At 56.8% G+C, this 41,138-nt stretch carries 37 protein-coding genes (1 of these 37 only partly in view); 21 read left to right on the top strand and 16 right to left on the bottom strand.

From position 1 onward, the window contains the following. Nucleotides 1–47: 47 nt before the first annotated feature. Entirely contained in the window at nucleotides 48–821 is a 774-nt protein-coding gene (gene zupT, locus M8370_RS09625) for a zinc transporter ZupT (RefSeq protein WP_013098748.1), read from the bottom strand. 196 nt (nucleotides 822–1,017) lie between these two features. Here zupT and ygiD point away from each other — a divergent pair, with 196 nt between their 5' ends. Continuing rightward, nucleotides 1,018–1,806: a 4,5-DOPA-extradiol-dioxygenase gene (gene ygiD / locus M8370_RS09620; protein WP_095454896.1), complete on the top strand. Its 789-nt coding sequence runs from the start codon at nucleotides 1,018–1,020 to the stop codon at nucleotides 1,804–1,806. 79 nt (nucleotides 1,807–1,885) lie between these two features. On the opposite strand, the gene M8370_RS09615 is transcribed toward ygiD, so the two are convergent. From M8370_RS09615 to tolC, 3 genes are all read right to left on the bottom strand, one after another. Beyond that, nucleotides 1,886–3,046: a glutathionylspermidine synthase family protein gene (locus tag M8370_RS09615; protein WP_029883040.1), complete on the bottom strand. Its 1,161-nt coding sequence runs from the start codon at nucleotides 3,044–3,046 to the stop codon at nucleotides 1,886–1,888. 2 nt (nucleotides 3,047–3,048) lie between these two features. Next, nucleotides 3,049–3,714, bottom strand: coding sequence for a DUF1190 family protein (locus M8370_RS09610; protein WP_013098745.1), 666 nt, complete (start codon nucleotides 3,712–3,714; stop codon nucleotides 3,049–3,051). 190 nt (nucleotides 3,715–3,904) lie between these two features. Then, nucleotides 3,905–5,371 (bottom strand): outer membrane channel protein TolC, encoded by a 1,467-nt coding sequence (gene tolC / locus M8370_RS09605; RefSeq protein ID WP_047023594.1) that lies wholly within the window; start codon nucleotides 5,369–5,371, stop codon nucleotides 3,905–3,907. A 203-nt stretch (nucleotides 5,372–5,574) separates the two neighbouring features. Here tolC and nudF point away from each other — a divergent pair, with 203 nt between their 5' ends. The 5 genes from nudF to parE are packed head-to-tail and all read left to right on the top strand — an operon-like array spanning nucleotide 5,575 to nucleotide 9,983. After that, entirely contained in the window at nucleotides 5,575–6,207 is a 633-nt protein-coding gene (nudF, locus tag M8370_RS09600; protein ID WP_013098743.1) for an ADP-ribose diphosphatase, read from the top strand. Continuing rightward, entirely contained in the window at nucleotides 6,204–6,626 is a 423-nt protein-coding gene (locus tag M8370_RS09595; protein WP_003862516.1) for a DUF1249 family protein, read from the top strand. Before nudF ends, M8370_RS09595 begins: the two co-directional genes overlap by 4 nt. A 27-nt stretch (nucleotides 6,627–6,653) precedes the next feature. Further along, on the top strand, nucleotides 6,654–7,481 hold the full coding sequence (gene cpdA, locus M8370_RS09590; RefSeq protein WP_020689480.1) for a 3',5'-cyclic-AMP phosphodiesterase: 828 nt from the start codon (nucleotides 6,654–6,656) through the stop codon (nucleotides 7,479–7,481). Beyond that, nucleotides 7,481–8,062: an esterase YqiA gene (gene yqiA / locus M8370_RS09585; RefSeq protein WP_014833291.1), complete on the top strand. Its 582-nt coding sequence runs from the start codon at nucleotides 7,481–7,483 to the stop codon at nucleotides 8,060–8,062. The genes cpdA and yqiA overlap by 1 nt, the downstream gene beginning before the upstream one ends. A 28-nt stretch (nucleotides 8,063–8,090) precedes the next feature. Further along, nucleotides 8,091–9,983 carry a DNA topoisomerase IV subunit B gene (parE, locus tag M8370_RS09580; RefSeq protein ID WP_013098740.1) on the top strand — a complete coding sequence of 631 codons (1,893 nt, stop codon included), beginning with the start codon at nucleotides 8,091–8,093 and terminating at the stop codon, nucleotides 9,981–9,983. Between the two features lie 59 nt (nucleotides 9,984–10,042). Here the strand turns inward: parE and M8370_RS09575 are convergent, their stop codons facing one another. Next, nucleotides 10,043–12,184, bottom strand: a complete 2,142-nt coding sequence (locus tag M8370_RS09575) for a TonB-dependent siderophore receptor (protein WP_250020833.1) — start codon at nucleotides 12,182–12,184, stop codon at nucleotides 10,043–10,045. Between the two features lie 382 nt (nucleotides 12,185–12,566). On the opposite strand from M8370_RS09575, the gene M8370_RS09570 reads away from it, so the two are divergent. Genes M8370_RS09570 through M8370_RS09550 form a run of 5 tightly spaced genes read left to right on the top strand, consistent with a single transcriptional unit; the run spans nucleotide 12,567 to nucleotide 17,240 of the window. Further along, the gene (locus M8370_RS09570; RefSeq protein WP_045902680.1) at nucleotides 12,567–13,379 is read left to right on the top strand and encodes an ABC transporter ATP-binding protein; all 813 of its coding nucleotides are present in this window, start codon (nucleotides 12,567–12,569) and stop codon (nucleotides 13,377–13,379) included. Continuing rightward, the gene (locus M8370_RS09565; protein ID WP_045902681.1) at nucleotides 13,376–14,359 is read left to right on the top strand and encodes a FecCD family ABC transporter permease; all 984 of its coding nucleotides are present in this window, start codon (nucleotides 13,376–13,378) and stop codon (nucleotides 14,357–14,359) included. Before M8370_RS09570 ends, M8370_RS09565 begins: the two co-directional genes overlap by 4 nt. After that, complete coding sequence (locus M8370_RS09560) at nucleotides 14,356–15,396, top strand: FecCD family ABC transporter permease (RefSeq protein ID WP_213382570.1); 1,041 nt, start codon at nucleotides 14,356–14,358, stop codon at nucleotides 15,394–15,396. The genes M8370_RS09565 and M8370_RS09560 overlap by 4 nt, the downstream gene beginning before the upstream one ends. A gap of 9 nt (nucleotides 15,397–15,405) precedes the next feature. After that, a complete protein-coding gene (locus M8370_RS09555) occupies nucleotides 15,406–16,356 on the top strand; it encodes an iron-siderophore ABC transporter substrate-binding protein (RefSeq protein ID WP_250020832.1) in 951 nt (316 codons plus the stop codon). Beyond that, complete coding sequence (locus M8370_RS09550) at nucleotides 16,353–17,240, top strand: MurR/RpiR family transcriptional regulator (protein WP_250020827.1); 888 nt, start codon at nucleotides 16,353–16,355, stop codon at nucleotides 17,238–17,240. The genes M8370_RS09555 and M8370_RS09550 overlap by 4 nt, the downstream gene beginning before the upstream one ends. Nucleotides 17,241–17,263: 23 nt before the next feature. On the opposite strand, the gene M8370_RS09545 is transcribed toward M8370_RS09550, so the two are convergent. Further along, entirely contained in the window at nucleotides 17,264–18,103 is an 840-nt protein-coding gene (locus M8370_RS09545) for a helix-turn-helix transcriptional regulator (RefSeq protein ID WP_250020826.1), read from the bottom strand. Between the two features lie 166 nt (nucleotides 18,104–18,269). On the opposite strand from M8370_RS09545, the gene M8370_RS09540 reads away from it, so the two are divergent. Genes M8370_RS09540 through M8370_RS09530 form a run of 3 tightly spaced genes read left to right on the top strand, consistent with a single transcriptional unit; the run spans nucleotide 18,270 to nucleotide 22,575 of the window. Beyond that, nucleotides 18,270–20,072, top strand: a complete 1,803-nt coding sequence (locus M8370_RS09540; protein WP_250020824.1) for a DUF2264 domain-containing protein — start codon at nucleotides 18,270–18,272, stop codon at nucleotides 20,070–20,072. A 32-nt stretch (nucleotides 20,073–20,104) separates the two neighbouring features. Continuing rightward, the gene (locus tag M8370_RS09535; RefSeq protein WP_013098731.1) at nucleotides 20,105–21,370 is read left to right on the top strand and encodes an oligosaccharide MFS transporter; all 1,266 of its coding nucleotides are present in this window, start codon (nucleotides 20,105–20,107) and stop codon (nucleotides 21,368–21,370) included. A 17-nt stretch (nucleotides 21,371–21,387) separates the two neighbouring features. Next, a complete protein-coding gene (locus tag M8370_RS09530; RefSeq protein ID WP_250020822.1) occupies nucleotides 21,388–22,575 on the top strand; it encodes a glycoside hydrolase family 88 protein in 1,188 nt (395 codons plus the stop codon). Between the two features lie 30 nt (nucleotides 22,576–22,605). On the opposite strand, the gene lysM is transcribed toward M8370_RS09530, so the two are convergent. From lysM to qseB, 5 genes are all read right to left on the bottom strand, one after another. Beyond that, nucleotides 22,606–23,046: a peptidoglycan-binding protein LysM gene (lysM, locus tag M8370_RS09525; protein ID WP_013098729.1), complete on the bottom strand. Its 441-nt coding sequence runs from the start codon at nucleotides 23,044–23,046 to the stop codon at nucleotides 22,606–22,608. Between the two features lie 85 nt (nucleotides 23,047–23,131). After that, on the bottom strand, nucleotides 23,132–23,446 hold the full coding sequence (locus M8370_RS09520; protein ID WP_013098728.1) for a putative quinol monooxygenase: 315 nt from the start codon (nucleotides 23,444–23,446) through the stop codon (nucleotides 23,132–23,134). Between the two features lie 30 nt (nucleotides 23,447–23,476). Next, on the bottom strand, nucleotides 23,477–24,058 hold the full coding sequence (locus tag M8370_RS09515; RefSeq protein ID WP_013098727.1) for an NAD(P)H-dependent oxidoreductase: 582 nt from the start codon (nucleotides 24,056–24,058) through the stop codon (nucleotides 23,477–23,479). Between the two features lie 105 nt (nucleotides 24,059–24,163). After that, nucleotides 24,164–25,501, bottom strand: coding sequence for a quorum sensing histidine kinase QseC (gene qseC, locus M8370_RS09510; RefSeq protein WP_062934222.1), 1,338 nt, complete (start codon nucleotides 25,499–25,501; stop codon nucleotides 24,164–24,166). Continuing rightward, a complete protein-coding gene (gene qseB, locus M8370_RS09505; protein WP_038983484.1) occupies nucleotides 25,498–26,157 on the bottom strand; it encodes a quorum sensing response regulator transcription factor QseB in 660 nt (219 codons plus the stop codon). Before qseB ends, qseC begins: the two co-directional genes overlap by 4 nt. A 139-nt stretch (nucleotides 26,158–26,296) precedes the next feature. Here qseB and M8370_RS09500 point away from each other — a divergent pair, with 139 nt between their 5' ends. The 4 genes from M8370_RS09500 to ftsP all read left to right on the top strand — a co-directional run bounded on the left by M8370_RS09500 (nucleotide 26,297) and on the right by ftsP (nucleotide 31,449). Then, on the top strand, nucleotides 26,297–26,698 hold the full coding sequence (locus M8370_RS09500; RefSeq protein ID WP_020689494.1) for a YgiW/YdeI family stress tolerance OB fold protein: 402 nt from the start codon (nucleotides 26,297–26,299) through the stop codon (nucleotides 26,696–26,698). Nucleotides 26,699–26,816: 118 nt separating this feature from the next. Continuing rightward, nucleotides 26,817–29,075 (top strand): DNA topoisomerase IV subunit A, encoded by a 2,259-nt coding sequence (gene parC / locus M8370_RS09495; protein WP_250020820.1) that lies wholly within the window; start codon nucleotides 26,817–26,819, stop codon nucleotides 29,073–29,075. Nucleotides 29,076–29,239: 164 nt separating this feature from the next. Then, nucleotides 29,240–29,977 (top strand): 1-acylglycerol-3-phosphate O-acyltransferase, encoded by a 738-nt coding sequence (gene plsC, locus M8370_RS09490; RefSeq protein ID WP_013098722.1) that lies wholly within the window; start codon nucleotides 29,240–29,242, stop codon nucleotides 29,975–29,977. 59 nt (nucleotides 29,978–30,036) lie between these two features. After that, a complete protein-coding gene (gene ftsP, locus M8370_RS09485) occupies nucleotides 30,037–31,449 on the top strand; it encodes a cell division protein FtsP (RefSeq protein WP_013098721.1) in 1,413 nt (470 codons plus the stop codon). A 30-nt stretch (nucleotides 31,450–31,479) separates the two neighbouring features. On the opposite strand, the gene M8370_RS09480 is transcribed toward ftsP, so the two are convergent. Then, nucleotides 31,480–32,955 carry a TrkH family potassium uptake protein gene (locus M8370_RS09480; RefSeq protein ID WP_013098720.1) on the bottom strand — a complete coding sequence of 492 codons (1,476 nt, stop codon included), beginning with the start codon at nucleotides 32,953–32,955 and terminating at the stop codon, nucleotides 31,480–31,482. Nucleotides 32,956–33,155: 200 nt separating this feature from the next. Here M8370_RS09480 and M8370_RS09475 point away from each other — a divergent pair, with 200 nt between their 5' ends. After that, nucleotides 33,156–35,330 carry a YgiQ family radical SAM protein gene (locus M8370_RS09475; RefSeq protein ID WP_038420579.1) on the top strand — a complete coding sequence of 725 codons (2,175 nt, stop codon included), beginning with the start codon at nucleotides 33,156–33,158 and terminating at the stop codon, nucleotides 35,328–35,330. Nucleotides 35,331–35,415: 85 nt separating this feature from the next. On the opposite strand, the gene dkgA is transcribed toward M8370_RS09475, so the two are convergent. Both dkgA and yqhD read right to left on the bottom strand, forming a co-directional pair. Further along, on the bottom strand, nucleotides 35,416–36,243 hold the full coding sequence (gene dkgA / locus M8370_RS09470) for a 2,5-didehydrogluconate reductase DkgA (protein WP_023619916.1): 828 nt from the start codon (nucleotides 36,241–36,243) through the stop codon (nucleotides 35,416–35,418). A gap of 105 nt (nucleotides 36,244–36,348) precedes the next feature. Continuing rightward, nucleotides 36,349–37,512 (bottom strand): alcohol dehydrogenase, encoded by a 1,164-nt coding sequence (gene yqhD, locus M8370_RS09465; RefSeq protein WP_250020819.1) that lies wholly within the window; start codon nucleotides 37,510–37,512, stop codon nucleotides 36,349–36,351. A 195-nt stretch (nucleotides 37,513–37,707) separates the two neighbouring features. Here yqhD and M8370_RS09460 point away from each other — a divergent pair, with 195 nt between their 5' ends. Beyond that, the gene (locus M8370_RS09460; protein WP_023619917.1) at nucleotides 37,708–38,607 is read left to right on the top strand and encodes an AraC family transcriptional regulator; all 900 of its coding nucleotides are present in this window, start codon (nucleotides 37,708–37,710) and stop codon (nucleotides 38,605–38,607) included. A gap of 45 nt (nucleotides 38,608–38,652) precedes the next feature. Here the strand turns inward: M8370_RS09460 and yghB are convergent, their stop codons facing one another. Beyond that, nucleotides 38,653–39,312 (bottom strand): DedA family general envelope maintenance protein YghB, encoded by a 660-nt coding sequence (yghB, locus tag M8370_RS09455; protein WP_013098714.1) that lies wholly within the window; start codon nucleotides 39,310–39,312, stop codon nucleotides 38,653–38,655. Between the two features lie 142 nt (nucleotides 39,313–39,454). Then, a complete protein-coding gene (gene metC / locus M8370_RS09450; protein ID WP_250020812.1) occupies nucleotides 39,455–40,642 on the bottom strand; it encodes a cystathionine beta-lyase in 1,188 nt (395 codons plus the stop codon). Between the two features lie 251 nt (nucleotides 40,643–40,893). Between metC and exbB the strand changes: the two genes are divergently transcribed. Further along, nucleotides 40,894–41,138 carry the 5' portion of a tol-pal system-associated acyl-CoA thioesterase gene (gene exbB / locus M8370_RS09445; RefSeq protein WP_013098712.1) on the top strand. Its footprint extends 487 nt past the window's final position, so the window shows 245 of its 732 coding nt (coding positions 1–245); its start codon is at nucleotides 40,894–40,896; the stop codon falls past the right edge of the window.

The following is a 41,138-nucleotide window of genomic DNA, read 5'->3' as shown; positions in this document are numbered from 1 at the left end:
TGACATTAAAAGAAATTGCGCTCCCTCAAATAAGGAAGCGCAACCGTTCAGCCAATACCCGCCGTTTGTAACAACACCAGGCTTAATCCCATTACAGACATTCCGCACAACACCCCATAACTCGGATTGTTGTTAGGATCGATCTCTTTCGCCAGCGGCATCAGTTCATCAACCGACAGCGCCACCATAATCCCCGCAACTGCGGCCATAATGGCGGCCATCACCACCGGTGAAACCAGGCTTCCCAGTATCAGCCACGCCAGTACGCCCCCGAGAATTTCCGCCATGCCCGATATCCCGGCCCAGAACACGGCGGTGCGTTTTGACCCCGTGGCGGCATAAACCGGCCCGGCAACGGCCAGCCCTTCAGGAATATTGTGTAAGGCCACCGCCAGGGCGATACCCAGACCCATCTCCAGATTGCTGCTGGCGGTGACATAGGTCGCGACACCCTCCGGGAAGTTGTGCAGGCTGATGCCGAGCGTCAGGAGGATGGCAGTACGTTTAATCTTTTGCGGCACCGGCGCGACGCTTTTTTGCATCAAATCCTGCGGATGTGCATGGGGCAGCATGCGGTCGAGGGCAAAATAGCCCAGCAGACCAAAAACAAACATGCCATAACCCAGTACCGGAGACATGCCTTCTGTGCCCAGTGCGGCAGGCAGCATCTCCATCAGGGAGATGAGCAGCATAATGCCGGCAGCAAATCCCAGTGAAAAGGCCAGCACGCGGTTAGACGGCTTTTGACCAAGCACACCGAGGATCGCACCGATAAAGGTGGCGGCACCCGCCAGGATGGTCAGGATCAAGGGGACGGACATGCAATGCTCCTTGTGATAATGATTCTCATTAATACTAATAATTCACGTTGGCCAAAGCGAGAGGGCAACCTCTGTTTTACATATTCCTTACATTCAAATTTCCTGATGATGATCTTCACGCTTATCTGCGTTCATCTTTGTCGTGTTAAGCGTAATGTAGCACCATCAAATTGACACCTTCTGTAAGGATATCACCATGACTTCTTCACGTATGCCAGCACTGTTTTTAGGCCACGGTAGCCCAATGAACGTTCTGGAAGACAACGTCTACACCCGCACATGGCGTCACCTGGGCGAGACGTTGCCGCGTCCGAAGGCGATTGTGGTGGTGTCTGCACATTGGTTCACCCGTGGCACTGGCGTAACTGCCATGGAGGCGCCAAAAACAATCCATGATTTTGGCGGTTTCCCGCAGGCGTTGTACGACACGCATTATCCGGCCCCCGGCTCGCCCGAGCTGGCACAGAAGCTGGTGAATTTGCTGGCACCTGTCCCGGTCGCGCTGGATAAAGAGGCCTGGGGCTTTGACCACGGCTCATGGGGCGTGCTGATAAAAATGTACCCGGACGCTGACATCCCGATGGTGCAGTTGAGTATCGACAGCACTAAACCGGCAGCCTGGCACATGGAGATGGGCCGCAAGCTGGCTACGCTTCGTGATGAAGGCATTATGCTGGTGGCAAGCGGTAACGTGGTACACAACCTGCGCACGGCGCGCTGGCACGGTGAAAATACACCTTACCCATGGGCAACGTCCTTTAACGATTACGTCAAAGACAATCTGACCTGGCAAGGCCCGGTTGAGCAGCATCCGCTGGTGAACTATCTGGATCACGAAGGCGGTTCGCTCTCTAACCCAACGCCGGAACACTTCCTGCCGCTGCTGTACGTTCTTGGCGCGTGGGATGGTCAGGAACCGGTGACAATCCCGGTCGACGGTATTGAGATGGGGAGTTTGAGTATGCTGTCGGTGCAGGTGGGGTAATAAAAGCAAAGCGGCAACCTGCGGTTGCCGTTTTTAGTGTTTATACCCTCTCCCGTGGGAGAGGGCATCAGGCCGCACTCTACTCAACAAAAATATGCGGATAGAACCGTGACAGATCCTGCGTGATCAGCGCGCGATCTTCGCGGATGCCAATCCCGGCTGGCTGATCGTTGATGAGCCAGCTGCCAATCAGCGTATAGCTGTCGCCAAATTTCGGCAGCTGATAAAACGCCTGGACGATCATCCCTTCTTCGCCGTAAGGCCCTTCAACCGCTTCCAGCGTTTTACCGTTTTCGATAATGGAGACGTTTGCCCCCTCGCGGGAGAAGATAGGCTTCACGACATATTTTTCCATTTGCGGGTAATCATCTTCCGCAAAGTATGCCGGCAGCAGGTTCGGGTGGTTCGGGAACATTTCCCACAGCATCGGCAGCAGGGCTTTGTTGGAGATGATGCTCTTCCATGCCGGTTCCAGCCAGCGCACGCCAGCGTCTTCCAGCTTGGTGGAGAACATCTCACGCAGCATATATTCCCACGGGTAGAGTTTGAACAGGTTGCTGATCACCTGATCCTGCAGGTCAGTAAACTGACCTTTCTCGCCCAGACCGATATCCTCTATATAGAGAAACTCGGTGGCGACTTCCGCTTCGGCAGCACAATCCTGCAGATACTGAACGGTTCCACGATCTTCTTCCGTGTCACGGCAGCAGGCGAGATGCAGCAGGTTGAAACCGTGCTGTTCACGCAGCTCGGCGAAACGCTCAATCAACTTTTCCTGCAGGCTATTGAACTGGTCGCTCTCTTCCGGCAAGTTTCCGGCGTTCATCTGGTCTTCCAGCCAGATCCACTGGAAGAAGGCCGCTTCATACAAAGAGGTTGGTGTATCGGCGTTATTTTCCAGAAGCTTAGGTTCACCCACGCCATCCCACGCCAGATCAAGGCGAGAATAGAGCGAGGGCTGGCTGGTTTTCCACGACTGGCGCACAAAGCCCCAGGTGTGCTTCGGAATGCGGAATTTAGCCATCAGCTCGTCGCTGTCGATCACTTTCTCGACAACCTTCAGGCACATCTGATGGAGCTCTGCCGTCACCGCTTCCAGTTTTTCCACCTGGGCGAGCGTCAGTTTGTAATAAGCGTCTTCACACCAGTACGGCTCGCCATACATGGTGTGGAAGTTAAAACCGTATTCGGTCGCTTTTTCGCGCCAGTCCGGGCGCTCGGTGATACTGACTCGTTCCATGATCAGCCGCCCATTGAGCGAGTAGACGTGCCCGTCGCGCTGCGCTGCATGCTGGTCTGTTTCGCCACAGATTCACCGAACCCGCCGCGGGTGATGGTGCTGGTGGTAGCCGGTTTCGGAGCCATCGCCGTTTTCGGTACGGTCACGGTGCGGCCAGGCGTTGCTGCGCCATAGCCTTTGCCGCTGGCATCGGTGTATTGGCCGTAGGCCGGGCTGGCCGGGTTTTTCGAGCTAAACAGCGGCTGCTGCTGGTAACCCGCACCGCCGCCCATCAGGCGGCCCATCATATAGCCGGCCATCAGTGGCATCCAGAAGCTGCCGCTGGACTGAGCCTGCGCCTGATTTTCTGGCGCCGTTCCCGCCTGAGCCGGTGTCTGTTGACACTGGCCTTCACCGAACTCTGCCACGCAGTCTTCGCGTGTGGCATATTTCGGTGCGGTACGTTCCGCTTCTTTCAGGGCGTTGTTATAGGCGGTCTTACATTCTGCCGCGTTACCGGTTGCGGCTGAGCAGTCCTCTGCGTTTTGATACAGAGAGACCGTTTCATCGCTTTTCTCACAGCCTGCCAGCATAAAGACAGCGGTAACCGCCAGCGCAACAGGGGTGAGGTGACGCGCGTTCCAGCTTTTGCGGAACGAAGCGTGATTTATGGATTTTGTCCGTTTCATATTTGTCTTCCAGGACCCAGTGGTTATAACGCTCAGGATAGAGGATGAGTGGTTGAAAATGAAGCGAAGAGGGTCGGAATCAGGGGGATCTTTACGTTGGCTTACGTTCGGGTGTGATTCAGATGCTCCCTCTCCCTGTGGGAGAGGGCTGGGGTGAGGGCATCAGGCCGCAGTGGGCCTGATGACACTCTTAGTGACGGAACGGATTGCTGCCGGTGTTGGTACGCGCAGCGGCTGGCTGTGCAGCAGGGGCGTTGCTGTTAGCGTTGAAGTTATCAACCGCAGCAACCTGCTCCGGGTTCTCCGGTGCCACGCTGTCCGGCGAGGTTGAGACCGGTTTACCCAGCGCATTGTTCAGCGCCAGCAGATCCTGCTCGTTCAGCGTACCCAGCGCCTGCTTGATGTTCAGCTGGTTAATCAGGTACTGGTAACGTGCGCTGGAGAGCTGCTGTTTCGCGTTATACAGCGTGGTGGTCGCGTCCAGCACGTCAACAATGGTACGGGTACCGACGGAGTAACCGGCTTCCATTGCATCCAGGGAGCTTTGGGCAGACACAACGGCTTGTTTATACGCGTTGATGCTGCTGATCGAGGCGTTCACGTTGTTGAACGACGAACGCACGGTCTGCACCACGTTGCGGTGTGCGCTTTCCAGCTGCTCGCTTGCGCCAACGAAGTTGTACTGCGCCTGTTTCACCTGAGAATTCACCAAACCGCCCTGATACAGCGGCAGTGAGAAGCTCAGGCCGACTTTGTTCTGGCCCTGGTTGCTGTCGTCATACTGGGCGGTGTTGGTTTTAGAACCGCTGTAGCTGGTATCAGACACGCCGGTGGAGGCGCTCAGGCTCAGGGTTGGCAGGTGGCCATCCTGCGCCTGACGAATCTGCTCGCGGGCCAGGTCCTGGCTCAGACGCGCCTGCAGTAAGGTCAGGTTGCGGTTTTCCGCTTCTTTCAGCAGGGCATTCACCGCCTGCGGCTTATCGGTCTTGAAGTTATCTACGTTCAGGGAAGCCAGTTCTGGATAGTAATTACCGGTGACCTGACGCAGAGATTCCAGCGCGTTGTCGAGGTTGTTACGCGCGGTCACTTCGTTGGCCAGTACGCTGTCGTACTGTGAACGGGCGTTCTGCACGTCAGTGATGGCGACCAGGCCCACGTTGAAACGCTGGGTGGTTTGATCTAACTGACGGTAAATTGCCTGTTTCTGCGCTTCAGTATAGGAGAGCGAGTCAATCGCGCTCAGCACGTTGAAGTACGCAGTCGCCGTGTTCAGGATCAGCGTTTGCTGGTCGGTCTGATAGGTCACATCCTGGATACCCGCGCTCTTTTCCTGCAGGGTCAGTGCGCGCCATTTGGACATATCAAACAGCGTCTGTGTTAATTGCAGTGAGGCGCTGGTAGCATTGGAGTTAACGCCGTTAGCGTCGCGGAAACCGTTGCTGTAGGTATAATCTGCACCTAAACCTAACTGCGGCAGCAGTGGGCTACGCGCTTCGTTAATCTTTTCAAACGCAGCATCACGATCGGCCGCTGATTTACGTAAATCAGGGTTGCCCAGACGTGCCTGCTGGTAGACCTGTAACAGGTTTTCCGCCTGGCTCATTGCACTGAAGCCCGTCAGGCTCAGGCCGATAAGGATGGGGAGCAATTTCTTCATTTGCATTCCTTGTTGTGAAGCAGTATTAGCGCTGATCTAATTAAAAATAATTGCCGATTCTAACAGAATCATCCACACCAAAAGGTTGGCGTAATGTGCCATGTGGCGTTAATTTGCACCAATCTACCATATAGCCTTGCAAACGGCAGCCAAACAGCCTTGAAATTCATAATTTCATCACCATTGCTACCAGGACTCGACTCATGCAAAAACCAGATAAGTTGCCCGTGACATTCGCCAAAAACGATGTAGAAATTATTGCACGAGAAACGCTTTATAGCGGTTTTTTTTCAATGGAACTTTACCGTTTCAGGCATCGCCTGTTTAACGGTGAGATGAGCGGCGAAATCAGGCGCGAAATTTTTGAGCGCGGGCATGCAGCAGTCTTGCTACCCTTTGACCCAGTGCGTGATGAAGTCGTACTGGTTGAGCAAATTCGCATTGCGGCGTATGACGTCAGTGAAAGCCCGTGGTTGCTGGAGATGGTCGCCGGCATGATCGAAGAGGGCGAGTCGGTTGAAGACGTTGCCCGCCGCGAGGCGCTGGAAGAGGCGGGGCTGATCGTTGGTCGCACAAAACCGGTGCTCAGCTATCTGGCCAGTCCGGGAGGCACCAGCGAGCGCTTGTCCATCATGGTGGGCGAAGTGGACGCCACGACCGCGGATGGGATCCACGGTCTGGCAGATGAAAACGAAGATATTCGGGTTCATGTGGTGAGTCGGGAGCAGGCTTACCAGTGGGTAGAAGAGGGGAAAATCGACAACGCAGCGTCTGTCATCGCCCTGCAATGGCTGCAACTGCATTATCAGACATTACGAAACGAGTGGAAAAAATGAAGCGTTATACACCTGACTTCCCAGAAATGATGCGCCTGTGCGAAACCAATTTCGCACAATTGCGCCGCCTGCTGCCGAGAAACGACGCACCCGGCGAAACGGTAAGCTATCAGGTGAGCAACGCGCAGTATCGATTAACGATAACAGAATCAACGCGCTACACTACGCTGGTGGAAATCGAACAAACGGCACCCAGCATTAGCTACTGGAGCCTGCCGTCAATGACGGTGCGGCTCTACCACGACGCGATGGTCGCTGAAGTGTGTTCAAGTCAGCAGATCTTTCGTTTTAAAGCGCGGTATGATTACCCGAATAAAAAGTTGCATCAACGCGACGAAAAGCATCAAATTAACCAGTTTTTAGCCGACTGGCTAAGATATTGTTTAGCACATGGAGCAATGGCGATTCCGGTTTGTTAGCGTCATAAACCTACCTAAGGACACCATTTGGAAAGCCTGTTGAACCTGACTGTTGCTGGTGGGGCACCAGTCAGGATATTACAAATCACCGATACTCACCTTTTTGCCGAAAAGCATGAAACGCTGCTGGGGGTGAACACCTGGGAGAGTTATCAGGCTGTACTTAGCGCTATTCACGCTGAAAATCGTGCCTGCGATCTGATCGTTGCAACGGGCGATCTGGCGCAGGATCAATCCTCCGCGGCCTACCAGCATTTTGCTGAAGGCATCGCGAGCTTTAGCGTGCCGTGCGTCTGGCTTCCGGGCAACCACGACTTTCAGCCTGCGATGTACAGCTCTCTTCAGGAGGCGGGGATCTCTCCGGCGAAGTGTGTGTTTGCCGGTGAGCAGTGGCAGATCCTGCTGCTCGACAGCCAGGTGTTTGGCGTCCCGCACGGTGAGTTAAGCGAGTTTCAGCTCGACTGGCTGGAGACCAAACTGGCCGCCGAACCGGCGCGACATACGCTGCTTTTGCTTCATCATCATCCGCTTCCGGCGGGCTGTAGCTGGCTCGATCAACACAGCCTGCGCAATTCTGCCGCCCTGGATAGCGTGCTGGTGAAATTCCCACGCGTGAAGAATCTGCTGTGCGGACACATTCATCAGGAACAGGATCTCGACTGGAATGGCCGCCGTCTGCTGGCGACGCCGTCGACCTGCGTTCAGTTTAAGCCGCACTGCGCGAACTTTACCCTGGATACCATCGCGCCGGGCTGGCGCTGGCTGGAACTGCATGCGGATGGTTCACTGACCACGGAAGTCTGCCGTCTGGCAGGCGCGCAATTCCGCCCCGATACCGCTTCAGAAGGCTATTGATGTCTACGCTCCTCTACCTGCATGGGTTCAACAGCTCGCCGCGATCTGCCAAAGCGACACAGTTACGCCAGTGGCTGAGCGAGCATCATCCGCACGTTGAGATGATTATCCCGCAGCTGCCGCCTTATCCGGCAGAGGCGGCGGAGATGCTGGAATCCATTGTTCTGGAACACGGCGGCGAATCTTTCGGCGTGGTGGGCTCCTCGCTGGGAGGGTATTACGCCACATGGCTCTCGCAATGCTTTATGCTGCCCGCCGTTGTGGTTAACCCGGCGGTTCGACCGTTTGAGCTGCTGCGGGACTTTCTTGGCGAAAACGAGAACCCCTACACCGGCCAACAATATGTGCTAGAGTCACGCCATATTTACGATCTCAAAGTTATGCAGGTCGACCCGCTTGAAGCACCGGACCTGATCTGGCTGCTGCAACAAACGGGTGATGAAGTGCTGGATTACCGCCAGGCAGTGGCGTATTACGCCTCCTGCCGCCAGACTATAGAAGAGGGCGGAAACCATGCTTTCACGGGCTTTGAAGATCATTTCACCCAGATTGTCGATTTTCTTGGACTGCACAGCCTCTGACAATCAATGCGAATTGCTAGTTTAAATCATGACGCAAACCTATAACGCTGATGCCATTGAGGTACTCACCGGGCTTGAGCCGGTTCGCCGCCGCCCGGGGATGTACACCGATACGACGCGCCCAAACCATCTGGGCCAGGAAGTTATTGATAACAGTGTCGACGAAGCGCTGGCAGGCCATGCCAAACGCGTCGACGTTATCCTGCATGCCGATCAGTCGCTGGAAGTTATCGACGACGGTCGCGGCATGCCGGTGGATATCCACCCGGAAGAGGGCGTACCGGCCGTTGAGCTGATCCTCTGCCGACTGCATGCGGGCGGTAAGTTCTCCAACAAGAACTACCAGTTCTCCGGTGGTTTGCACGGTGTGGGGATTTCCGTGGTTAACGCCCTGTCTAAGCGCGTGGAAGTGAACGTTCGCCGCGACGGCCAGGTGTATAACATCGCGTTTGAAAACGGCGAGAAAGTGCAGGATCTGCAGGTTGTCGGCACGTGCGGTAAACGCAACACCGGCACCAGCGTCCACTTCTGGCCTGACGAAAGCTTCTTCGACAGCCCACGTTTCTCCGTTTCTCGCCTGACGCACCTGCTGAAAGCCAAAGCGGTGCTGTGCCCTGGCGTGGAAATCACGTTTAAAGATAACGTCAACAATACCGAGCAGAGCTGGTGCTATGCCGACGGTCTGAACGACTATCTGTGCGAAGCAGTAAACGGCCTGCCGACGCTGCCGGAAAAACCGTTCGTCGGTAATTTCACCGGTGACACCGAAGCGGTGGACTGGGCGCTGCTGTGGCTGCCGGAAGGCGGTGAGCTGCTGACCGAAAGTTACGTCAACCTGATCCCAACTATGCTCGGCGGTACGCACGTTAACGGGCTGCGTCAGGGTCTGCTGGATGCGATGCGTGAATTCTGCGAATACCGCAACATTCTGCCGCGCGGCGTGAAGCTGTCGGCGGAAGATATCTGGGATCGCTGCGCCTACGTGCTTTCCGTGAAGATGCAGGATCCGCAGTTTGCCGGGCAAACCAAAGAGCGTCTCTCCTCGCGTCAGTGCGCGGCCTTTGTTTCCGGCGTGGTCAAAGATGCCTTCACCCTGTGGCTGAACCAGAACGTTCAGGCCGCAGAGATGCTGGCGGAAATGGCGATCTCCAGCGCGCAGCGTCGTCTGCGTGCGGCGAAGAAAGTGGTGCGTAAAAAGCTCACCAGCGGTCCTGCGTTGCCGGGCAAGCTGGCGGACTGTACCGCGCAGGATCTTAACCGTACCGAGCTGTTCCTGGTGGAAGGGGACTCGGCAGGGGGATCGGCCAAGCAGGCGCGCGACCGTGAATACCAGGCGATCATGCCGCTTAAAGGTAAGATCCTGAATACCTGGGAAGTCTCGTCCGATGAAGTGCTGGCCTCGCAGGAAGTGCATGATATCTCTGTTGCGATCGGTATCGATCCGGACAGCGAAGATCTTAGCCAGCTGCGCTACGGCAAGATCTGTATCCTCGCGGATGCGGACTCCGATGGTCTGCACATCGCCACGCTGTTGTGCGCACTGTTCGTGAAGCACTTCCGCACGCTGGTGAAAAACGGCCACGTCTACGTCGCGCTGCCGCCGCTCTACCGTATCGATCTCGGCAAAGAGGTGTACTACGCGCTGACGGAAGAAGAGAAAGCGGGCGTGCTGGAGCAGCTCAAGCGCAAGAAGGGCAAACCAAACGTTCAGCGCTTTAAAGGGCTGGGCGAGATGAACCCAATGCAACTGCGCGAAACCACGCTGGATCCTAACACCCGTCGTCTGGTTCAACTGACCATCAGCGATGAAGATGAACAGCAAACCAACGCCATGATGGATATGCTGCTGGCCAAAAAACGCTCGGAAGACCGACGCAACTGGCTGCAGGAGAAAGGCGATATGGCGGATATTGAGGCCTGATGCCTCAGCCATAGCAATCGTAGGCCCGGTAAGCGCTAGCGCCACCGGGCTTTTTTACATCAAAACGCCATCTTCACCGTAAACTGCACTTCGCGCGGGTCGCCAATCTGGTTGCCCAGGTTGTTGGTCGCAATGGACGAGGTGTAGTAGGTTTTATCAAACAGGTTCTTCACGTTCACCTGCAGCGTCACCGGATACTGCAGCTTCATTTTGTAGGCCATAAAGGCATCGGCAACAAAGTATCCCGGCAAATAATAATCCGCACCGTTGGTCGCTGAACGACGGCTCACGCCTTGTCCACCGCCGCCAAGCGTCAGGGTATTCCCGCCGATCGCGTTATGAATGTCGTAGGTCAGGAACAGGGAACCGGTATGACGCGGCACGTTCGGCAGGGGCTTACCCGCGTAGTCTGGATCTTCCAGCACTTTGGCATCGGTGTAGCCGTAGCTGGCGATAATATTGGTATTCTCAGTCAGCGATCCGGCAAGATCCACCTCCACACCCTGCGAGCGTACGCGGCCAGCGGTTTTGGCGATGGTTTCACCCCCCACGCTTTCGTTGTACAGCACGTTGCGCTTGTGAATATCAAACAGCGCAATGTTGGCGGTAATGCCATCGAACAGGTCAAATTTAGCCCCCACTTCGTAAGCATTAGACGTTTCCGGCGGCAGGTCACCAATGTAGCTCGCAATGGACGATTGCGGCATAAACGTCTGGGAATAGTTAGCAAACAGCGAGACGGATGGCGTGAGCTTGTAGACCAGCCCCAGCTTCGGCGTCCACTGTTCGTCGCGGCTGTCGGTATTCACATTGAACGGGCGGCCCTTGCCCGCATACTGGGTGTAATACTGGTAACGCAGCCCGGCAACGGCAATCCATTTATCGGTGAGATACAGGGCGTCCTGCGCGTAGGCGGAGTAGCTTTCCTGTTTGAGCGTCTGGTCGCTATCAGCGGCGGAGACGGTGGTGCATTTGCTGAGATTGCCGTAGGTCGGATGGTAGATATTGAAATCTTTAACGTTCTTACAGCGCATCATGTCCGTACGCAGCAGATCGTAATTCTCATACGACACACCGGTCAGGATCTCATTGTAAAAGCCCGCGATATCTACGTTCCCCTGCAGATCCGCACGCGTACTGTGCATACGCTGAGTCGAGCCCTGGGTTGCATCCACGCGGCGGGTCAGGTTACCCGTTTTGGCGTCATAGGCCATCACGCGCGCCTGGTTATCGCTGTATTTATCCTGGCTAAAGCTGTAGTCAAACTTCGCGGTCCACTGGCTGTTAAGACGGTATTCGGCGTTCAGCTGCGCCAGATCGGACTGCCCGTCGGTAACGTTAAACGGCTCGTCAAAACGGGTTTTACGATCCACGTTTACCGGCTGTTTGGTGTTGAGATCGAAAATGGTTCCCCGATCGAACGGCGTCTTATAGTCGCGATGTGAATAGAGCACGGTCACGGTGGCATCATCACCAAACCAGGTCAACGACGGGGCGATAAAGGTGCTGCGCTCGTTGCCAAAATTACGCCAGTAATCTTCATCCTGATACTCGCCCGTCAGGCGATACGCCAGCCGCGTGCCGTCAATCGGGCCGGTGACATCAATCTGCCCGGTGCCGCCGCCAAAGCTTGAGGAGGTAGCGGAAATTGAGCCGCCGAAGCGGGTTTCCGGGCGTTTGGTAACCACGTTGATCAGGCCGCCAGGATCGAGAATGCCATACAGCGTTGAGGACGGCCCTTTCAGCACCTCCACGCGCTCGGTCGCGGCATTAAAGCTGCGCGGCAGCACGGTGCGCAGACCGTTGGTCATTATTGACCCGTCGCGGTTCGCGCCAAATCCCCGGCGCACAAACGCATCCTGCGTACCGCCCAGGGTGTTGGTCTGCACCACGTTGCTGACGTTATAAAGGGCTTCATCAAGCGAAGTAGCATGCTGATCTTCCAGCACTTTATCACTGACGGTATTCACCACCTGCGGAATATCCAGCATTGGCATGTTGGTTAGCGTGGCGGTAGAGGTGTTAAGCGGCTGATAGCCGTTTGTGGCCTCGGCCACGGCATGGGGATCGGCGGTGACGGTCAGCGTTTCGCCGTCGTTAGCCGTTGCGGTGTCGGCCGCCTGCACCAGCGGTGCCATAAACAGCAGTGAAAAGAGCGCGCGCCCTTTTACCCCAGAGAGAGAAGGTGTGAACGTAGCCATTACATCTGTTTTCCCAAAAGATCCCGCGCATGAAGAGTGCGGAAGAATGTATGAGTCATTGCCCTTAATTGTCTGCTCGTTAGCCGTGTGGCATCGAACATGTAATTGAGAATCATTCAATCATGCGGCAATGTAGTAGTAAATGGAAAAAAGCAAAAATCGACTACAGCCTGAAACCTCCCGTCCTGATATAAGTGAATTGCATATAATTCATTGAAAAAGCTTAAATAAAAAATAAAAGCGCCGCTGTAGTACCTGTTATTTAACCCTGGCTTTATCAGGGTGTTTATCCCCTTGACTACTACATGGCGCAGCGGCAAACTTTCAAAAGAGAATGAGTTTTATTTTTATTTGTTCGATTTTTTATTAAGTTGGCATTCACGTGGCGCACAACACCCATACACCGGGGCTGGTTCTTGAGAACCTCTCCGCGGGCTATCAGAAAAAAATCATCGTCGATGATATCTCCCTTGCGATCCCCCGGCAGAAAATGACCGTGCTGGTAGGGGCGAACGGCTGTGGAAAATCCACGCTACTGAGCACTATCGCGCGTCTGCTGCAACCACTTGGCGGGGCCGCACTGCTTGATGGCAAAGCCATTCACGAGCAACCAACCAGAGCGGTAGCCCGCCAGCTGGGGATCCTGCCGCAATCTCCGCTGCTGCCGGAAGGGCTGACCGTGTTTGAGCTGGTATCACGCGGCCGTTTTCCCTGGCAAAATTTTATGCGCCAGTGGAGCGATGAAGACGAGCAGGCCGTTGAAGAGGCTCTGCACCTGACCGGTACGGCAGAGTTTGCACATCAGCCCGTCGAAAGCCTCTCCGGCGGCCAGCGCCAGCGCTGCTGGATCGCAATGGCCCTGGCGCAGCAAACGCCCTATATCCTGCTGGATGAACCGACAACCTTTCTCGATCTCCGCTATCAGGTGGAGATCCTCGAGCTGCTGCATACCCTGACCCGCCAGCATGGCCGTACGGTGGTGGTGGTGCTCCACGATCTCAACTTCGCCGTCAACTATGGCGATTCCCTGGTCTTTTTACGCCAGGGCAAAGTCGAGGGGGTATTGCATGAAGGCGACGTCTGCACGCCGGAACTCATCAAAGCGGTGTTTGATGTCGATGTCCATATGTCGGTTAATCCCCTGACCGGTAAGCCGTTCTTTATGCCATTCCGCCAGGCGGCGGAAAAATTATGATGCGAACGTCACTGGCTTTCCTGCTGTTTGCCTTGCTGCTGGTGATGGGCGCGATTGCCCACCTGGGTATCGGTGCGCGTGTCATTGCTCCCCAGACGGTGGTGCAGGCCTTGCTTCATTTCGACCCGCGCAATTTCGATCACAACGTGATTGTCAGATTACGCCTGATACGGCTGGCTGCCGCCATGGTCACCGGGGCGGCGCTGGGCGTGGCGGGCGTGTTGTTACAGTCGGTGATCCGTAACCCGCTGGGCGAGCCGCATATTCTGGGGCTTAACGCGGGGGCGGCGCTGGCAGTGGTGCTGACCAGCGCGCTTGGGTTTACCTTGCCGTTTGGCCGCCCGCTGATTGCCGCTGTCGGTGCCGCCGCGCTGTTTATGCTGGTGTTGACGTTCTCCTCTTCAGGGCGAACCGGCCTCACGCCAATGAAAATTATCTTATGCGGCGTGGCGATGTCGGCGTTTGCGTCGTCGATTACCGCCATGGTGCTGATTCTGGATGAACAGACGCTGCTTGCCATGCGCACCTGGCTGGCGGGAGATCTTGCCGGGCTTAACGCGGAGATCGTTCGCAGCGCATCCTGGGTTGCCGCTGTGGGGGTCGCTCTGGCGCTCTGGCTGTCGCCATCGCTCAATATGCTGGCCCTGGGCGACCGGATGGCGCAGGGGCTGGGCGTGTCGCTGCTCAAAACTCGCCTTTTGGCTCTGCTGGCGATTGCGCTGCTTTGCGGCGCAGCCGTCTCCATTGCCGGGCCGATTGGTTTTATTGGCCTGGTCGTGCCACAGCTTATCCGCCGTCTGGTGTCGGTGGACTTACGCGTGATGGTGCCGCTTTCTGCCCTGTGCGGGGCACTGGTGTTACTGCTGGCGGATATCGCGGCCCGTACGCTGTTTACGCCGTATGAGCTGGCGACCGGGATCATGACCGCGCTGGTGGGTGCTCCTCTCTTTATCCTGATGGCATCAAGGATGTTCAAATGAGCCGGGCCGGACTGCGTGCATGGCGTGTCGGGCCGTTTTCCGGGCAGGTACGCCCGGCGGCAGTGGCGCGCGTTACGCTTATCGCTCTAATGGGCATTCTCCTGCTGGGGTTTGGCCTGACGCACGGTTCGCTTCCCATTCCCACTTCCGCCATCGGGCGCGCGCTGTTCTCCGGAGAACCCCTGGAGGCGGATGCGCGCTATATCGTGATGGATATCCGCCTGCCACGGCTGCTGATGGCCATTTTAAGCGGCGCGATGCTGGGCATGGCGGGGGCGGCGATGCAGTCCATCACCCGCAATGGCCTGGCCGATCCGGGGCTTATTGGCGTGAAAGAAGGCTGCAGCGCGGCGGTGCTGCTGCTGATTTTTCAGTTCCCGGCGCTGGGGCTGGCCTGGCGTCCGCTGGTCGGGATGGCCGGTGGTCTCATTACCGCGCTGCTGGTGGTGGCGCTGGCCCGCGATATCTCGCGTCCGCGTTTTATTCTGATTGGGATTGGCGTGTCATGGGCTTTCTCTGCGGCAATGGGGATCTTTATGACCACCGCCGACGTGCGCGATGTGCAGACGGCGATGCTGTGGCTGGCGGGGAGCCTGCACGCGGCAAACTGGACGCTGGTCGGTATCGCCGCAGCCTGGGCGGCCCCGGCGTTTGCGCTACTGCTCTTTACCGCCCGCGCGGCTGACGTGGCATTGCTGGGTAACCACGCCGCAACGGGGCTCGGGGTTCGCACCGCACGATTAGCCCTACTGCGCGTTCTCGCGCCGGTGATGTTAACGGCGGCCTGTGTCTCCTGCGTGGGGAGTATTGGTTTTGTGGGGCTGATTGCGCCGCATATGGCGCGTCTGATGCTGCGCGGTGGGCAAACCGCGTTGTTGATGGGCAGTGCCGTGCTGGGTGCGCTGCTGGTGCTGCTGGCGGATACCGTCGGGCGGCTGGCATTCCTGCCGTTGCAGTTACCGGCGGGAATTGTGATTTCACTGATTGGCGGACCGTTTTTCCTGCTGCTGCTCTGGCAGCGTCGGGACAGATTTTAGAGGACTAAGATGCGCGTACTTGTTTCGATGCTGTTGCTGATAGGGTTTGCGGTGGGTGCGGCGGAGCCGACGCAGACGTTCACTGACGATCTGGGGCGTAAGGTGGAGGTGCCGCTTCACCCGAAGCGGATAGTCTCGCTGCACGACCTGGATATCACCATTCCACTGATTGAGCTTGGCGTACCGCCCGTCGCCAGCCATGGCCGCACGCGCCCGGACGGCAGCCATTTTCTGCGCGCCAGCGGCATGCTGACGGGGGTGGATTTCGATAATTCCGACATCAAATTCATCGGCACGGCGGATATCGACATTGAAGCCATTGCTGCCGCCAAACCCGATCTGATCATCACCGAGCCGACCCGCAACACGCCGGTGGAACAGCTGGAGAAGATTGCCCCGACGGTGAGTATCGACCATCTCGACGGCGGTGCACCGGAGATCTACCGCAAGCTGGCGCAGCTCACCGGTACGCAGGCGCGGCTGAAAATCCTGGAGCGCCGCTATCAGGAGCAAATCAAGGTGCTGAAGGCGACCATCGATACGCGCAAAATCACCGTGTCGGTGATTCAGGCTAACCAGGGAAAAATCAATGCCATGCACAGCTACCACTCTTTAGGCCGCGTGCTGCGTGACGCCGGATTTACCTTCCCGCCGCTGATTGAGAGTATTCCTGAAGGGGGACGGATTGACGTCAGCGCCGAACGTCTGCCGGAGCTGGACGCCGATTTTGTCTTTGCCACCTGGCGCGGCGACACCGGGGGTAAACCGCAGGACGAGCTGGCGGCGATGGAGGCGGTGATGCCGGGCTGGTGCCAGTTCCTGAACGCCTGTCGGACCGGCCACTACGTGCTGATTTCACGCGAAGAGGCCATTTCGAACTCCTTCGCCTCTTTAGGGCTGATGGCCGCGCAGGTACAGTCGCAGATTGCCGGGCGGCCATTGCCGGAGGTATCACCGTGATCCGTAAAGAGAAAGGGCGCGTGGATGTTTACGGGGAGCGCTTTCGCGCACGTGCACATCATCTGACGCCGCGTCTGCTGCAGGTGGCGCGCTACATCAACGAGAACCGGGAAGCGGTGATGGAGCAGACGGCAATGGAAATCGCCACGCTGCTAAAAACCTCGGACGCCACCGTGGTCCGCGCGATCCAGGCGCTGGGTTTTGCCGGGCTGCGCGATCTGAAGCAGACGCTGGAGCAGTGGTTTGGTCCGGTGGTGACGTCCAGCGAAAAGATCTCCTCAACGGTCAACACGCTCACCAGCGACGTTAACGCGAGCATCGATTTTGTGCTGGAAGGGCATCAGCACACCTGTGAGATCTTGTCGCAACCGCACAACCGCTATGCGATGGCGCAGGCGGTGTCGCTGCTGGCACAGGCCAGGCAGGTGGCGATCTTCGGCATTGGTGCCTCCGGTATTCTGGCCGAGTACACCGCCAGATTATTCAGCCGGATGGGGCTCCCCGCCATGCCGCTCAACCGCACCGGGATAGGCCTTGCCGAACAGTTGATTGCGCTCCAGCGCGGCGATGTGCTGGTGATGATGGCGCAAAAATCTGCACACCGGGAAGGACAAACCACGTTGCGGGAAGCCAAACGTCTGGGGATCCCGACGATTTTGCTGACCAACGCCCTGGACTCACGTTTCAGCAAAGAGGCCAGCGTGGTGATCCATGTGCCGCGCGGCGGAGAAAAGGGCAAAATCCCGCTGCACGGTACGGTGCTGCTGTGCCTGGAGATGATTATTTTGTCCGTCGCCTCCACCGAGCCGCAGCGCACCATCAAATCCATGAAGCGTATCAACGAGTTTCATCGTGGGTTAAAGCCGGGGAAGAAGAGCGGTTAAAGCATGCCGGGCGCTCACGTCGTTTATCGGTCAGCATGGTTCTTCCGGTACTGCAACGGCGTCTCGCCAATCCCCTTCTTAAACGCGCTGATAAACCACGTCACGTCGGAAAATCCCACCTGGGTGGCAATCTCGCGTACGCTCGCCTCGCTGTGCAGCAGGCGCTCGCAGGCCTTGCGCAGCCTTAGCGTATTCAGATAGTCATGGATCTTCTCGCCCGTCTCCGCATGGAATTTTCGCGATACGTAGCTGCGGGATTTCCCCAGCGTTTCTGCCAGTGCGTCCAGGCGAAATTTCTCCTGGTAATGTTCGTCCAGCCAGAACATCACCTGGCTGGCGAGCCCAAGGCTACTGCCCGGCGCACGGGCATTATCGTCCGGGAGCATGGCGAATAAACCAATCAACAGCGCGGCTATTCCCTCGCGGGTTAAAGGCGACGGGTAACAGCCGAGCAGATGATCGACATGGTGATGGCAGTGCGCCAGATCGGCGACCCACGCTCCCGCGCCGCGGGCAGAAAGTTTCTGCAGCCGCTGCTGCGTGTGGGGAAAATCGCGCAGGGCTGTGAGCACCGCGTGAGGGTCGAGATGAATAATGGTACGTCGGTAAATCGCTTCTGCCTGCTCATCCACCCTCACTTTATGCAGGGTAAACGGCGGAAAGAAAAACAGCCGCCCGGGGCGCATGGTGTAGTGACGGTTATCGACAATGGCGACGCCAAATCCTTCTTCTACATACAGAATCTCCAGACACTGATGCCAGTGATGATAACGCACGGTATTGGCAAACAGACGGCTGAATGACACGACGGTGTCATTAAAGGTGATCAGTTCCAGCCGGTCGGAGGTGGGCGTGTCGCGCATAGTGCAATAAAACTCAATTTTCTGCCGTTATCTTCTCGTTATAAACCACCTTTTTAAATTTTCTCAACTGGAGGTTTATTTAGCCTTCACGGCTGTGACGTGGCTAACATTTATCCCCCTTGCGGATTCACTATCCTTCGTCGCAGTTGATGACGAGGGCGAGCGTATGTCTAAAAAATCAAATCCATTGTCTTCGCGCCAGGAGGTGGTGGCGTCGTTACATGACCTGCTGGGCGCGCTGGATAAGTCCTTTCCGCAGGATTGTTCCCGGTTCTCGCTGGGAGAAACCTGTGCGCACTACCCCACGGAGATTGCGCAGATGGAAGGGCTATCCCGTGCGCTGTGGGGGCTGTTTCCGCTGATGGCGGGCGGCGGGGACGAGCCGTTTAGTGAGAAGTACCTGACCGCCATTAAGCTCGGCACCGATCCGCAGAGCCCGGGCTATTGGGGGGAAACCGGCCCGTACGACCAGCGTCTGGTGGAGATGGCGGCTTATGGCCTGGGGCTGGCGCTGCTGGGGGATAAGCTCACCCGCCGCTTCAGCGAACGTGAGGTAATGAACCTGCACACGTGGCTCAACCAGATCACCGATGCGCAGATGCCGGACAGCAACTGGAACTACTTCGCGATTATGGTGCAGCTTGGCTTCAAATGTGCCGGGCTACCGTATGATCCGCGCGCCATCTACCGTCGGTTTGCGATGATGGAGGCGTATTATCTGGGTGACGGCTGGTATTCTGACGGTCCGGGCCGCCCGAAGGATTACTACATCTCAATGGCGTTCCACTTCTACGGCCTGATTTATGCCACCCTCGGCGGTGATGAAAAAAGGGCGGAGGTGTTACGCGAGCGTGCCCGTCAGTTCGCCGAAGATTTTATTTACTGGTCTGCCGCCGACGGCGCGTCGGTACCGTTTGGCCGGAGCCTCACCTATCGCTTCGCGATGGTCGCTTTCTGGAGCGCCGTGGCCTTTTCCGGGCTGAATGTCTTCTCGCCGGGCATCGTGAAGGGCATTGTGCTGCGCCATCTTCGCTGGTGGCAGCGGCAGCCGATGACCGATCGCGACGGTATTTTGACCCTCGGTTTTACTTATCCCAACCTGGTGATGTGCGAGGATTATAACGCCCCCGGCTCACCGTACTGGGCGCTGAAAACGTACCTGATTCTGGCCTTGCCGGAGTCACACCCGTTCTGGCAGGCAGAAGAGCAGCCGCTCCCCTCGCTGGCGGAAAAACGTGTGATCCACCCAGCGCAGCACATCCTGATGCATGCGGATAACTCACAGCACGTCACGATGCTCACTACCGGTCAGCTTGAGCTGAATAACTACGTCAACACCGAAGCCAAATACACCAAATTTGCGTACTCAAGCCGCTTTGGCTTCACCCTCGAACGGGGGCGCTTTGGCCTGAAACATGCCGCCTGCGACTCGATGTTACTGCTGGCGGAGGGGGATAACTACTTCCGCGGGCGTCGTGAATGCGCGGAGGTGCGGGTGGATGAGAACTACCTCTATTCACGCTGGTCACCCTGGCATGATGTCCATGTCGAAACCTGGCAAATTCCCTTTGGCGAGTGGCACGTGCGTCTGCACCGCATTAACAGCGCTCGCACCCTTCAGGCAGTGGAGGGCGGTTTTGCGGTGATGAAAACCGAACACCACATTCATGAGCGTGGCTGTTACCTGACGGCCAGTAACGGCAGCAGCGTGATTGTCGATCTCTCCCCGGCCATTGCCCGGGAGCCAGACAGCATCGTCACGCCGCCGAACAGCAGCATTATGTTCCCGGAATGCGCATCCATTCCGCTGTTAAAAACCGATCTCCCTCAGGGAGAGAGCTGGCTCTGTTGCGCCGTCGTGGCCAGCGAGAACCCCCCCGCGGCATTGGCACCTGAACTGAAGATGACCCCTGACCAGGTCGCGATCCGCGAACCCGGAGGCGAACGTAAGCTGTCGTTCACATTATAAAAAATCTGACCCTACACGTCGGCGAGGATGATATGAAAAGTGCATCTACAACGAACAGAACCGAATATTACAAAATCAGCAGCTTTATATTTCTCTATTTCTTTACCTGGTCCGCCAGTATTGGGCTATTAGCCATCTGGCTCGGCCAAAAGGCCAATCTCAGCGGCTCGGTAATTGGCACTGTCTTTGCGGTCAACGGTATCTTCTCAGTCATCCTTAAACCGATCTACGGCTATATTCTCGATAAGATCGGCATGAGTAAATACCTGCTCTATTTTGTGGTTGCCATGTCCGCACTGATGGCGCCGTTCTTTATTTATGTTTATCAGCCGCTGCTGATGTCCAATACTCTGGTGGGGATCATCATTGGCGCGCTCTATTTAAGCTTTGCCTGGTACGCGGGCGTGGCGGCGTGTGAATCCTATTCTGACCGCTTTAGCCGTTTAAACGGTATGGAGTTCGGGCAAATTCGCATGTGGGGATCGCTTGGCTGGGCCGTGGCGTCCTCGTTCTCCGGTCTGCTGTTTAATCTCTCTCCGGCGTATAACTTTATTTTGGGCAGCGTCGCATCCATCATCATGCTGATCGTCCTTGTGAGCCTGAAAGTGAACACTAACTCCGCTCACGCCAGCGAGGTGCTGACCAAAGAGAAAATCGCCCCTGCGGATGTCTATGCCCTGCTGCGTAACCGCAAGTTCTGGGCGTTCTGCCTGTATGTGGCGGGCGTGGCGTGGATGATGTTTATTGCCGAGCAGCAGTTCTCACGCTATTTCGTCACGTTCTTTGATGATATTCACCAGGGTAACGCGGTGTTCGGTTATCTGGGAACCGTACAGTCGGGTATGGAATTTGTGATGTATATGGTGATCCCGCTGTTGGTGAATAGTATTGGTGCCAAGCGTGGGCTGTTAATTGTCGGGCTGGTGGTCGGTGCGCGACTGATTATTTCCGGCCTGTGCGATTCCCATCTGTTAATTTCCGTACTGAAACCGCTGTATGGCCTGGAAATATGTCTGCTGCTGGTATCGGTCTTTAAATATATTGCTGAGCATTTCGATAAACGCGTTAACGCCACCATGTATCTGCTGGGCTATCAGGCCATGCTCTACGTGGGCAACGTGGTTGTCTCTTCGCCTGCCGGCTATCTGTATGACCGCATCGGCTTTGAGCACACCTATATCATTATGGGAGCCACGGCGCTGACCTTTACGTTTATCTCTGCCTTTACGTTATCCGCCTGCCAGAGCAAATGGCGCGGTACCCGCTCGCTGAACGCAGCAGAACCCTCATCCCGGTAATTTAAAGGACCCGAAACATGTTAAGTCGTATCAAAGAGGAACACCTGCAGGCTATTCCTGTCCCCGTTGAATCGCGGACATTACGTGATGAACTCAGCTCTGCCCGCAGCCACGTGCTTGAGCTGATTAGCCGTCATTTGGTGGCGTTTGGTGACCGATTCCCGGCAGAAACCTGCCAGAACGGGGTTTATCCGCTGACGGAGAATGTGGAGTGGACCACCAGCTTCTGGACCGGTCAGCTATGGCTGGCGTGGGAGATGAGCGGTGAGACAACGTTCCGCGAAATGGCTGAAAAACACGTGCGCTCGTTTGGCCTGCGCATCGCCGGGCGTAATGATACCAACACTCATGATTTGGGGTTCCTGTATACGCTCTCCTGCGTGGCGGCCTGGCGACTGACCGGCAACCGCGAGGCGCGCGGGTTCGCCCTGCTGGCGGCTGAAGCCCTGCTGGAGCGCTTTCACCCGAAGGCGAAGATTATTCAGGCCTGGGGCGATCTGTCAGACCCGGAGCAGGCCGGGCGGATGATTATCGACTGCAACATGAATCTGCCGCTGCTCTACTGGGCGACGGAACAAACCGGCGACGCGCGCTTTGCTGACGCCGCAAAAGCCCACGTGATGCAAGCCGCCAGGTACCTGATTCGTGAAGATGCCTCGACGTTCCACACCTACTACATGGATGTGGTTACCGGCGCGCCTCGTTACGGCAACACGCAGCAAGGATACGCGGACGACTCCTGCTGGTCCCGTGGGCAGGCGTGGGGGATCTACGGTTTTATGCTGAGCTATCTCTATACCGGCGATAAGACGATGATTGTGCTGTCAAAACGCCTGGCAAACTACTTTCTTAATCGTCTGCCGGAGGATTATGTCTGCCACTGGGATCTGGCGCTGCTGGGGACAGATGCACTGCGGGATTCCTCCTCGGCGGCCATTGCCGTCTGCGGGCTGCTGGAGCTGGTAAAACAGTTGCCGGTCACGGATCCGGATCGTGAACGTTATCTGGGCTGGGCTAAAGGGATTATGTCGTCACTGACAAAGCACTATCTGATGGGCAAAGACGAGAAGGGGAGCGGGCTGCTTAAGCACGCTGTCTATCACCTGGCGAGCAACAAAGGCGTGGATGAGTGTGCGAGCTGGGGCGATTACTTCTACGTTGAGGCGCTGGTGCGGTTCACCCAGAGCTGGAAGCCGTACTGGTAAAAGGTCGGGGGCGCGCCCCCGACGTGTGGGTTACGCCTTAGGAATACGCAGCGTCTGGCCGGGATAAATCTTGTCCGGGCTGGATAGCATCGGGCGGTTCGCCTCAAAAATCTTGTTGTACTGGTTGGCATCCCCGTACACGGTTTTGGAGATGGCGCTGAGGGTGTCGCCTGATTTCACCGTATAGTAGGTGGCTTCATCTTTGGCATCAGTGGCGGTGATGTTGTTTTCCACCTCGCTGACGCCCGCAATATTGCCGACGGCGACCTGGATTTTTTCTTTCTGCTCTTGGGTCAGCCCGTCGCCCGTTACGCTGGCTTTACCGTCGGTAACATTGACCTGCACTTTATCCGCGCCGGGAATGTTGAGTTTCTTGAGGTGCTCGGTGATTTTGTCGCTCTGGCCTTTATGATCGGTCAGGTTGTCCCACAGCTTTTCGCCTGCTTCTTTTACGAAGTTAAAAAGTCCCATTCCTTCCTCCTGTTAATCATGAAGTCAGAATAAGCATAGCAGGTCAGAGAGATTTCCCTCTCCGAAAGGAGAGGGAAGGCAGGTTTTACACCCCTTGCTCCAGAATACGGATGTGGGTTTCCAGCACGTCACCTTTTACCGCATCGCTCCACGCTTTCATGTGTGCGGTCTGCAGGTGCGCTTCGAGATGCGCCACGGTTTCCCACTGCTCAACCATGATGATGGAGTCCGGCGCGGTGGCCTGGAAGCTGGCGTTGGTTGCGGCGTCAACCATCGGCGCATAGCCGTGGCAGCCTTCTTCTTGCAGTACGGTTGGGATAATTTTCGCGAACTGATCCAGCACCGCCTGGCGGTGATGTTGGCCAGGACGGGTACGGATTTCAGCAATAACGGTAAGCATAATTAACTCCTTCTAATTCCAGGTTACCAGTTAAGCAAAAATTTCAGCCAGATGCTTGCGATATTCTGCGATATAGCGCGGGACGTCAGGCATTTTAATCACGTCGTTGACGATAAAGGTCGGCAGCGGGTCCATGCCGAGGAACTGGTTAGCCTTGTGGAACGGCAGGTATGCGCCGTCTACCCCTACGCCTTCAAAGAACTGATCTTTATCGGTGAACGCGTCCAGCGGGGCGTTCCAGGTCAGGGAGAGCATATATTTCTTACCCTGAATCAGGCCGCCTGAACCATATTTTTTAGACGCGTCGGAACGGGTACGGCCGTCGCTGGCATACAGTGAACCGTGGCCCTCAGTGAACACGTCATCCATGTATTTTTTCACGGTCCACGGTGCGCCCATCCACCAGCCCGGCATCTGCCAGATAACCACGTCAGCCCACAGGAAGTTCTGCACTTCGGCTTTCACGTCGTAATGGCTGTCTGCGCGAACAACCTTAACATCATGCCCGGCGTCGCGCAGGAAGCCGTCCGCGACCTCGGTCAGGGTGTCATTCAACTGGCCTTTAGAGTGGGCGAATTCTTTCGCACCGTTGATAATCAGAATGTTGCTCATTATTTGTCCTCGTCGATGAGAGTATGGCGAGTATTCTACGCGCGAGGGCGATACGGTAAAATGAGCAAAATGTGCAAAGTCTTTTGCGTTAAATGCAATAATCCCTTACCAGCACACCTTCACATCAACGCCGCCTTCCGCAGCATTATCCAGTGAAACGCGCATTCCGTGCAGGGCAGCAATGCGTTTTACAATCGATAATCCCAGCCCGCTGCCCGTGGCATCCTGGCCGGGTGGACGATAAAAACGCTCGCCAATACGGGCCAACGCCTCGGGGGCGATCCCTGGTCCGTTGTCGCGTACGGAGAAGCAATGGGCGTCCAGCGTAACGTCAACCACGCTACCGCGCGGGCTGTAACGAACGGCGTTATCCAGCAGGTTACGCACCAGCAGGCTCAACAGCAGCGGCTGACCCGTGCGTTCAGCCTGCGGGGCGTTGATGTTCAGGCGAACGTCGATACCCGCCTGCTGCGCCGGATGCCAGATGTCCAGAACCGCTGATTGCAGCAAATCGGCCATCTTTATCGGTTCGACATCGTCGAGATTTTCCAGAGAGTCCAGACGCGAGAGAGTGAGGAGTTGATCCACCAGCCGGGATGCCCGGTCGATCCCCGCGTGGAGCTGCGAGAGCGCTTTTTCCTGCGCCTGCGGGTCGTCCAGAGAGAGTTGCGCCACGTCGGTTTGCACCTTCAGGGCCGCCAGCGGGCTACGTAATTCGTGCGCGGCATCGGAGGTAAAGCGGCGCTCGCGGCTCATCATCTCCTGGGTTCGGGTAAAGAGGTGGTTCAGGGAGTCCAGAAGGGGGCGCACTTCTGATGGCACGCCCTGTGTCGGCAGAGTGTCGGTGGCATCCGGTGAGCGAAGGCGCAACGTCTGAGCCAGTTTTTTCAATGGCTTAAGCTCCCGGCTCAGCAGGACAATCAGCAACAGCAGCATCACCGGTAGCGCCACCAGCCACGGCGTCAGCTGCGAGCTGACCACATCCAGCGCCATCTCCTGCCGGTATTCCCACTCCTGACCGACCACCACGCGGTACTTCCCGTCCGGCGAGGTCAGCCATAAGAAACGCCAGTCATCGTTGTCGTCTTTGAGCCTGCCGTCATCAAACCCATCGCGGCGATAGTGATACGGGATGTCGCGGCCGTTTTCCCCGTCATTGAGGATCATCGTGCCGTCGGTAGCGTAAATGGCGAAGGCCAGAGCATCGTCGTCCAGGCGACCGTGCTTCACTTTTTTGGGGATCTCGCGCATCCGCTCCGGAGCGCGGATCTCATCCAGATCCATCGTCAGCAGCCGTTTAGCAAACAGCATCTGCTGGGTATCAAACAGCTTATCGAGCTTGTGGGTCGTCTGCTGCCAGGCGACAAGGCTTGCGGCAAACCAGGCCGTCAGCGACAGCAGCAGAAAAAGAAGCGTCAGACGGAGTTTCAGGCTCAGTTTCATGCGTCACCCAGGGTATAGCCGATACCATGAACCGTGCGGATAAATTCGCTGCCCAGCTTACGCCGCAGATGATGGACGTGAACTTCCACGGCGTTACTGGAGACGTCATCGTCCCACGTATAGAGCTTCTCTTCGATCGCTTTACGCGGCAGGACGCGGCCCGCATTGCGCATCAGTAACTCCAGCAGGGCGAACTCTTTGGGCTTGAGGGCCAGCGTTTCCCCCTCCAGTGTGGCGACGAGTCTTGTCGGGTCGAGCGTCACTTTGCCATGACGCAGCTCGCTGCGCGTCTGACCGTGGCTGCGACGCACCAGCGCCTCAAGGCGGGCGGCCACTTCGATCAGCGCGAAGGGTTTGCAGAGATAATCATCGGCTCCCAGGCGTAGCCCCTCGACGCGCTGATTCAGCGCATCCCGCGCGGTCAGGATAAGCACCGGCTCGCTGCGCCCGCTTTCGCGCCAGGCGCGCAGGATCGCCAGACCGTCGATCTCCGGTAGCGTCAGGTCAAGCACCACCGCATCGTAAGGGGCAGAACAGAGCGCTGCCTGGCCGGTTTTTCCGTCGGTGAACCAGTCCACGCTGAAGCCCATTTTGCTTAAGCCCGCTTTGATGCCATCGCCTATCAGCTTGTCGTCTTCTACCAGTAATATGCGCATATCCCCTCCTTGATGGCGTCAGTAAACCCTCTGGATCCGCCTGCTGTACAGTAAAAAAATATAAATTTTCCCCTTAAGAAGTTGTTAAGGATTACCCTGTTTAATGGATTGCGACACCACATTAAAGGGAGAGATGAATATGAAAAAATTCGCTGCAATGGCTGCTATCATGATGATGACCACCGCACCGGTCTTCGCTGCTCAGGGCGGTTTTACGGGCCCATCAGCTACCCAACCCCAGACTCAGACGCAGGCAGGCGGTTTTGTTGATAACAACGCCAACCTGACCACGGCCGCGAAAGTCAAAGACCTGAAGGACGACGCCTGGGTGAAGCTGCGCGGGAACATCACCGAACGCCTGTCCGATGACCGCTACACCTTCCGCGACGAGACCGGCACGGTGGTGGTTGAGATTGATCATAAGCGCTGGAACGGTGTGACCGTGTCCCCGCAGGATAAAGTCGAGCTGCAGGGTAAGGTCGATAAAGACTGGAACGAATTTGAAATCGACGTGAAGCAGGTTATCAAGCTGACGAAATAACCCAGAAAGGGCCGCTTATCCGGCCCTTTTTCTTTGTGACTCAACTCGCCAGATAGGGTAGTATCTGCGGCAATATTGCCTGAAACCCATCGGTTTCTGAGTTGAGGAATCACACGTAATGAGCGATATGGCAGAGCGCCTCGCGCTACATGAATTCACGGAAAACGCCTACCTGAACTACTCCATGTACGTCATCATGGACAGGGCATTGCCGTTTATCGGGGATGGCCTGAAGCCCGTTCAGCGTCGCATCGTCTATGCGATGTCCGAGCTGGGGCTGAACGCCACCGCCAAGTTCAAGAAATCCGCCCGTACCGTCGGTGACGTACTGGGTAAATACCATCCGCACGGCGACAGCGCCTGCTATGAAGCGATGGTGCTGATGGCCCAGCCGTTCTCTTATCGTTACCCGCTGGTGGACGGTCAGGGGAACTGGGGGGCACCGGACGATCCGAAATCCTTCGCGGCGATGCGTTATACCGAATCCCGTCTGTCTAAATATGCCGAAGTGCTGCTGGGCGAACTCGGCCAGGGGACGGTGGACTGGGTGCCAAACTTCGACGGCACGCTGCAGGAGCCGAAAATGCTGCCTGCACGTCTGCCGAATATCCTGCTGAACGGCACCACCGGTATCGCGGTCGGTATGGCGACGGACATCCCGCCACACAACCTGCGTGAAGTGGCGAAAGCCGCCATCACCCTGATTGAACAGCCGAAAACCTCGCTGGACGAGCTGCTGGATATCGTCCAGGGGCCGGACTTCCCGACCGAAGCTGAGATCATCACCTCGCGTGCGGAAATCCGCAAAATCTACCAGAACGGCCGTGGCTCCGTGCGCATGCGCGCGGTGTGGACCAAAGAGGACGGCGCCGTGGTGATCACCGCGCTGCCGCATCAGGTCTCTGGTGCCAAGGTGCTGGAGCAGATCGCCTCCCAGATGCGCAATAAAAAGCTGCCGATGGTGGACGACCTGCGCGATGAATCCGACCACGAAAACCCAACCCGTCTGGTGATCGTGCCGCGCTCTAACCGCGTGGACATGGAGCAGGTGATGAACCACCTGTTTGCCACCACCGACCTGGAAAAAAGCTACCGCATCAACCTGAACATGATCGGTCTGGACGGACGCCCGGCGGTGAAAAACCTGCTGGAGATCCTCTCCGAATGGCTGACCTTCCGTCGCGATACGGTGCGCCGTCGTCTGAACCACCGTCTGGAGAAAGTGCTTAAGCGCCTGCATATCCTCGAAGGTTTGCTGGTCGCGTTCCTCAATATCGATGAAGTCATTGAGATCATCCGTACCGAGGACGAGCCGAAGCCCGCGTTAATGTCGCGCTTTGGTATCAGTGAAACCCAGGCTGAAGCGATCCTCGAACTGAAGCTGCGCCATCTCGCTAAGCTGGAAGAGATGAAGATCCGCGGTGAGCAGAACGAGCTGGAAAAAGAGCGCGATCAGCTGCAGGCGATCCTCGCGTCCGAACGCAAAATGAACACCCTGCTGAAGAAAGAGTTGCAGGCCGATGCCGATGCCTTCGGCGACGACCGCCGTTCTCCGCTGCATGAGCGCGAAGAAGCGAAGGCGATGAACGAGCATGACATGCAGCCTTCAGAGCCGGTCACCATCGTCCTGTCCCAGAGCGGCTGGGTGCGTAGCGCCAAAGGCCATGATATCGACGCGCCGGGGCTGAGCTACAAAGCGGGCGACAGCTTCAAGGCGGCCGTGAAAGGCAAGAGCAACCAGCCGGTGGCGTTTATTGACTCCACGGGCCGGAGTTACGCCATCGATCCGATCACGCTGCCTTCCGCGCGCGGTCAGGGCGAACCGCTGACCGGCAAGCTGACGCTGCCGCCGGGGGCGACGGTTGACCACATGCTGATGGAAGCCGACGACCAGAAACTGCTGTTGGCCTCAGATGCGGGTTACGGCTTTATCTGTACCTTTAACGATCTCGTGTCACGTAACCGTGCCGGTAAAGCCATGATCAGCCTGCCGGATAACGCACATGTTATGCCGCCGCTGGTGGTTGAGAACGAGAGCGACATGCTGCTGGCCATCACGTCTGCCGGGCGCATGCTGATGTTCCCGGTCAGCGACCTGCCGGAGTTGTCAAAAGGGAAGGGCAATAAGATCATCAACATCCCGTCGGCGGAAGCCGCAAAAAGTGAAGATGGCCTGGCGCATCTCTTCATTCTGCCGCCGCAGAGCACGCTGACCATTCATGTCGGCAAGCGTAAAATCAAGCTGCGTCCGGAAGAGTTGCAGAAGGTGGTGGGCGAGCGCGGACGCCGCGGTTCGCTGATGCGCGGCCTGCAGCGTATCGACCGCGTGGAGATCGATTCTCCTGCACGCAGCAACGCGGGCGACAGCGAAGAGTAACGCGTTTCGATCCCCCTCTGTTCCGGAGGGGGATATCCAATAAAATTTCCCGTAAAACCGTTGTTAATTCGTGCGTTGCGATTAACAATACGCGCTCGTAATAAAGTCCTTACCTGGCCACAGGTGAAGTATAATTGTCAGCTGTCAGGGCTTCAGAGGTCGCTATGCTATACATTGTTCGTCTTATTCTTACCGTTATCTACTGCATTCTGGTCTGTGTTTTCGGCTGCATCTATTGCCTGTTCAGCCCGCGTAACCCGAAGCATGTCGCCACCTTCGGCCACATGTTTGGTCGTCTTGCGCCGCTGTTTGGCCTGAAGGTTGAAAAGCGTCTGCCGGAAGGGGCGGAGAATTTCGGTAACGCCATCTATATCGCAAACCATCAAAATAACTACGATATGGTGACCGCCTCTAACATCGTGCTGCCGCCGACCGTGACGGTGGGTAAGAAGAGCCTGCTGTGGATCCCCTTTTTCGGCCAGCTCTACTGGCTGACGGGTAACCTGCTGATTGACCGTAATAACCGCGCAAAAGCGCACGGTACCATTGCGGAAGTGGTGAACCACTTCAAAAAGCGCCGCATTTCTATCTGGATGTTCCCGGAAGGCACGCGCAGCCGCGGTCGCGGTCTGCTGCCGTTTAAAACCGGGGCGTTTCATGCCGCAATTGCGGCGGGCGTTCCAATTATTCCCGTGTGTGTTTCCAATACATCGAATAAGATTAATCTTAACCGCCTGAATAACGGGCTGGTGATTGTCGAGATGCTGCCGCCGGTCGATACCAGCAAATACGGTAAAGATCAGGTCCGCGAGCTGGCAGCGCACTGCCGTGAACTGATGGTTCAGCATATTGCTCAGCTCGACAAAGAAGTCGCAGAGAGAGAAGCCGCCGGGAAGATCTAATCCGGCGTTAAAAGGGAAAACGAATTCCCGCGTTGTTAGTCGTTTCAGATGGAGCTTATATGTCACTCAGTCGGCGTCAGTTTATTCAGGCTTCAGGGATCGCCCTTTGTGCGGGTGCGATGCCGCTGACAGCCAGCGCCGCCGGGCAGCAACAGCCGCTGCCCATTCCGCCGTTGATTGAATCCCGTCGCGGGCAGCCGCTATTCCTGACGCTACAGCGAAGCCACTGGTCGTTTACCCAGGGAACCCGCGCGCCGGTCTGGGGCATTAACGGGCGCTACCTTGGGCCGACCATCCGCGTGTGGAATGGCGATGACGTAAAGCTCATCTACAGCAACCGCACGCCTGAAAATGTGGCGATGACCATCAGCGGGTTGCAGGTTCCCGGCCCGTTGATTGGCGGTGCCGCGCGCATGATGTCGCCTAACGCCGACTGGGCTCCCGTACTGCCGATCCGTCAGAGCGCGGCGACGCTGTGGTATCACGCTAATACCCCTAACCGCACTGCCCAGCAGGTTTATAACGGCCTGGCCGGGATGTGGCTGATAGAAGACGAGGTCAGTAAATCTCTGCCCATTCCAAACCACTACGGCGTGGATGATTTCCCGGTCATTATCCAGGACAAGCGTCTGGATAACTTTGGCACACCGGAATACAGCGAGCCGGGTAGCGGTGGCTTTGTTGGCGACACGCTGCTGGTCAACGGCGCGCAAAGTCCGTATGTCGAAGTCTCGCGCGGCTGGGTTCGCCTGCGTCTGCTGAACGCCTCTAACTCGCGCCGCTATCTGTTGCAGATGAGCGATGGCCGCCCGCTGCATGTGATCTCTGGCGACCAGGGCTTTTTACCGGCGCCGGTGTCCGTTAAACAGCTGGCGCTTGCCCCGGGTGAACGCCGTGAAATCCTCGTGGATATGACCAACGGCGATGAAGTCTCGGTGACCTGCGGCGAAGCGGCGAGCATTGTGGATCGCATTCGTGGCTTCTTTGAGCCGTCGAGCATTCTGGTCTCCACGCTGGTGCTGACCCTGCGCCCAACCGGCCTGCTGCCGCTGGTGACCGACAGCCTGCCCATGCGCCTGCTGCCGCAGGAGATCATGAGCGGTTCGCCGGTACGCAGCCGTGATATCAGCCTCGGCGACGACCCGGGCATCAACGGCGCGCTGTGGGACGTTAACCGTATCGACATTACCGCCCAGCAGGGCACCTGGGAGCGCTGGACCGTTCGCTCCGACATGCCGCAGTCGTTCCATATTGAAGGCGTGTCATTCCTGATCCGCAACGTGAACGGCGCGATGCCGTTCCCGGAAGACAGGGGCTGGAAAGACACCGTCTGGGTGGATGGTCAGGTTGAACTGCTTGTCTACTACGGCCAGCCTTCCTGGCCGCACTTCCCGTTCCTGTTCCACAGCCAGACGCTGGAGATGATGGACAGGGGCTCCGTAGGGCAAATGCTGGTTAACCCGGCGCCGTAAGCACAGCATTCCCGGTGCGCCGGGAATGCGTTATGCCCGCCAGAAAAAGCGCGAGCACAGGATCAACACCGGATAAATTTCCAGACGTCCTAAGATCATCGCCGCGCACATCAACAGCTTGGCTTCTTCCTTTAACGTCCCGAAGGTTGATGCCGTTTCGCCAAAGCCCAGCCCCATATTGTTGATACAGGCAGCCACCGTCGCAAATGATGTAAACAGGTCATAGCCCATCAGATTGAGCGCCCAGACGAAAAAGCCTGTGATCATCACGTAGAGAAAGAAGAAGCTCCATACCGAACGCAGGACGCGCTCATTCACCACGCTGTTGCCAACCTTGATGGTCAGCAGCGCCCGCGGATGCGCCAGCTGATTCATCTCCTGGATACTCTGCTTGAACATCATCAGAAAACGCAGGGCCTTAATCCCACCGCAGGTCGAACCCACGCAGCCACCAAAGAAGCTGGCGCTCAGCAGCAGGAATATGGTGTGGGCAGGCCAGTGGGCGTAATCGGCCGTTGAAAGGCCGTTATCGGTCATCATTGAGCTTGCCAGGAAGAAGGCGTGCACCAGACTGTCGAGAGGGTTATACATTCCCGCGTGCCAGACCTGCCAGGCGGTAATGGCGATAAGCACCGCGGCAGCGGCCAGAAAGAATCTCACCTCCGGGCTGCGGCGAATCGGCTTCAGCGTGCGTCTGACAAGGGCGACATACCAGAGGGTAAAGTTAAACGCCGAAAGCAGCGAAAAGGTGCCGGCGACAAGCTCAATCGCGTGGCTGTCATAAAAACCGATGCTCTCGCTGCGGGTTGAAAAGCCGCCCAGGGATACGGTGGACAGCCCGTGACAAACGGCATCAAAAAAGGGCATCCCCGCCAGCCAGTACGCCAGCGTGCAGGTTATCCCCAGCGCCAGATAGGTGACCCACAGGGTGCGTGCGGTATCGGCGAGTCGGGGCGTCAGACGCTCCTCTTTAAACGGGCCGGGCATTTCTGACTGGTACAGCTTCATGCCACCGATGCCCAGCAGCGGCAGGACCGCGACGGCCAGCACGATGACGCCCAGCCCGCCAATGAAATTGAGCTGCGCGCGATAATAGAGGTACGATTTGGGCAGGGCGCTGACGTCGCCGATCACCGTTGCGCCCGTGGTGGTGATCCCGGAAACGCCTTCAAAAAGTGCGTCAGCAAAGGAGAGTTGCAGGCCATCGTCCATCCAGAGCGGCATGGCGCTGATTAATGAGAACAGCAGCCAGAACAGGACGATAATCACGAATCCGTCGCGGGTGCGTAGCTGTATACCGGCGTGACGGGTTGCCCGCCAGGCCAGGCCGCCGAGGCTGAAAAAAGTCAAAAAGGTGGTCAAAAAAGCAAAATAGGTTCGCTCTTTATTCAGCAGAGCGATAACCATCGGCGGCAGCATAGACAGGCTGTACAGAAGAACCAGAAACCCGCAGAGATGAAGCACAACCCGCAGCTGGGAGACATGTAACGAATCGTTGAACTTCACAACAGAACTCCGCGCAAGAACCTGTTCCGGGGGAAAATCACCGGAAGTTAGAGTGAATATTATGAGCCAAAATAATCAGGGCGCTGTATTTTAACGACTTCTGTGAATATCTGTCTGCCTCTTGCATCCTTTTCTTCAAATCTGGCGGATGAACAGCGTATAATCCGGCTCCTTTTGTCTATTTTTTCTTCGGAAGCATTATGAGCGCAATTTCCCTGATCCAGCCGGATCGTGACCTTTTCTCGTGGCCCCAGTACTGGGCGGCCTGCTTTGGACCGGCGCCGTTCCTGCCGATGTCCCGGGAAGAGATGGACCAACTGGGCTGGGATAGCTGCGATATCATTCTGGTCACGGGCGATGCCTACGTTGACCACCCGAGCTTCGGTATGGCCATCTGCGGCCGCATGCTTGAAGCGCAGGGCTTCCGCGTGGGGATCATCTCCCAGCCAGACTGGAACAGCAAAGACGACTTTATGCGTCTGGGTAAACCGAACCTGTTCTTCGGCGTGACCGCCGGCAACATGGACTCGATGATCAACCGTTATACCGCCGACCGTAAGCTGCGCCATGACGATGCGTACACACCGGATAACGTGGCGGGCAAACGCCCTGACCGCGCCACGCTGGTCTACACCCAGCGCTGTAAAGAAGCCTGGAAAGATGTGCCGGTGATCCTGGGCGGCATCGAGGCGAGCCTGCGTCGTACCGCGCACTATGATTACTGGTCTGATACCGTGCGCCGCTCGGTGCTGGTGGACTCCAAAGCCGACATGCTGATTTACGGTAACGGCGAGCGTCCACTGGTAGAAGTGGCGCACCGTCTGTCGCAGGGCGAGCCGGTGAGCAGCATCCGCGACGTGCGCAACACCGCCATCATGGTGAAAGAAGCGCTGCCGGGCTGGCGCGGGGTGGATTCCCGCATCATCGATATGCCGGGCAAAATCGATCCTATCCCGCACCCGTATGGCGAAGATCTGCCGTGCGCCGATAACAAACCGGTTGAGCCAAAGAAAGCGGAAGCGAAGGCAATCGTCGTGCAGCCGCCGCGCCCGAAACCGTGGGAAAAGACCTATGTGCTGCTGCCGTCCTACGAGAAGGTGAAAGCCGATAAGGTGCTCTACGCCCACGCGTCCCGTATTCTGCACCATGAAACCAACCCCGGCTGTGCGCGTGCGTTGATGCAGAAGCACGGCGAGCGTTTTATCTGGATCAACCCACCGGCGATCCCGCTCTCCACCGAAGAGATGGACAGCGTCTTTGCGCTGCCGTACAAACGCGTGCCGCACCCGGCGTACGGCAACGCCCGTATCCCGGCGTATGAGATGATCCGCTTCTCGATCAACATTATGCGCGGCTGCTTCGGCGGCTGTTCCTTCTGCTCCATTACCGAGCACGAGGGGCGCATTATTCAGAGCCGTTCTGAAGATTCGATCATCAACGAGATCGAAGCCATTCGCGATACCGTGCCTGGCTTTACCGGGGTGATCTCCGACCTCGGCGGCCCAACGGCCAATATGTACATGCTGCGCTGTAAATCGCCGCGCGCGGAGCAAACCTGCCGCCGTCTCTCCTGTGTCTATCCGAGCATTTGCGAACATATGGACACCAACCACGAGCCGACGATCAACCTCTATCGCCGCGCGCGTGATCTGAAGGGTATCAAGAAAATCCTGATTGCCTCCGGGGTACGTTACGACATCGCTGTGGAAGATCCGCGTTACATCAAAGAGCTGGCGACGCACCACGTCGGTGGCTATCTGAAGATTGCGCCGGAGCACACCGAAGAAGGCCCGCTGTCGAAAATGATGAAGCCGGGGATGGGCAGCTACGATCGCTTTAAACAGCTGTTCGATACCTACTCAAAGCAGGCAGGGAAAGAGCAGTACCTGATCCCGTACTTCATCTCCGCCCACCCGGGTACGCGCGATGAAGACATGGTGAACCTGGCGCTGTGGCTGAAACAGCGTCGCTTCCGTCTGGATCAGGTGCAGAACTTCTATCCGTCACCGCTCGCCAACTCCACAACCATGTACTACACCGGCAAAAACCCGCTGAGTAAAATTGGTTACAAGAGTGAAGACGTGGTGGTGCCGAAAGGGGATAAACAGCGTCGTCTGCACAAAGCGCTGCTGCGCTACCACGATCCGGCTAACTGGCCGCTGATCCGCCAGGCGCTGGAAGAGATGGGGAAAAAGCATCTGATTGGCTCGCGTCGCGACTGTCTGGTGCCGGCACCAACGCTGGATGAGATGCGCGAAGCGCGTCGCCAGAACCGCCATACGCGCCCGGCGCTGACCAAGCATACGCCAATTGTGCATCAGCGTTCGAACGGTAGCGCGGGAACGAAAAAGAATGTGAAACGTAAGAGCGGCTAGTCTCATTGCCCGGTGGCGCTTCGCTTACCGGGCCTACAACTCAGATCGTAGGCCGGGCAAGGCGCAGCCGCCACCCGGCTTTTTACTACCCGCCAAACTGATCCGGATCGGGCCCTAAACGCTTGCCCTGATCCAGTTTCGCAATCTCGCCCAGCTCATCTTTATCCAGGCGGAAATCCCAGACGTCGAAGTTCTCGGCGATGCGCGATGGCGTGACCGATTTCGGGATCACCACCAGGCCGTTGTCCAGGTGCCAGCGAATGACAATCTGCGCCGGGGTTTTGCCATATTTATCCGCCAGATCGCGTATAATTTTCTGGTCGAACACCCCTTCACCGCCCTGAGCCAGCGGGCTCCAGGATTCGGTCTGGATTTTGTGTGTGGCGTTCCAGGCGTGAAGCTGGCGCTGCTGCATCAGCGGGTGCAGTTCAATCTGATTAATCACCGGTACAACGCCCGTTTCGTCAATCAGACGCTGCAGGTGATGAACCTGGAAGTTACAGACGCCGATGCTTTTCACCAGCCCCTCTTTTTGCAGTTCAATCATCCCTTTCCAGGCATCAACATAATGGTCGATAGCCGGAACCGGCCAGTGCATCAGATACAGATCGACGAAATCGAGCTGGAGTTTCTCCAGGCTCTCCTGCAGCGCTTCGCGCGGGCGCTTTTGGTCGTCGTTCCACAGTTTGGTGGTGATAAATAGGTCGTCACGGGGCATACCGGCGCTGGCCAGTGCTTTCCCCACGCCGTCCTCGTTTTTGTAGGCGGCGGCGGTATCAATGGACCGATAGCCGACTTCCAGTGCTTTATGAATGGCGGAGACGACCTCGTCGTTACCGGCTTTCCATACACCTAGCCCCAACTGGGGCATCACGTTGCCGTCCTGCAGCTTGATTACGGTTTGGTTTGCCATTTTTCCTCCTTCAGGTGCGCATCGCCGGAGGGGGACTCCGGCGATGGGGTGTGCATTAAGTCTGGACGAAATGTCAAAAAACGAAAGGCAGGATGCCAAAAACGCTTAGCGCGCCGCCTCGTAGATACGACGGCTAACGTCCAGCGTAATGTCGCCGTGTTCGCCCAGCTGAGTCATGCCGTGTTCTTCAAGTTTAGCCAGCAGGGCAGGGATAGAGCTGCCATCCAGACCATAGCCGGACAGACGCGTCGGCACGCCCAGGCCTTCAAAGAAGTTGCGGGTCGCTTCGATTGCCGCATCGATACGCGCGTCGTCAGAACCTTCGGTGATGTTCCAGACGCGTTCCGCGTACTGCAGCAGTTTGGCGCGTTTGGTATCACGTTTTTCGTTCCACAGGGCCGGCAGAACCACCGCCAGCGTCTGGGCGTGATCCAGACCGTGCATCGCCGTCAGTTCATGGCCCAGCATGTGGGTTGCCCAGTCCTGCGGCACGCCTGCGCCAATCAGGCCGTTCAGCGCCTGCGTTGCAGCCCACATCACGTTGGCACGCACGTCGTAGTTTTCTGGCTCTTTCAGCGCCTTCGGACCCTCTTCGACCAGCGTCAGCAGAATGCCTTCCGCAAAACGATCCTGAATTTTGGCATCCACCGGATAAGTCACGTACTGCTCAACGGTGTGAACAAAGGCGTCGACCACGCCGTTCGCGACCTGACGCGCGGGCAGGGTGTAGGTGTACACCGGATCGAGGATCGCGAATACGGGCTGAACGTGCTCGTTCATAAAGGCCTGTTTGTCTCCGGTGGTTTTACGGGAGATCACCGCGCCTTTGTTGGATTCAGAACCGGTGGCTGGCAGGGTCAGCACGGAGCCCATCGGGATCGCGCTTTTAATGTCGCTGCCGCGGGTTTCCAGGATATGCCATGGGTCGATACCGTCGGCGTAGTGTGCTGCCGCGGCGATGAACTTCGTGCCGTCCAGCACGGAACCCCCGCCGACAGCCAGCAGGAAGGTGATGTTTTCTTCGCGGGCGATTTTCACCGCGTTCATCAGCGTTTCATAAGAAGGGTTTGGCTCGATACCGCCAAACTCGCGTACGTCCAGACCTTCCAGTGCGCTGTAAACCTGATCCAGCACGCCGGTTTTTTTCACGCTGCCGCCACCGTAGGTGATCAGCACGCGGGCGTCAGCGGGGATCTGTGCACGCAGATCGGCGATAGCGCCTTTACCAAACAGGATGTGGGTTGGGGTATGGAGATTAAAATTATTCATGGCTCGTTCCCTATCGTGGGTGAAAAATCGTGGCGGCGCGGATGGCTACCTGATGCTGCACATTGTGGCTGCCCGGGGATATCCTCTCAATGCACATTCCTGCCGATGTCTTGCCCATTTCTACAGAGCACTGGAGAAACGTCAGGAAAATGCGCAGACTGTGAGGGTCGCAAACCGTACCCGGAGTAACGCTAAATGAACCGTGAAGCCATCTGTCTTCAGCTCACTTCGCAGATTAAGAGACTGATTGATAAGCAAAATAACCCAGGCGAACTGCTGCCGGATATTCGCCTGCTCTACGGGACGCAGCCGGGAACGCGGACGCCGGTGATGTATCAGCCGGGCATCGTTTTTCTCTTTTCCGGCCATAAAATTGGTTATATCAATGAACGCGTGTTCCGTTATGACACCAATGAATATCTGCTGCTGACAGTACCTTTACCCTTCGAATGTGAAACCTTCGCGACAGAGGAGGTACCGCTGGCGGGGATCCGCGTGAATGTCGATATTCTTCAGCTACAGGAGCTGCTGATGGACATTGGCGAAGACGAGCTTTTCCAGCCGTCAATGGCGGCGAGCGGCATTAACTCAGCCACGCTGTCAGAGGAGATCCTCTGTGCCATTGAGCGTCTGCTGGACGTGATGGAGAGACCGCTGGATGCGCGTATTCTGGGTAAGCAAATCATCCGCGAAATTCTCTATCATGTGCTGCTGGGGCCGGGTGGCGGGGCACTACTGGCGCTGGTCAGTCGGCAGACCCACTTCAGCCTGATAAGCCGCGTGCTCAAGCGCATCGAAAGCCAGTACACGGAAAACCTCAGCGTTGACCAGCTGGCGGCGGAAGCGAACATGAGCGTCTCGGCGTTTCACCACAACTTTAAGTCGGTGACCAGCACCTCGCCGCTGCAATACCTTAAAACCTACCGTCTGCATAAGGCGCGGATGCTGATGATCCACGACGGCATGAAGGCCAGCGCGGCGGCGATGCGGGTCGGATATGAGAGTGCGTCGCAGTTTAGTCGGGAGTTTAAGCGCTACTTCGGCGTCACGCCGGGGGAAGATGCGTCACGCATCCGAACCATGCAGGGAGTCTGACGGCAAACGTAGGCCGGGTAAGCGATAGCGCCACCCGGCTTTTATTTATGCACTGCAGTACTTCTTCTTAATCACCACCGCAATCGTTCCCACCAGTCCAGCCACCAGCAGGAACATCGGCAGCACCATCAGGAAGGTCATTACCTGGTCTTCATGGTGCTTCACAAACGGGATCATGTTCAGCGCATAGCCGAGAGTGGTAACGACACCCACCCATAACAACGCGCTCAGCCAGTTAAAGAACTGGAAGCGGCGGTTCGACAGGCCGGAAATGCCTGCCATGGTGGGCAGCAGGGTGCGAACAAAGGCCAGAAAACGCCCGGCCAGCAAGGCCAGCAGGCCATGCCTGTCAAACATGCAGGTCGCACGCTGATGGTATTTATGCGGTAGCTGCGCCAGCCAGCCCTTCACGACGCGCGTGTTGCCGAGCCAGCGGCCCTGCAGATAGCTCAGCCAGCAGCCCAGGCTTGCCGCGGAGGTGAGGATCACCATGGTCGGCGCGAAGTCCATGACACCTTTACCGATTAACGCCCCCGCAAGCAAAAGGAGGCTATCACCGGGTAAAAATGAGGCTGGCAGTAATCCATTTTCCAGAAACAGGGTCGCGAACATCACGAAATAGACGATACCTACAACGTGAGGATCGGTCAGTGCGGCGAAGTCGTGTTGCCAGAGCGCCGCGATAATATCTTGAATAACAGCCATGGACTTTCCTGTGGAACAACAGATATAGCACTATTGTACTCCCTTATTTGCCCGATGGGGTTGATCGCGGGCGCAACTAATGCAGACTTTTCTGGTGGCGGTGTCCACAAAAGCATCCATGGAGTACATGTTTGCCAGCACTCTACACGATACGCGCAAACCCTGCTGCTAAATCGGCAACTAAATCGTCCGCGTTTTCTAAACCGATATGCAGGCGAATCAGGGTGCCGCTGAAGTCCACTTCACCGCCAGGGCGCAGGGCCGCAATCTGCTCCGGCTGATTAGGCAGGATCAGGGATTCAAACCCGCCCCAGGAGTAGGCCATGCTGAAGAGGGTAAAATTATCCAGATAGCTTGCCAGCTCGTCATTATTCAGCCGTTTTTTTAGAACGAATGAGAACAAACCGCTGCTGCCCGTAAAGTCTCGTTGCCAGAATTCATGCCCTTTACTGCCCGGCAGTGCCGGATGGTTGACGCGCTCAACCTGCGGGTGCTGCGCCAGCCACTCAGCTATCTTCAGGCTGCTTTCGTGATGCTGACGCAGGCGCACCCCCAGCGTGCGGATGCCTCGGCTGGTCATGTAGGCGGTATCGGCATCGACCATCTGCCCCATCAGGTAGGCATTTTCCCGCAGCTGATCCCAGCAGCGGGCGTTAGAAACGGCCGTGCCGATCATCCCGTCTGAGTGGCCAATCAGATATTTGGTCGCCGCCTGAATGGAGATATCAATGTCGAATTCCAGCGCTTTAAACAGCACGCCTGCCGCCCAGGTGTTGTCGATCATGATAATCGCCTCTGGTGCTTTGCTGCGCACGGCTTTCACAATGGCCGGCACGTCGTGTACTTCCATGGTGATCGAACCCGGAGATTCCAGGAACACAATGCGCGTGTTGGGCTGAATAAGCTCTGCGATGCCTTCGCCAATCAGCGGATCGAACCAGCCCGTGGTTACGCCGAATCGGGAGAGGATTTTGGTGCAGAAATCCTGACTCGGTTCATAGGCGGTGTTGGTCATCAGAATATGGTCGCCCTGTTCCACGAACGCGAGAATGGTGTTGGCGACTGCCGCCGCACCGCACGGAAACAGCGCGCAGCCTGCGCCGCCTTCCAGCTCGCACATGGCTTCCTGCAGTGAGAAGTGGGTTAGCGTGCCACGACGTCCGTAAAACAGCCCGCCTTTGGCGCGGTTACGCGTGGCGATTTTTTTGTCCTCTACGGTATCAAACACCAGCGAGGAGGCCCGTTGGATCACGCTGTTCACCGAACCCTGAGTATATTTCTTGCTGCGCCCGGCCTGTACCAGCGTGGTATCAAGATGCTTCTTGGTCATGTTCGCTAACCCTGTTTTTATACGTCTGGACGTCCAGACTACCACGAATGTGAAAATCTGCACCCGGATGCTTATCGAATAAGCAGAAAATATTAGCAAAAAACCGCATAAGAAATTTTTACTGCGTAAGCGCAAGGAATATGAGCGAAAATTGCGGCACTATGTAAATAGTAATGAGAACGACTATCAATTCGACGATGTTTTGATATTATTACGTTCAGATTTTGTGATTTGCGTCCTGGAGATACAGAGTGGGTAATAATTTGATGCAGACGGATCTCTCCGTTTGGGGCATGTATCATCATGCTGACATCGTGGTTAAGATTGTGATGATCGGCCTGATTCTGGCGTCCGTGATCACGTGGGCTATCTTCTTTGGCAAGAGCGCCGAGCTGATTTCTCAGAAGCGCCGCCTCAAGCGTGAGCAACAGCAGCTGGCTGAAGCCCGCTCTCTGGATCAGGCGTCTGACATGACCTCATCCTTCCACGCGAAAAG

This window comes from Enterobacter cloacae complex sp. OE43NF (assembly GCF_023544405.1).
Taxonomy (GTDB): Bacteria; Pseudomonadota; Gammaproteobacteria; order Enterobacterales; family Enterobacteriaceae; genus Enterobacter; species Enterobacter cloacae.
The sequence above is the reverse complement of the archived record's forward strand: the minus strand, read 5'-3'. Positions and strand labels throughout refer to the sequence as shown.

What these genes read in the sequence shown, in the direction of transcription:
- yqhD (WP_250020819.1), bottom strand. Translation starts at nt 37,512, where the DNA reads ATGAATAATTTTAATCTCCATACCCCAACCCACATCCTGTTTGGTAAA.
- tolC (WP_047023594.1), bottom strand. Translation starts at nt 5,371, where the DNA reads ATGAAGAAATTGCTCCCCATCCTTATCGGCCTGAGCCTGACGGGCTTC.
- M8370_RS09500 (WP_020689494.1), top strand. Translation starts at nt 26,297, where the DNA reads ATGAAAAAATTCGCTGCAATGGCTGCTATCATGATGATGACCACCGCA.
- M8370_RS09565 (WP_045902681.1), top strand. Translation starts at nt 13,376, where the DNA reads ATGATGCGAACGTCACTGGCTTTCCTGCTGTTTGCCTTGCTGCTGGTG.
- M8370_RS09545 (WP_250020826.1), bottom strand. Translation starts at nt 18,103, where the DNA reads ATGCGCGACACGCCCACCTCCGACCGGCTGGAACTGATCACCTTTAAT.
- yghB (WP_013098714.1), bottom strand. Translation starts at nt 39,312, where the DNA reads ATGGCTGTTATTCAAGATATTATCGCGGCGCTCTGGCAACACGACTTC.
- lysM (WP_013098729.1), bottom strand. Translation starts at nt 23,046, where the DNA reads ATGGGACTTTTTAACTTCGTAAAAGAAGCAGGCGAAAAGCTGTGGGAC.
- M8370_RS09575 (WP_250020833.1), bottom strand. Translation starts at nt 12,184, where the DNA reads ATGGCTACGTTCACACCTTCTCTCTCTGGGGTAAAAGGGCGCGCGCTC.
- M8370_RS09540 (WP_250020824.1), top strand. Translation starts at nt 18,270, where the DNA reads ATGTCTAAAAAATCAAATCCATTGTCTTCGCGCCAGGAGGTGGTGGCG.
- qseB (WP_038983484.1), bottom strand. Translation starts at nt 26,157, where the DNA reads ATGCGCATATTACTGGTAGAAGACGACAAGCTGATAGGCGATGGCATC.
- metC (WP_250020812.1), bottom strand. Translation starts at nt 40,642, where the DNA reads ATGACCAAGAAGCATCTTGATACCACGCTGGTACAGGCCGGGCGCAGC.
- M8370_RS09595 (WP_003862516.1), top strand. Translation starts at nt 6,204, where the DNA reads ATGAAGCGTTATACACCTGACTTCCCAGAAATGATGCGCCTGTGCGAA.
- nudF (WP_013098743.1), top strand. Translation starts at nt 5,575, where the DNA reads ATGCAAAAACCAGATAAGTTGCCCGTGACATTCGCCAAAAACGATGTA.
- yqiA (WP_014833291.1), top strand. Translation starts at nt 7,481, where the DNA reads ATGTCTACGCTCCTCTACCTGCATGGGTTCAACAGCTCGCCGCGATCT.
- zupT (WP_013098748.1), bottom strand. Translation starts at nt 821, where the DNA reads ATGTCCGTCCCCTTGATCCTGACCATCCTGGCGGGTGCCGCCACCTTT.
- parE (WP_013098740.1), top strand. Translation starts at nt 8,091, where the DNA reads ATGACGCAAACCTATAACGCTGATGCCATTGAGGTACTCACCGGGCTT.
- M8370_RS09520 (WP_013098728.1), bottom strand. Translation starts at nt 23,446, where the DNA reads ATGCTTACCGTTATTGCTGAAATCCGTACCCGTCCTGGCCAACATCAC.
- dkgA (WP_023619916.1), bottom strand. Translation starts at nt 36,243, where the DNA reads ATGGCAAACCAAACCGTAATCAAGCTGCAGGACGGCAACGTGATGCCC.
- plsC (WP_013098722.1), top strand. Translation starts at nt 29,240, where the DNA reads ATGCTATACATTGTTCGTCTTATTCTTACCGTTATCTACTGCATTCTG.
- ftsP (WP_013098721.1), top strand. Translation starts at nt 30,037, where the DNA reads ATGTCACTCAGTCGGCGTCAGTTTATTCAGGCTTCAGGGATCGCCCTT.
- M8370_RS09460 (WP_023619917.1), top strand. Translation starts at nt 37,708, where the DNA reads ATGAACCGTGAAGCCATCTGTCTTCAGCTCACTTCGCAGATTAAGAGA.
- M8370_RS09515 (WP_013098727.1), bottom strand. Translation starts at nt 24,058, where the DNA reads ATGAGCAACATTCTGATTATCAACGGTGCGAAAGAATTCGCCCACTCT.
- M8370_RS09610 (WP_013098745.1), bottom strand. Translation starts at nt 3,714, where the DNA reads ATGAAACGGACAAAATCCATAAATCACGCTTCGTTCCGCAAAAGCTGG.
- ygiD (WP_095454896.1), top strand. Translation starts at nt 1,018, where the DNA reads ATGACTTCTTCACGTATGCCAGCACTGTTTTTAGGCCACGGTAGCCCA.
- M8370_RS09530 (WP_250020822.1), top strand. Translation starts at nt 21,388, where the DNA reads ATGTTAAGTCGTATCAAAGAGGAACACCTGCAGGCTATTCCTGTCCCC.
- M8370_RS09475 (WP_038420579.1), top strand. Translation starts at nt 33,156, where the DNA reads ATGAGCGCAATTTCCCTGATCCAGCCGGATCGTGACCTTTTCTCGTGG.
- M8370_RS09615 (WP_029883040.1), bottom strand. Translation starts at nt 3,046, where the DNA reads ATGGAACGAGTCAGTATCACCGAGCGCCCGGACTGGCGCGAAAAAGCG.
- M8370_RS09560 (WP_213382570.1), top strand. Translation starts at nt 14,356, where the DNA reads ATGAGCCGGGCCGGACTGCGTGCATGGCGTGTCGGGCCGTTTTCCGGG.
- M8370_RS09555 (WP_250020832.1), top strand. Translation starts at nt 15,406, where the DNA reads ATGCGCGTACTTGTTTCGATGCTGTTGCTGATAGGGTTTGCGGTGGGT.
- M8370_RS09535 (WP_013098731.1), top strand. Translation starts at nt 20,105, where the DNA reads ATGAAAAGTGCATCTACAACGAACAGAACCGAATATTACAAAATCAGC.
- parC (WP_250020820.1), top strand. Translation starts at nt 26,817, where the DNA reads ATGAGCGATATGGCAGAGCGCCTCGCGCTACATGAATTCACGGAAAAC.
- qseC (WP_062934222.1), bottom strand. Translation starts at nt 25,501, where the DNA reads ATGAAACTGAGCCTGAAACTCCGTCTGACGCTTCTTTTTCTGCTGCTG.